The sequence below is a fragment of the Heliomarina sp. genome, from assembly GCF_052826185.1.
Genome location: NZ_JBRBUI010000011.1, coordinates 1 through 56,785 on the forward strand (window position 1 = coordinate 1; position 56,785 = coordinate 56,785).

General features: G+C 59.1%; 50 protein-coding genes, 2 tRNA genes and 1 pseudogene (1 of these 53 cut by a window edge). 26 read left to right on the top strand and 27 right to left on the bottom strand.

Annotated elements, in window-relative coordinates:
• Positions 1 to 192 (top strand): annotated as a pseudogene (locus ACU0FH_RS01665) (integrase core domain-containing protein); the annotation flags it as partial.
• Positions 193 to 329: 137 nt separating this feature from the next.
• On the opposite strand, the gene ACU0FH_RS01670 reads toward ACU0FH_RS01665, so the two are convergent.
• The 4 genes from ACU0FH_RS01670 to ACU0FH_RS01685 form a co-directional block, all read right to left on the bottom strand.
• The gene (locus ACU0FH_RS01670; RefSeq protein WP_446193071.1) at positions 330 to 1,568 is read right to left on the bottom strand and encodes a GAF domain-containing sensor histidine kinase; all 1,239 of its coding nucleotides are present in this window, start codon (positions 1,566 to 1,568) and stop codon (positions 330 to 332) included.
• A gap of 281 nt (positions 1,569 to 1,849) precedes the next feature.
• Positions 1,850 to 3,682: a PAS domain-containing sensor histidine kinase gene (locus ACU0FH_RS01675; protein WP_446193072.1), complete on the bottom strand. Its 1,833-nt coding sequence runs from the start codon at positions 3,680 to 3,682 to the stop codon at positions 1,850 to 1,852.
• Positions 3,683 to 3,994: 312 nt separating this feature from the next.
• The gene (locus ACU0FH_RS01680) at positions 3,995 to 7,432 is read right to left on the bottom strand and encodes an AAA family ATPase (RefSeq protein ID WP_446193073.1); all 3,438 of its coding nucleotides are present in this window, start codon (positions 7,430 to 7,432) and stop codon (positions 3,995 to 3,997) included.
• Positions 7,433 to 8,680, bottom strand: a complete 1,248-nt coding sequence (locus tag ACU0FH_RS01685) for a metallophosphoesterase family protein (RefSeq protein ID WP_446193074.1) — start codon at positions 8,678 to 8,680, stop codon at positions 7,433 to 7,435.
• Between the two features lie 193 nt (positions 8,681 to 8,873).
• On the opposite strand from ACU0FH_RS01685, the gene ACU0FH_RS01690 reads away from it, so the two are divergent.
• Positions 8,874 to 8,950, top strand: a tRNA-Asp gene (locus ACU0FH_RS01690).
• Between the two features lie 155 nt (positions 8,951 to 9,105).
• Positions 9,106 to 9,182 (top strand) — tRNA-Asp (locus ACU0FH_RS01695).
• 32 nt (positions 9,183 to 9,214) lie between these two features.
• On the opposite strand, the gene ACU0FH_RS01700 is transcribed toward ACU0FH_RS01695, so the two are convergent.
• Positions 9,215 to 9,955 carry a hypothetical protein gene (locus tag ACU0FH_RS01700; RefSeq protein WP_446193075.1) on the bottom strand — a complete coding sequence of 247 codons (741 nt, stop codon included), beginning with the start codon at positions 9,953 to 9,955 and terminating at the stop codon, positions 9,215 to 9,217.
• A gap of 103 nt (positions 9,956 to 10,058) precedes the next feature.
• Between ACU0FH_RS01700 and ACU0FH_RS01705 the strand changes: the two genes are divergently transcribed.
• On the top strand, positions 10,059 to 10,931 hold the full coding sequence (locus ACU0FH_RS01705; protein WP_446193076.1) for a glycosyltransferase family 2 protein: 873 nt from the start codon (positions 10,059 to 10,061) through the stop codon (positions 10,929 to 10,931).
• Between the two features lie 139 nt (positions 10,932 to 11,070).
• Here the strand turns inward: ACU0FH_RS01705 and ACU0FH_RS01710 are convergent, their stop codons facing one another.
• Positions 11,071 to 12,450 carry a M20/M25/M40 family metallo-hydrolase gene (locus tag ACU0FH_RS01710; protein WP_446193077.1) on the bottom strand — a complete coding sequence of 460 codons (1,380 nt, stop codon included), beginning with the start codon at positions 12,448 to 12,450 and terminating at the stop codon, positions 11,071 to 11,073.
• 507 nt (positions 12,451 to 12,957) lie between these two features.
• Here ACU0FH_RS01710 and hemA point away from each other — a divergent pair.
• The 5 genes from hemA (at position 12,958) to ACU0FH_RS01735 (ending at position 18,040) form a co-directional block, all read left to right on the top strand.
• Positions 12,958 to 14,181 carry a 5-aminolevulinate synthase gene (gene hemA, locus ACU0FH_RS01715; protein WP_238371158.1) on the top strand — a complete coding sequence of 408 codons (1,224 nt, stop codon included), beginning with the start codon at positions 12,958 to 12,960 and terminating at the stop codon, positions 14,179 to 14,181.
• Between the two features lie 127 nt (positions 14,182 to 14,308).
• Positions 14,309 to 15,559, top strand: coding sequence for a helix-turn-helix domain-containing protein (locus ACU0FH_RS01720; RefSeq protein WP_446193078.1), 1,251 nt, complete (start codon positions 14,309 to 14,311; stop codon positions 15,557 to 15,559).
• Positions 15,560 to 15,669: 110 nt separating this feature from the next.
• Positions 15,670 to 16,791, top strand: a complete 1,122-nt coding sequence (gene ispG / locus ACU0FH_RS01725) for a flavodoxin-dependent (E)-4-hydroxy-3-methylbut-2-enyl-diphosphate synthase (protein ID WP_446193079.1) — start codon at positions 15,670 to 15,672, stop codon at positions 16,789 to 16,791.
• Positions 16,792 to 16,848: 57 nt separating this feature from the next.
• Entirely contained in the window at positions 16,849 to 17,364 is a 516-nt protein-coding gene (locus ACU0FH_RS01730; RefSeq protein WP_446193080.1) for an MbcA/ParS/Xre antitoxin family protein, read from the top strand.
• Positions 17,365 to 17,368: 4 nt separating this feature from the next.
• Positions 17,369 to 18,040, top strand: a complete 672-nt coding sequence (locus ACU0FH_RS01735) for an RES family NAD+ phosphorylase (protein ID WP_446193081.1) — start codon at positions 17,369 to 17,371, stop codon at positions 18,038 to 18,040.
• Here the strand turns inward: ACU0FH_RS01735 and ACU0FH_RS01740 are convergent, their stop codons facing one another.
• Positions 18,041 to 18,799, bottom strand: coding sequence for a DsbA family protein (locus ACU0FH_RS01740; protein WP_446193082.1), 759 nt, complete (start codon positions 18,797 to 18,799; stop codon positions 18,041 to 18,043). It lies immediately after the preceding gene.
• Positions 18,800 to 19,174: 375 nt separating this feature from the next.
• Between ACU0FH_RS01740 and ACU0FH_RS01745 the strand changes: the two genes are divergently transcribed.
• The 6 genes from ACU0FH_RS01745 (at position 19,175) to ACU0FH_RS01770 (ending at position 27,890) form a co-directional block, all read left to right on the top strand.
• Complete coding sequence (locus ACU0FH_RS01745; protein ID WP_446193083.1) at positions 19,175 to 20,323, top strand: pyridoxal phosphate-dependent aminotransferase; 1,149 nt, start codon at positions 19,175 to 19,177, stop codon at positions 20,321 to 20,323.
• A gap of 77 nt (positions 20,324 to 20,400) precedes the next feature.
• The gene (locus tag ACU0FH_RS01750) at positions 20,401 to 21,618 is read left to right on the top strand and encodes an N-acetylmuramoyl-L-alanine amidase (RefSeq protein ID WP_446193084.1); all 1,218 of its coding nucleotides are present in this window, start codon (positions 20,401 to 20,403) and stop codon (positions 21,616 to 21,618) included.
• 127 nt (positions 21,619 to 21,745) lie between these two features.
• Positions 21,746 to 24,298 (top strand): penicillin-binding protein 1A, encoded by a 2,553-nt coding sequence (locus ACU0FH_RS01755; protein WP_446193085.1) that lies wholly within the window; start codon positions 21,746 to 21,748, stop codon positions 24,296 to 24,298.
• A 94-nt stretch (positions 24,299 to 24,392) separates the two neighbouring features.
• Positions 24,393 to 25,514, top strand: coding sequence for a peptide chain release factor 2 (prfB, locus tag ACU0FH_RS01760; protein WP_446193086.1), 1,122 nt, complete (start codon positions 24,393 to 24,395; stop codon positions 25,512 to 25,514).
• A gap of 166 nt (positions 25,515 to 25,680) precedes the next feature.
• A complete protein-coding gene (locus ACU0FH_RS01765) occupies positions 25,681 to 27,072 on the top strand; it encodes an amidase (RefSeq protein ID WP_446193087.1) in 1,392 nt (463 codons plus the stop codon).
• Positions 27,073 to 27,140: 68 nt separating this feature from the next.
• Positions 27,141 to 27,890 (top strand): DUF2189 domain-containing protein, encoded by a 750-nt coding sequence (locus ACU0FH_RS01770; RefSeq protein WP_446193168.1) that lies wholly within the window; start codon positions 27,141 to 27,143, stop codon positions 27,888 to 27,890.
• Here the strand turns inward: ACU0FH_RS01770 and ACU0FH_RS01775 are convergent, their stop codons facing one another.
• The 3 genes from ACU0FH_RS01775 to ACU0FH_RS01785 all read right to left on the bottom strand — a co-directional run bounded on the left by ACU0FH_RS01775 (position 27,891) and on the right by ACU0FH_RS01785 (position 30,184).
• On the bottom strand, positions 27,891 to 28,115 hold the full coding sequence (locus ACU0FH_RS01775; protein WP_446193088.1) for a hypothetical protein: 225 nt from the start codon (positions 28,113 to 28,115) through the stop codon (positions 27,891 to 27,893).
• The gene (locus ACU0FH_RS01780) at positions 28,112 to 29,284 is read right to left on the bottom strand and encodes an aromatic ring-hydroxylating oxygenase subunit alpha (protein ID WP_446193089.1); all 1,173 of its coding nucleotides are present in this window, start codon (positions 29,282 to 29,284) and stop codon (positions 28,112 to 28,114) included. Before ACU0FH_RS01780 ends, ACU0FH_RS01775 begins: the two co-directional genes overlap by 4 nt.
• 102 nt (positions 29,285 to 29,386) lie before the next feature.
• Complete coding sequence (locus tag ACU0FH_RS01785) at positions 29,387 to 30,184, bottom strand: helix-turn-helix domain-containing protein (RefSeq protein ID WP_446193090.1); 798 nt, start codon at positions 30,182 to 30,184, stop codon at positions 29,387 to 29,389.
• A gap of 255 nt (positions 30,185 to 30,439) precedes the next feature.
• Here ACU0FH_RS01785 and ACU0FH_RS01790 point away from each other — a divergent pair, with 255 nt between their 5' ends.
• Entirely contained in the window at positions 30,440 to 30,766 is a 327-nt protein-coding gene (locus tag ACU0FH_RS01790) for a hypothetical protein (RefSeq protein WP_446193091.1), read from the top strand.
• A gap of 61 nt (positions 30,767 to 30,827) precedes the next feature.
• Here ACU0FH_RS01790 and ilvN read toward each other — a convergent pair whose 3' ends face one another.
• From ilvN to ACU0FH_RS01805, 3 genes are read right to left on the bottom strand one after another with little or no spacing between them, the layout of a single operon-like run.
• A complete protein-coding gene (gene ilvN, locus ACU0FH_RS01795; RefSeq protein WP_238371172.1) occupies positions 30,828 to 31,388 on the bottom strand; it encodes an acetolactate synthase small subunit in 561 nt (186 codons plus the stop codon).
• A 54-nt stretch (positions 31,389 to 31,442) separates the two neighbouring features.
• The gene (locus ACU0FH_RS01800) at positions 31,443 to 32,060 is read right to left on the bottom strand and encodes a hypothetical protein (protein WP_446193092.1); all 618 of its coding nucleotides are present in this window, start codon (positions 32,058 to 32,060) and stop codon (positions 31,443 to 31,445) included.
• On the bottom strand, positions 32,060 to 33,814 hold the full coding sequence (locus tag ACU0FH_RS01805) for an acetolactate synthase 3 large subunit (RefSeq protein ID WP_446193093.1): 1,755 nt from the start codon (positions 33,812 to 33,814) through the stop codon (positions 32,060 to 32,062). Before ACU0FH_RS01805 ends, ACU0FH_RS01800 begins: the two co-directional genes overlap by 1 nt.
• A gap of 684 nt (positions 33,815 to 34,498) precedes the next feature.
• On the opposite strand from ACU0FH_RS01805, the gene ACU0FH_RS01810 reads away from it, so the two are divergent.
• The 3 genes from ACU0FH_RS01810 to ACU0FH_RS01820 all read left to right on the top strand — a co-directional run bounded on the left by ACU0FH_RS01810 (position 34,499) and on the right by ACU0FH_RS01820 (position 38,941).
• The gene (locus ACU0FH_RS01810; protein WP_238371175.1) at positions 34,499 to 35,587 is read left to right on the top strand and encodes a TRAP transporter substrate-binding protein; all 1,089 of its coding nucleotides are present in this window, start codon (positions 34,499 to 34,501) and stop codon (positions 35,585 to 35,587) included.
• A 76-nt stretch (positions 35,588 to 35,663) separates the two neighbouring features.
• Positions 35,664 to 36,557 carry a TRAP transporter small permease subunit gene (locus tag ACU0FH_RS01815; protein WP_446193094.1) on the top strand — a complete coding sequence of 298 codons (894 nt, stop codon included), beginning with the start codon at positions 35,664 to 35,666 and terminating at the stop codon, positions 36,555 to 36,557.
• Positions 36,558 to 36,568: 11 nt separating this feature from the next.
• On the top strand, positions 36,569 to 38,941 hold the full coding sequence (locus tag ACU0FH_RS01820) for a TRAP transporter large permease (RefSeq protein ID WP_446193095.1): 2,373 nt from the start codon (positions 36,569 to 36,571) through the stop codon (positions 38,939 to 38,941).
• Positions 38,942 to 39,023: 82 nt separating this feature from the next.
• Here the strand turns inward: ACU0FH_RS01820 and ACU0FH_RS01825 are convergent, their stop codons facing one another.
• The 5 genes from ACU0FH_RS01825 to ACU0FH_RS01845 form a co-directional block, all read right to left on the bottom strand.
• Complete coding sequence (locus ACU0FH_RS01825; RefSeq protein WP_446193096.1) at positions 39,024 to 39,743, bottom strand: tellurite resistance TerB family protein; 720 nt, start codon at positions 39,741 to 39,743, stop codon at positions 39,024 to 39,026.
• Between the two features lie 150 nt (positions 39,744 to 39,893).
• Positions 39,894 to 40,715, bottom strand: coding sequence for an arginyltransferase (locus ACU0FH_RS01830; protein WP_446193097.1), 822 nt, complete (start codon positions 40,713 to 40,715; stop codon positions 39,894 to 39,896).
• 64 nt (positions 40,716 to 40,779) lie between these two features.
• On the bottom strand, positions 40,780 to 41,223 hold the full coding sequence (locus ACU0FH_RS01835; protein WP_446193098.1) for an RDD family protein: 444 nt from the start codon (positions 41,221 to 41,223) through the stop codon (positions 40,780 to 40,782).
• A 70-nt stretch (positions 41,224 to 41,293) separates the two neighbouring features.
• On the bottom strand, positions 41,294 to 41,719 hold the full coding sequence (locus tag ACU0FH_RS01840) for a DUF2852 domain-containing protein (protein ID WP_446193099.1): 426 nt from the start codon (positions 41,717 to 41,719) through the stop codon (positions 41,294 to 41,296).
• Between the two features lie 138 nt (positions 41,720 to 41,857).
• Positions 41,858 to 42,325 carry a YbaK/EbsC family protein gene (locus ACU0FH_RS01845; RefSeq protein ID WP_446193100.1) on the bottom strand — a complete coding sequence of 156 codons (468 nt, stop codon included), beginning with the start codon at positions 42,323 to 42,325 and terminating at the stop codon, positions 41,858 to 41,860.
• 38 nt (positions 42,326 to 42,363) lie between these two features.
• On the opposite strand from ACU0FH_RS01845, the gene ACU0FH_RS01850 reads away from it, so the two are divergent.
• Genes ACU0FH_RS01850 through ACU0FH_RS01870 form a run of 5 tightly spaced genes read left to right on the top strand, consistent with a single transcriptional unit; the run spans position 42,364 to position 47,645 of the window.
• Positions 42,364 to 42,756 (top strand): DUF4440 domain-containing protein, encoded by a 393-nt coding sequence (locus ACU0FH_RS01850; RefSeq protein WP_446193101.1) that lies wholly within the window; start codon positions 42,364 to 42,366, stop codon positions 42,754 to 42,756.
• A 39-nt stretch (positions 42,757 to 42,795) separates the two neighbouring features.
• Entirely contained in the window at positions 42,796 to 45,606 is a 2,811-nt protein-coding gene (locus tag ACU0FH_RS01855) for a [protein-PII] uridylyltransferase family protein (protein WP_446193102.1), read from the top strand.
• Complete coding sequence (locus ACU0FH_RS01860) at positions 45,596 to 45,862, top strand: hypothetical protein (RefSeq protein ID WP_238371185.1); 267 nt, start codon at positions 45,596 to 45,598, stop codon at positions 45,860 to 45,862. The genes ACU0FH_RS01855 and ACU0FH_RS01860 overlap by 11 nt, the downstream gene beginning before the upstream one ends.
• Positions 45,863 to 45,900: 38 nt before the next feature.
• The gene (locus ACU0FH_RS01865) at positions 45,901 to 47,109 is read left to right on the top strand and encodes an RSP_2647 family RNA methyltransferase (RefSeq protein ID WP_446193103.1); all 1,209 of its coding nucleotides are present in this window, start codon (positions 45,901 to 45,903) and stop codon (positions 47,107 to 47,109) included.
• On the top strand, positions 47,106 to 47,645 hold the full coding sequence (locus ACU0FH_RS01870; RefSeq protein WP_446193104.1) for an RSP_2648 family PIN domain-containing protein: 540 nt from the start codon (positions 47,106 to 47,108) through the stop codon (positions 47,643 to 47,645). The genes ACU0FH_RS01865 and ACU0FH_RS01870 overlap by 4 nt, the downstream gene beginning before the upstream one ends.
• Before the next feature lie 6 nt (positions 47,646 to 47,651).
• Here the strand turns inward: ACU0FH_RS01870 and ACU0FH_RS01875 are convergent, their stop codons facing one another.
• The 7 genes from ACU0FH_RS01875 to ACU0FH_RS01905 form a co-directional block, all read right to left on the bottom strand.
• Positions 47,652 to 48,335, bottom strand: a complete 684-nt coding sequence (locus ACU0FH_RS01875; RefSeq protein WP_446193105.1) for a M48 family metalloprotease — start codon at positions 48,333 to 48,335, stop codon at positions 47,652 to 47,654.
• Positions 48,336 to 48,479: 144 nt separating this feature from the next.
• Complete coding sequence (locus ACU0FH_RS01880; protein ID WP_446193106.1) at positions 48,480 to 49,109, bottom strand: hypothetical protein; 630 nt, start codon at positions 49,107 to 49,109, stop codon at positions 48,480 to 48,482.
• Between the two features lie 89 nt (positions 49,110 to 49,198).
• Positions 49,199 to 50,383, bottom strand: a complete 1,185-nt coding sequence (locus ACU0FH_RS01885) for a vWA domain-containing protein (protein WP_446193107.1) — start codon at positions 50,381 to 50,383, stop codon at positions 49,199 to 49,201.
• A gap of 70 nt (positions 50,384 to 50,453) precedes the next feature.
• Positions 50,454 to 50,621 (bottom strand): hypothetical protein, encoded by a 168-nt coding sequence (locus tag ACU0FH_RS01890; RefSeq protein ID WP_088632434.1) that lies wholly within the window; start codon positions 50,619 to 50,621, stop codon positions 50,454 to 50,456.
• 20 nt (positions 50,622 to 50,641) lie between these two features.
• Positions 50,642 to 52,006 (bottom strand): DUF2927 domain-containing protein, encoded by a 1,365-nt coding sequence (locus tag ACU0FH_RS01895; RefSeq protein WP_446193108.1) that lies wholly within the window; start codon positions 52,004 to 52,006, stop codon positions 50,642 to 50,644.
• Positions 52,003 to 52,458, bottom strand: a complete 456-nt coding sequence (locus tag ACU0FH_RS01900) for an N-acetyltransferase family protein (RefSeq protein WP_446193109.1) — start codon at positions 52,456 to 52,458, stop codon at positions 52,003 to 52,005. Before ACU0FH_RS01900 ends, ACU0FH_RS01895 begins: the two co-directional genes overlap by 4 nt.
• Before the next feature lie 77 nt (positions 52,459 to 52,535).
• Positions 52,536 to 53,378 (bottom strand): AAA family ATPase, encoded by an 843-nt coding sequence (locus ACU0FH_RS01905; RefSeq protein WP_446193110.1) that lies wholly within the window; start codon positions 53,376 to 53,378, stop codon positions 52,536 to 52,538.
• Positions 53,379 to 53,559: 181 nt separating this feature from the next.
• Here ACU0FH_RS01905 and dksA point away from each other — a divergent pair, with 181 nt between their 5' ends.
• Both dksA and ACU0FH_RS01915 read left to right on the top strand, forming a co-directional pair.
• The gene (gene dksA, locus ACU0FH_RS01910; RefSeq protein WP_088632783.1) at positions 53,560 to 53,982 is read left to right on the top strand and encodes an RNA polymerase-binding protein DksA; all 423 of its coding nucleotides are present in this window, start codon (positions 53,560 to 53,562) and stop codon (positions 53,980 to 53,982) included.
• 69 nt (positions 53,983 to 54,051) lie between these two features.
• Complete coding sequence (locus ACU0FH_RS01915) at positions 54,052 to 55,203, top strand: FAD-dependent monooxygenase (protein WP_446193111.1); 1,152 nt, start codon at positions 54,052 to 54,054, stop codon at positions 55,201 to 55,203.
• 91 nt (positions 55,204 to 55,294) lie between these two features.
• Here ACU0FH_RS01915 and ACU0FH_RS01920 read toward each other — a convergent pair whose 3' ends face one another.
• Together ACU0FH_RS01920 and gyrA are read right to left on the bottom strand one after the other, a co-directional pair.
• Positions 55,295 to 55,645, bottom strand: coding sequence for a DUF6614 family protein (locus ACU0FH_RS01920; RefSeq protein ID WP_446193112.1), 351 nt, complete (start codon positions 55,643 to 55,645; stop codon positions 55,295 to 55,297).
• A gap of 103 nt (positions 55,646 to 55,748) precedes the next feature.
• Positions 55,749 to 56,785: the 3' portion of a DNA gyrase subunit A gene (gyrA, locus tag ACU0FH_RS01925; protein ID WP_446193169.1), read on the bottom strand. The gene runs 1,690 nt beyond the window's last position; the window shows 1,037 of its 2,727 coding nt (coding positions 1,691–2,727); the start codon falls outside the window, past its right edge; the stop codon is at positions 55,749 to 55,751.

Here is a 56,785-nt window from a genome sequence, read left to right on the forward strand (position 1 = left end):
AATCTGCGCCATGCCCGAGAGCTGATCTCGGCTTGGCGCGTTGACTAAAACCTTCACCGCCCCCACACGAGCCTCGACGGGCTCACTCCGTGGGAGTATCACAAACGGTCAGTAGAGGACCAAAACCTGAACAGAGCGAACCAAAGAACGCGGACACTCAGGGGAGCAGGTCACCTGCGAAGGATCTTTTAGCGTCGAAATCAAAGGTTCTAAGACTTAGTAAGCCAGAAGAACCTGGCCTCTCTGGCAATTGCGGATGTCTTAACGCGCCTGAGTGGCGTTCACCTTTTCAAAGCGGAGAAAAGCCGTATTCAGCGGGGCAATCGCAATTAGCTGGCAACGCTGGCTTGTAACGGGGGCAGCTCGGTGAAAGTGGCGCGCGACTTTGGCAACTTTATTGCTGCTCGGACGCCATCTTTCATCGAGACTATACTCAGTTCTCCGCCATGAAGCTCTACCAACTGCTGGGCCAGAGGCAAACCGAGACCTATGCCGCCTGAAGTGCGCGTATCGATATCGGCTCCAACCTGAAAAGGTTGGAGACACTTTGCAGCGGAAGCTGTGAAGCCATTTCCATTGTCAGTCACCTCAAAAACGACCTCTTGAGAGTCTGTGACATATATTGAAAGTGCTGCGTCGCTACCTCCGTGAACTGCGGCATTCATGAGCAGGCAGGTCAAGGCCGACTTAAAATGTGCGGGGTCAACGCTAAGCGACTCGAGTGCCGGGTCGATGCTCACGCTCAGGTCTGTTTCGACTTCAGAGAAAAGGGGTTCGAGAACAGTTAAAATCTCGGATACGAGTACATTTGGTTCTATATTGGTTTCGCTAAGGAGGACTTCCCCTGTTCTCAGATCAGCGTAAGTGATGAGGTGATCTATGATCTCGGAGAGATGTAAGGCGGCAGTCGTCGATGCTCGGGCCATTTCTTTCTCAGAGCCAGTCAGTCGAGCCTCCAGAAGGCGGCTGAATCCCAATACGGATGTCAACGGCGTACGCAGTTCATGACCGATGAGTGCGAGAAGGTCTCTTCGGATAGAATCTTGATTGGCGTTAGCGGGGAGCTGGTTCCGCTCGGACGCAAGACGCTCGAGAGTAGAGGCGACAATACGTGAAAGATGCGTAAGTAATTCCACCTGTTCCGGTGTTGGGTGGGCTCTGGCAACATAGTCCAAGGCACACAGGCTGCCGACCCTTAATCCAGAACTGAGAACAATCGGTGCTCCTGCATAGAAACGGACGTAGGGTGAATTCACTACGACAGGGTGTTCGGCAAACCGAGGATCCGCCAATGTATCAGGTAAGATCAGAGGCGTGTGCTGAAGAATCGCATGTGCGCATATCGAATAGTCTCGGGACGTTTCGGCAGATGGAAATTGGGCCCGAGCAGGAAACCACTGCCTGTCTTGGTCAACCAGACTGACCAAAGCGGTTGGTACATCAAAAATTTTTGTGACAGTCGCCACAACCTCTTCGAGAACGGGATCCTTTCCTGGCTCGATCCAGCGAAGTTTCTCTACGGCATTCTGACGTAGAGTTTCGTTGAAAGGTGTGGGGTAGCTCTTCATCTTCGAATCTTCTCAATCCATTTTCGACCGTTCCTAGATCAGAAATCTGACTTTTTTGGGTCGTTAGCATGATAACGATCTTTAGCGGAGAGGTTGGTCAGTGAATGTTTGCTAAACTGCCTGTTTCTGGGTGGATCTTGTGTTTAACGTTCTCAACACATGGGGAGAGAGTAACACTTGAAAACCAAAGCCATGCCACTGAAGTGGTGGCAATGAAGCCAAGGATGGCGGGAGTTCGAGTTTTTATCACCAACCCGGGATGTGCATTGCCTCGCGAACTTTCAGAGGGCCTTTTCGGCAATTGGATCAGGCATGTCCTCAAGAGGGAGCTGGATCCAGAAAGTCGTCTGACCGTTCGGCACGGATTCGTATCCGATAGACCCGCGCATCCGTTCGATCAGGCCCTTACTGATTGCCAGTCCCAAACCGGACCCTTCCCGGTCGCGGGTCGCTGGGTCGGCCTGTTGCGAGAACGGGCGAAATATATGCTCACGAAATTCCGGTGCGATCCCGATGCCTTTATTGGTCACGTCAACGCGGCAAATACCTTGCGACTGAGCGACCTGCACATCAACTTTCTCACCCGTGGTTGAGAATTTTATGGCGTTCGAGAGCAGGTTCACGATGATCTGCTTGAAGCGAACCGGATCGAGGTTTCCAGTCAGCTGTTGCGTTTCGTGCTTGAAGCTTAATCCGACATCCAGCTTTTGGGCGAATGGCTGTATTTCTTCGACGGCCTGATCCACGACCGCGATGATATTGACTGGTGCGATTTTCAGGGACAGGGCACCGGAACTCAGGTGCTGGAAATCGAGCAGATCATCCACCAGTTCCTTGAGCCTTTGCCCGTTTCGAGACGCGATCATCAGAAGGTTCAGCGCCTTTTCGTCGAGACGTTCTGCGCTCATCGCCTGCATAAGTCCAAGCGCGCCGCTGATCGAGGCCAGCGGCGTTCGCAATTCGTGGCTGACCGTGGCGATGAAGTTGTCCTTAAGTCGCGCCACCCGATTCTGTTCAGTAATGTCAATGAACTGCACGATCAGGCTGCGGTAACTGCCGCTTTCACCATCAAGCTTGGAGAACCTGATCGCGAATTCTATCTCGGCACCGTCGGGCCGCTGGAAGGTTTTCTCTCCCGCGTAGACATCTATCGAACCGTCCAGCAGCGGTTTGATCTCGTCTTGCAGATCGGCGAGCATCCGACGATCCCCCAACGACCAAAGCGAGCTTTCCATCAGGTCATCGGCTGAGTAACCAAGGAAAGTCTGACAGGCCTCATTGGTGATCTGGAACCGTCCTTCCGTCGAAAGAACGGCCATCGGAACCGGGGCGCTGGCGATCAAGCGTCTGAGTTGATTTTCCCGTTCCTTTGCAAGCTCCATTGCCTGCCGAAGTTCGGTGATATCGGTCATCGTTCCAAGCAGCCTGATGGCTTTGCCCGAAGCATCCCTTTCCGCGACCAACAGAACCGAGTGCATCCAGTGCCACTGGCCATCCTCGTGCAGCACCCTGTACTTGGTATCGGAGCGCTCCTTGTCGCCGTAGATACAGCTCGCATCGCTATCCAGAACGCCCTGCAGGTCGTCCGGATGGACGCGTTCGTGCCAAAACTTGTCCGAGTCCAGATCAGCCGGGTCTTCGACACCAAAAAGGTGGAACCAAGTATTTGTCGCCGAACCCTCGTTAGTGCGCAGATCGGATTCGAAGATGCCGATCTGGCTGCCTTTAAGGGCGAGATCCCAGCGTTCCTTTTGCGCGGACAGAGCTTTTTGTGTCGCCACCGCTTCGGTGACATCGGTCATGCGAAGGATGTTGAGCTTGTCATTCTCCTCATTCAGATCGAGGTCATGCCGGACATTGAAGTCGCGCCTCTCTCCGTTTGGCGTTGTGAGTGTAATGAGTTCGAAGCCGAATGCCTGGCGGATGCCGTGGACGATAAGCTCTCCATCAATCACTTCAGAATTTGGCAGGAAATCGGTGATGCAGCCGCCTTCGATCGCCGCATTCTCACGGTGGAAGAGCTTCAGGCCAGCCTTGTTGCAGAACTGAACAGTGCCCGAGCCATCAATGACCAGGATACTCGCGACAGCACTATCTACAATTGCTCGGAACATTCTACGGTAACATATTTAACAACAGGATCATGATAAAGCGTCAGTTCGGTTGTCTGACATTTGGAAGTATGGCTGTGTTGCAGGATCTACAGTTGTTTTTCCCGTGGAGATCCTGCGGATTCATTATCGCGAAGGCAATGTGTCATAGAAATCCTTGACGTCGGGTGAGGTAGATTTTCACCTGATTTGTTTCTGAGTTATACGCGCAGTTTTTTAAAGGCGGCCTTGTAAGTTGTTGTTTATAAATTACTTTTTGGCGCGGGGTAAGGCTCGCGCAATTTTTGTCTTCTCAAATTGTGAGGGCTACGGAATTCAAAGGGTCTGAATTAATGTGGTTTCGCAGGCTGATTTTGCGAGGTCGAGAACATGTGCATGATGAGTCAGGTAAATGACTTGCCCAATCTGGCCGATTTCCGAAAGAAGTCCAAAGGCTTGTTCCGCTCGATCATCATCAAAACTTTCCATGATGTCATCGGCTACAAACGGCACAGGGCCATAAGCCTCTGTAAACTCATCATATCCGGCAATTCTGAGCGACAGGTATAGCTGGGCTCTTGTCCCGTCGGACATGTCTTCGGCCCTTTTTGATCCGCCATCCTGAGCCAGCGCCACCAGAAGGTCGCGCGCGCCATCCGGCTGAACTGCCAGTTCTCGATAGGTGCCACCGGTAAGTCTGGAAAAAGCCTGAGACGCGCGATTCAGCATGCCGCTGCGATGCGTATCACGGTAACGGCGCAGGGCTTCCTCTACAGCAATAAGTCCCAGTTTGCGCCGCAGATGGTGCTGCGCGCCGTCCGCGATTTCAAGCAATAGCGTCGCGCGTTCCTCTTCAAGCTGTGCGACGGTGCCATCGGCATCAACAGCCCGAAGTGCGTCGCGAGCATGGCTCATCCGGGCATAGGCTTCTTGCACATCCGTTTCTTTTTCCTTCAACTCGGTTTCCAGAGCGGCAATCTGTGCCTCCAGCACCGAAGGGTCCAACTCTTCGAGCCGGGTGACAGCGGCCTCTGCGTCTGTCGTGTTGAGCCTTTCGCAAAGATCGGCGACCGCTTCATTATGTTTACCCATAAGCGCATGTCGTTCGCGTGCTTTGTTTATTGCCTCGCGGGCCATAGTCCAGTCGGAAGCTGCAAAGAATTTTATGATTTCGGTCAGTCTCTGCTGGCTAACGGCCGCTTCGCTTTCTACCTTTCGCAGGTGTTCTTCTGCTGTTTCGATGCGTCCGCTCAATTCAGTTCGCTTGTCTTCCAGTTTCAAAGCCTGCGCGTATCGTTGGTTAATGTTTCTCCACTGTGCGACTGGATCACCATCATTGGGAAGAGAAAGAGAGGAAGACAGCGAACGCACCGCCTCCGAGAAACGGATCTGGTTTTGTTCCATCTGATGGATGCGATTGTCCAGCCGCGCACGCGTTTCGGCTGTTGTACCAAGTTTTTGAAGCGTGTCGAGAATGGCGCGCATTCCGGCCGGGTCTGGTTCCGTTCCGGCCAGCCAGCTATCTTGGCAGGCAGATTTCCATGCGTTTTGCCAATTTTCCTCTTCTTGCTGAGCTTGCTCTAGCGCCCGTTCTCGTCTTTCCGCCTGCTGTTGTGCTTCCTCAAGCCGCTCTCGAAGGGACTGCATCTGACTTGCGCGATCATTGATCGACTGGGACTTATCCAGCAGCATATCATAGCTGGTTTTCAAAGTCGCACGGCCGCCGCTGGCAAGAATCGCGTCGACAAGCTCTTGTCTGGCATCGTCTGTCTGTTTCTGAATAATCGCCACCGTGTGGCTTGCTTTCTCGAATTCCTCCGCCTTGGACTTTGCGAATGTCAGCCGATTAAGCCATTCGATGAATTCTTCGATCGACATCGCTTGGTTAAACTGTGGTGAAACCAACGAAATGATTTCGCGGAGTTCCTGCTTATGCAGATCTTGCGTGGTTTTGATGCGGGAGAGTTCCAGATCTTTCGCGACTAGGTCAGCTCGTAGGTCAGATATGGCCCGCGCAGCTTCTGCCTCTGCAGCCAGTCTGGCGTGCTGATCGGTCAATGCAGCCGATGCCTGATCGTCAAGCCGTAGGGCTTTTTCGAATGCATCAGCGCTCGAACCGTCAAGTTTGGCCCGGTGCTCTGACCAAAGCCGTTCGCGCTCCTGCCGTATTTCAGCTGCTTGGACCAGCGTCACAATGGTTGAGGCATCGTCGGCAGTCTGGCGCGCTTCATAGCGAGCGATTTCGTTTGCAAGCTTGTATTGTTCATTGGTCAGCTGCTCGAATTGACGTTCCGCTTCACGCAACCCGTTTTGCGTGTTTTCGAGCCAAGCGTGCTCTGGTGCACGAATATCGGTGATGTCTTCCGGCCCTGTCGCCCCGATGTCGAGCGCTGCAAGCGCCGCTTTCATGTCCCGCTCGGCTTCGGAGTGTATTTCCACAGCGCCCGCAAGCTTGCCACTTAAGTCTTCGCGGCGAAGTCTTGCTATCAAGGCGGACAATATCGGTGGGTCGATCGCTTTACCGGAGTCAGCAGGCAACTTCCCGCGAAGCCGTTTCAAGTCGGCATTCGCGTCTTCGAGCTCCCGGCGCGCGTTTGAAAGGGCCGTCTGAATGCCGGATCGGGTTTCGATGAGGTCTGTCAGCTGCCCAACGGTTCTTGAGGTAAGCCGCAATTCTTTGGGATCAGTACCTTTGCGATCGAGCCGCGCGAGGCAATCAAGGATTACACCGGATTCGATATCGCGTTCGTTTCTTCGTTTCGGCAGGTCTTCGGCTGCGGTGTCATGGGAGGCTTTCAGCCTTTCCGTATCTGCAATGGCCTGCGCAAGCTGCAAAACCCCGTGATCCGGTTCCGTATTCCCCAGCTCCTCTCGCAGCTTCGAGAGCTCCTGCTTTGCCTGCGACAAGCACAAGGCAGATTCGGTCTGTTCGCGATCAAGTTCGGCGAGATTGCTCATCCATTCTTCGGGTGGATGAGGCAACGCGCCGAAGGCAGATATTTGGGCCTTTAACGACAAAACCCGATTGCGCAGGGGCAGGGCGCCCAGCATTCTTTGCTGCTCGTTCAGCTGTGTACGCGTTTCCAGAACGGCTTTCTCGACGGCTTCCCATGACTTTTGGGACGTGTCACGTTCGTCGCGCATACGCCTGTAGTCATTGGCCAGCACGTCCAGCTCGCGTATCCGGGCAGCTATCTGGTCGCGTTCGGCATTGAGCTCCAGCAACCGTCCCTTACGCCCCGAATCTGATAGGTATGCTTCGCTCTCAGTACGCAACTGCGCCAACTTGGTATCGAGGTCGTTCAACCCGGCGCTTGCCGAGAACAGCAGTTGGCCAAGATCGCCTTCGGACCGCAGTATGCTCTCGCCACCGGCCGCCAGCGTCTCGCCGTTGAGAGAAAACATCGCGCTGTAGGCGGCCCTGTCCAGACCCCGCAGCCCGTTTTGTAGAACGGATTCCGCGACCGAACTCCCTTGCTGGTCAAGCAAGGAATTGTCCCGTTTCTTGATGCGGGTGAGGTCGTGACCGACACTATCAACCTCGACCTCCGCGCCGATCTGCATGGCCCCGTAGCTGTGCAGGAAATTCATCGGGCTGCGGGTAGGAATCTGAAACAGGAAGTCGAGCCACGCAGAAAGAAAACTGGACTTTCCCGCTTCGTTCGGGCCGTAGATGATATGAATATCTGGCGCGCCGGGGGCGGGTTTCGGAAAAGACAGGGCAGTTTCGGTGAACTTGCCATAGCGTGTCAGGTCAAGGCGGTTCAGGCGCATTCAGAGCTCTTCGGATCCGTCCAGGCGGGTCAGTATTTCGCGCGCTCCAAGTTGCATTTCTTTCTGCAGAAAGCTGTCTACCTGTGTCTCACTCTCGCCGAAGATGCCCCGCAATTCCGGTGGCAGTTTAGACATCAACCGTTTGACCTCTTCGTGAATCCGCTTTTCGTCAGGCCTGAAGTCGATTTCGTTTATCAGGTCCGAGATTTCGGCAATCGGGCCATGGGCCGTGTCATTCGGGGCATCGGTAAGGTGTATTTCTATCTTGTCGATCCAGAGCGTACCTATACTCGCCGCCACATTCTGCGTTTGGGCCAGTATCAGGTCCTCATCGCGCAAGGTGCGCCAGGCCATCGGTGATGCCCCCGTAAGCCTGAGCCTGAGTATCAGGTGCTCCCCATCGAAATGGCGCCGCGTCTCGGCGACGTGGTCGCAGATATGGGTCACAAACTCGTCCCACTCGGAGAGGCCGGTGCAATCTATCTCGATAAGCTCGAATTGCGCGACCGAGATATTGCGCTCGGTGGTATCAACCGTACCGTCGTCACTCACAGACACGTGCGTGACCGATTTGGCGCCAGATTCGCCAATGTCTCTACCTTGCGGGATGCCTGGCATCGTGATCGTCGGGCGCCCCGCATGAACAGAGCGCTTATGGATATGGCCAAGCGCCCAATAATCGAATCCGGTTTTCTGTAAGTCGATCTGACTGCAGGGCGCATAGGAATCGTGGCCGACGACTCCCCCTAGGCTGGTATGAAGCATGCCGATGTTGAATGCGCCGGGCAGTGGAGTGTGAAACTGGTCCAGTAGGCTGTCGGGTGCATGTGGCTGGCGGAAAGAGATCCCGTGAATAGCCACTTCATGGCCATTCAAGGGTATTTCATGAACAGAGGCCTTGTCGCCAAATACATGCACGCTTTTCGGCAAAACCAGTTCGCGGGTGATTTTTGACAGAGAGTCGTGGTTGCCCCGGATCATGAACACAGGGATTTCTGCCGCCGACAGCCGTTCCAGTTCCTGTGCAAGAAAGCGGGCGGTCTTCATGGATGTCTGCGCGCCATCGTAAAGATCGCCTGCGATCAGCAGGGCGTGGACCTGTTCGGCTATGCAAAGATCGATCAGGCGACTCAGGACCGTCCGCGTTGCATTGCCCACAAGCTCTGCCAGACCCTTGTCCCTCATAGCGAGGCTTTTGAGAGGCGAGTCCAGGTGGATGTCGGCGGTATGAATGAATTTGAACGCCACGCCGCTCTCCGGACAAGTTGAGAGACCAATCTGGTCGCAGCATCCTTGAAACGTCAACCCTTTGGACGAAGCCATGCCTGCGGCGGGAGACGATACCATCTGCCGGACCTGGCGGATTTCTGGCCTGCGGTCTCTTTTTTGCATAAAAGCCGCTTGACCCTTCCCGGCGCTTATCCTAATTCCCACCCCACGCGCGGTTGTAGCTCAGTTGGTTAGAGTACCGGCCTGTCACGCCGGGGGTCGCGGGTTCGAGCCCCGTCAACCGCGCCACTTTCTCCCATAACTTTTTTTAACTACGTTTGCCTCTGGCACGGTGCGTTCTGCCGTTTTCCGGCGATCTGAAATCAGCGCAGAAAAACCTGTCACAAACTCGACAAAAGTCGCTTGACGGTCTCTGCCGCTTACCCTATCCCCCGACCTCACGCGCGGTTGTAGCTCAGTTGGTTAGAGTACCGGCCTGTCACGCCGGGGGTCGCGGGTTCGAGCCCCGTCAACCGCGCCACTTTTCCCCTCAGTCATTCATTTGACTTTTGATCAGTAGCAATAGCCAAGTGCGGCTTCCTGATCGGGATCGATGGCATTCAGCAGAAACGCACGGTCACCCTCGGAAAATGTGTCGGGGGTCTTTGGTCGATCATCCACGGCTGGTTTGAACTTCGACCCGAGTCGTTTGTTAACCGGCCGGAACGCAGCATCGCTGGTGGGGAGAGCCAGCCGTTCTACGATTTGCTTCAGAGCGGCTTGCGGATTTTCCTGAACCTCTTCCATGCGAAGAAAAACGCAGGTGCAATCCCTGCAGAGGTAACTCATCAACGCCTGAAGCTTTGCCTGTCGCAGGGCGAATAGGTTCTCGAACACACCGCCGGTAAGCGGATGTCGATCCGCCTGAAGCGGCTGGCCGACGATATTCTCGCTGTCTTTAAAGTATTTGGCCCGATCAATCACCGTTTGCCACGGGCTGCGGATAAAATCCGAAAACCCGAGCGCTTGCAGGGCAGGGGTGGCGTGCCAGGGCTTGGCATGCATCGATCTTGCCCAATCGTCGGCGCTTCGGACCACGCAGATGAGTGCCAGTTCCAGAGGGATCGCCAATGCCGAGGGAAACCCGTGTTTCCATCCCAGTTCCTCGCTTGGCGTAAGCGACGTATTCCGCCCCAGCAACCTTTTGACGAAATTTGTGCCCGAGGACCTTTCGCCCAGAACCTGAAAGCGTGATGGAACGACGCCTGAGCGTTCCACATGGATGCCGGTCCGGGTAAATTCAGAAGGAAGCAACTGACTTTCCTTTTCCTGCAGTGCCTGCGTTTAAATCCTGGATTCTCTTATAACTTTAACTTCGATAAGAGTAAGACATAACTCGGCAAGGACAGGGCAAGACATGCAGACAGCGGCGGCGCTTACGATGGTGCGTGACGATGCGTTCTTTCTGAGCGCGTGGCTGCGCCACTATGGCACCCTGTTTGGGCGTGAAAACTGTTACGTCATCAATCATGGCCGGGGCGAAGAAGTGGCCTCACTGGCCGAGGGGTGCAACATCATCGGCATACCTGGTGACGCTCACAAGAACTTCGATATGAAGCGCTGGCGCATGCTCAACAATTTTGTCATGGGACTGCGCTGCTATTACGATCACGTAATCGTCGGGGATGTAGACGAACTGGTGGTGCTTGATCCGGCTTCGGGCTTAAGCCTGCCTCAGTTCCTGCGCAATGTGCCAGCCAATCGGGTGCTGACACCTATCGGGCTCGAAGTTGTCCATAACATCGAAACCGAAGCTGAACCGATCAAAGATCATGTAATAGGCCCTAGAAGGCAAGTCCGGCCCGCGCCCCATTATTCTAAACCCTGCGTTGTCTCGACCGGTACAAAGATCGCTCGCGGTGGGCATTTCACGCAGTATCCCAAGCTACATCTGCCCGAACACCTCTACCTGTTGCATCTTAAGTTCTGTGACATCGACACCTATTCCGAAGCCACGGATCGCCGCAACGCGGTTACGGTAGAAACGGGTGCCTCGATCAAAGAAGCCTCAATCGGGCGTCATTGGTTCCCGCAGGCCCGCGGCGAAGATCGCGCCCTGTTTGAAAGCTTTGCCGAACTGCCCTTGCAGGAAGAGTTCGATATGTCGCCCTATCGGCAATCCATGCGCGAGACATGGAAACCGAGAGGGGATACCGGCTATTACGAATTTTACCGAACGGAACCAAAGCAGCGCTATATTCTGCCGGATCGGTTTATCGGATTGGTCTAGGACGGCTCAGTTTGGTAATTATACAGGCATGAAGAAGAATGAAGGCCTGAGCGCTTTGCAAACTGTCGTCGTCGTCTACGATATGGCAGCTAGGAAAAAACGATGCGGCCAGCATTCAGGCTGACCGCACCACCTGTTTTCAGTTCGACTTGGTCAATGCCGCGAGCACACGCGCCCAGCTTCTGATGCCCTTGTGGAAGCTCTCCATGTCGTATTTCTCATTGGGCGAATGAATCTGGTCGTCGTCCTTGCCAAACCCGATCAACATCGGCGTTGTGCCAAGAATGCGGTCGAAATGTCCCGCAATCGGAATCGACCCGCCGCAGCCGATCAATGCGGCCTCATCGGGCCATTCGTCGGAGAGCGCCTGACGGGCCTGCTCGAATACCGGATCCGACGTGTCAAACGCTCCTGCCTGAGACGCGCCATGCGCCTTGAACTCGACCGAGCAATCGGGCGGCAGCATATCCTGCACCATCTTGCGAAAACTTTCGCGGATCTTAAGCGGGTCCTGCGTGCCGACAAGTCGGAAGCTGATCTTGGCATGGGCTTCCGATGGCAGCACGGTCTTGAACCCGGCACCGGTATAGCCGCCCCAAATTCCGTTCACTTCGCAGGTCGGACGAGCCCAGATCATTTCCAGCGGTGTCCTGTCCTGTTCGCCCGCCGGCTCGGAAAGGCCAACATCGCCAAGGAAAGACTGGTGATCGAACGCGAGCCCCTGCCACTGCTGGCGCATCTCTTCCGGAAGTTCCGGTACGCCATCATAGAAGCCGGGCACAGTGATCCGGCCGGTGTCGTCATGCAGGGATGCGATGATGCGCGACAATACGCGGATGGGATTCATCGAAACACCGCCGTACATGCCGGAATGCAGGTCGCGTGAGGGTCCGGTGATCGTCAGCTCTTCACCCAGAAGGCCGCGCAGCATCGTGGTGATGGCCGGTACCCGGCTCTCAAAAAGACCGGTGTCACAGATCAGCGCAATGTCCGATTTCAACTCATCTGCGTTCTCTTTCATGAAAGGCACAAGCGACGGTGAGCCGGACTCTTCCTCGCCTTCGAGAAAGAACGTCAGCTTGCAAGGCAGGGAGCCGTTGATTTCTTTCCACGCACGGCAGGCCTCGATAAAGGTCATGAGCTGACCCTTGTCATCTGCAGCACCCCGCGCCCGGATGACCTTGCCCTTGGGGGTTTCCTGCACTTCGGGATCGAAAGGATCACGATCCCAGAGTTCCAGCGGATCGACGGGCTGCACGTCGTAATGTCCGTAGAACAACAGGTGAGGACCTTCACCGTCCAGATGTCCGACAACCATCGGATGCCCGGGCGTCTGGCGTTTTTCCGTTGCGATCCCGAGGCTGTTGAGATCCGCGACCAGCCAGTCTGCCGCCCGGTCACAGTCTGCCTTGAACGCGGGATCGGTTGAAATCGAAGGAATTCGCAGCAGTTCCAGCAATCGGTCGGTCGCGGCGGGTAGATCGGCATCGATACGGGAGAGAACATCGTCAAGAGACATGAGACGCAGCCTTTTCATCAGTTTCTGGCGCCAACCTACCAGTCGCAAATCCGGTGTCCAGAGCCCCGGCTTTGCAGTTCGGGCGCGAGAAAGAGAACCACCGCAGTCCAGGCGTGCCGAGGGGAGGAGGGCAGCGTGGCGACAACGATGGTTCTCCGCAGCACGAAACAGCGTGCAGCAACTGCAATCGGTACTTAAGAAGCAATGTTCCTAACGAATTTAACTAATATAATGTTACCTACTAAGAACTTGATCGTGAAATACACTACTCGCTAACAAGGAGCAGAATGCCTTATTCGAAAGACTTGGCACAGTCTGGAATTCAATACTTGGCGAAATGGGTCCGGCATGGCGAAATCAGTTGATCCATATCAAGGCTGCGACATGCTGCCCGGGCGTATTTGGTTGATCGAGAAGCATAGGTCCTCTAAGTACACCGCGATGCGAATGCGTGGCGATGATCTGAATACTGCCGACGGGATCAGCCAGAAGTGAAGGAGCAGCCGGTTGGATTACACCGCTAAACTAGATGACGCGATCCAGCGTTTGCATGATGAAGGTCGCTATCGGACATTCATCGACATCGAACGCCGTAACGGCAATTTCCCGCATGCGGTATGGACGCGCCCCGATGGCGGTGAAAGCGATATCACGGTATGGTGCGGCAACGATTACCTTGGCATGGGGCAGAACCCGGTCGTTCTGGCTGCAATGCACGAGGCGCTTGAAGCAACTGGCGCCGGTTCGGGCGGAACGCGGAACATTTCAGGTACGACGGTTTATCACAAGCGACTAGAGGCGGAACTGGCCGATTTGCACGGCAAGGAATCGGCGCTGCTATTTACCTCTGCCTATATCGCGAATGATGCGACACTTTCGACACTCCCCAAACTTTTCCCCGGCCTGATCATTTATTCCGACGCGTTAAATCACGCGTCAATGATCGAAGGCGTGCGCCGCAATGGCGGTGCCAAGCGCATCTTCCGGCATAACGATCTGGATCACCTGCGCGAACTGCTCGAAGCCGACGATCCGGATGCCCCGAAACTCATCGCGTTCGAATCCATTTATTCGATGGATGGCGACTTTGGCCCGATCGAGGCGATCTGCGATCTCGCCGATGAATTCGGCGCGCTTACCTATATCGATGAGGTTCACGCGGTCGGCATGTACGGCCCGCGCGGTGGTGGCGTGGCCGAGCGTGATCGCCTGATGCATCGCCTCGATATCATCAACGGAACCCTTGCCAAAGCCTATGGCGTGATGGGCGGCTATATCGCAGCAAGCGCAAAAATGTGTGATGCCATAAGGTCTTATGCGCCAGGATTCATCTTTACCACTTCGCTTCCGCCGGCGGTTGCAGCCGGCGCGGCAGCCTCGGTCGCCTATCTCAAGAAGACGCCCGAGATCCGTGAACAGCATCAGACACAGGCGCGCATCCTCAAGACGCGTCTCAAGGCAATGGGCCTTCCGATTATCGACCACGGTTCGCATATCGTACCCGTTATGGTCGGTAATCCGGTCCACACCAAGATACTGAGCGACATGCTGTTGCAGGACCACGGTATCTATGTGCAGCCGATCAATTTCCCGACTGTTCCGCGCGGCACAGAGCGGCTTCGTTTCACGCCGTCGCCGGTGCACGGACCCAAGGAAATGGATCGCCTTGTGCGCGCAATGGATGCGCTTTGGTCTCATTGTGCGCTTAATCGCGCCGATCTTGCCGGATAATTGCCGCCTTTTGTATCCAAGCTAAAGGCCGTGTGTTAAAGTCTTAGCAACAAAAAGCGTAGACGAATCGATGGGACGATTCCAAAACGCTGCGACTAGGGCATTAAGAGCAGATGGGGCGGCAGGCATGATTGGGCGCAAAGTACAGCGCAAATCAGAAGATGACCTGAGTGTCGTCAAGCCCAAAGGGTTTGACGACTTTGAGTTGCGTCTTGGTGACACGATGCGCGGTGAACGCGCAACGATGGGCAAGAGCCTTCTGGATGTGCAGCGCGAATTGCGCATCAAGGCATCCTATATAGCTGCCATTGAAAATTCCGACCCTTCTGCATTTGACACGCCCGGTTTTATTGCCGGTTACGTGCGATCCTACGCGCGCTATCTGGGAATGAACCCGGACGAAGCATTCCAGAACTTCTGTCAGGAAAGCGGGTTCGCGGTTGCGCATGGCATGTCCGCCGAGGCTTCTGTCGTCAAAAAGAGCGGCAAGGAAGAAGGGATCAAGCCCGTTGCGGCCCCGCGTGATCCTTTCACCGCGCCGAATACGCCCTTTGTTCCCGGTGCCGATTCCTTCTTCAGCCAGATTGAACCGCGCGCCATAGGCTCGACTTTGGTGTTGCTGGCGCTGATCGGCGGCATCGGTTATGGTGGATGGGCGGTTCTGAAAGAAGTCCAGCAGGTTCAGTTCGCTCCCGTTGAACAGGCGCCTGTCGTTCTGGCCGATCTCGATCCGCTTGCCGAAGCAACGCGCCCGGCGCTTTCGGAAAGTGAAACCGATTCTACAGCCATCAACGTGCCCGACGCTGACGCGTTTGACCGGCTGTATCGCCCGCAGGCGCTGGATGTTCCGGTGCTTGTGGCGCGCGACGGTCCGATCTCTACGCTCGATCCGCGCAACGTGGGGATGCTAAACCAGCCCAGCCTGCCTGAGGTTGTCGATCTTTCGGAAAACGTCGACATGATCATCGCGAGCCTTGAGCCGCAGCAAGCTCGGAACGTGACTGAGAATGTCCCGCAAGTGGTTGAACCTGTTGCGCCGGCCTTGCAGGTCGTCGCGGTACGCCCGTCTTGGGTGCGCGTAAGATCGGCTGATGGCACCGTTATCTTCGAAAAGACGATGCAGCCCGGCGAAACCTGGGAAGCACCTCTGACAGAGGAACCTCCGACACTTCGGACCGGCGAAAGCGGCGCGATCTACTTTGCGATGGGCGAGAAGTTCTACGGGCCGGTTGGTGAGGCGGGCGCTGTCACATCAAACCTGCCGCTGTCGATCGCTAGTTTGCAGGAAACCTATTTCCCTGCCGATATGCAGCGGGACGAAGGTTTGATCCGCTATGCCGAGGCGCTTGGTCTGGCTGCGACGCCGGTAAGCGACTGACGAATCCACCTGCCTGAAACATGCTGCCGTTGCAGCCAGAGGCTGAGAGAGTTATCTCTACGCCAAGTTGGAACGGTGCGCCGCATCGCTATTGCAAAGGCCCAGATCCCATGTCGTTGAACAGTATCCGCCCATGGCGGGATATTTACCGCCGCAAATCCCGTCAAATCATGGTTGGCAATGTGCCAGTTGGCGGCGATGCGCCGATTGCCGTGCAGACCATGACGAACACCCTGACCACGGATGTGGCGGCAACAATTGCGCAGGTTCAGGCCGCGGCCGAGGCTGGCGCTGACATCGTACGGGTCTCTGTGCCGGATCAGGCCTCGTCCAAGGCGCTCAAGGAAATCGTGATGGAAAGCCCCGTACCGATCGTGGCCGATATCCATTTCCATTACAAACGCGGGATCGAGGCGGCCGAGGCGGGCGCAGCCTGCCTGCGGATCAACCCCGGTAACATTGGTGACAAGACCCGCGTGGCCGAAGTCGTCTCTGCCGCGCGGGACCATGGCTGTTCCATCCGCATCGGTGTGAATGCCGGCAGCCTCGAAAAACATCTACTCGAAAAATACGGAGAGCCGTGCCCGGACGCGATGGTCGAATCCGGTCTCGAGCATATCCGGATCTTGCAAGATCACGATTTCCACGAATTCAAGATCAGCGTCAAAGCCTCCGATGTCTTCATGTCGGCAGCCGCTTACCAGCAGCTAGCCGAAGCGACGGACGCGCCTTTGCATTTGGGCATTACCGAAGCCGGTGGATTGATGTCTGGCACCATCAAATCTGCAATAGGTTTGGGGAATCTGCTGTGGATGGGCATTGGCGATACCATTCGGGTCAGCCTTTCCGCTGATCCGGTCGAAGAGGTCAAGGTCGGTTTCGAAATCTTGAAATCGCTCGGTCTTCGCCATCGCGGAGTGAACATCATCTCGTGCCCGTCCTGCGCGAGACAGGGGTTCGACGTTATCAAGACCGTCGAGGCGCTTGAGAAACGGCTTGAGCATATCAAGACGCCGATGAGCCTTTCGATCATCGGTTGCGTCGTCAACGGACCAGGCGAGGCATTGATGACGGATGTCGGTTTTACCGGCGGTGGTGCGGGGTCGGGCATGGTCTATCTGGCGGGCAAGCAAAGCCACAAGATGGGCAACGATGCAATGATCGATCACATCGTCGAACAGGTGGAAAAGAAAGCCGCCGAGCTTGACGCGATGGCCGAGACTGCCGAGTAACACTTGAAATGTCCACATTTGGACGCTATGTTTATTTGCAGACATGGAGTCTTTGATATGGCCGAACCCGCGATCAAGAAACACGATCATCCCGTCGATGTACTTTCGCCGCAGGATATGGGACCGGCTCACCGAAAACGGCTGAGCGGTCCGGGACTGCGCAGCTTTCTTGCGATCGCCGATCAATGGAAACTGAACGAAAAAGATCGGCTTGCTGTTCTGGGCCATCCGTCACGATCTGCCTATTACAACTGGGTTCGCAAGGCGCAGGATGGAGACGATATTTCGCTGAGCCTCGACATGCTGCTGCGGATTTCAGCCGTGCTGGGAATTCACAAGGCCCTGAGCATTCTGTTTCAGAAACAGGATCAGGCGCTCGTTTGGCTCAGTAGCCCTCATCGTGGGCTACCTTTTTCGGGGCAGGCGCCGGTCGACCTGATGACGTCAGGCACACAGGACGGGCTCATGCTGGTGCGCCGCTACCTTGATGCATGGCGCGGCGGAAGCGCGAGTATGCCGGTAGCAGGCGAAGTCATCGAAACTGTGACCCGTGATACCGTCGTCTTTGGTTAATCCGTTGGCCGAAAACATCGACTTTCCAGAAGTTTCCGCGCCGGACCTCACCTATCGCGTAATCCCCAGCCGATTTCCGCCGATCAACGCATTCGACACCGTGACGCAAGCAGGAGACCTTGAATCGGTCATGGAGCTGGAAGGATGGACCAACGACCGGATCGTCTCTCACAGGCTGCGTCGTTTGGATCCTTCCGAGTGGGTCTATGGGCGCCCAAACGCGAGCGTCGTGATGGCGGCTTTTCTGCATGGCAGCCCGTCCGGAACTCGTTTTGCGGGGTCTGATCTTGGGGCGTGGTATGCGGCGGCGCATGTGGAAACTGCCTTGATCGAGGTGCTGAACGGCTTGCGGCAGGAAGTTGCCCTATCGGGGCTGGATGAGAAAACGGAAGAATACCGGGCTTACTCAGCCAGTCTCGACGGTACTTTCATTGACATCCGTGGGGCCGCTCCCGATCTGCACGATCCGAACAGCTATACAGCTGGTCAGGTCTTTGGTGAACAAGTCCGGGCCAGCGGTGGCAGTGGCATCAGCTACGACAGCCAGAGAGATCCGGGTGGCTGGAACTTCGTCTGCTATCGGCCGAGGCAGGTTGAAAAGGTAACGCAAGCCAGCCATTGGCGGGCCCGCGTCGGTATTAGCGGAAAGATTTTCGTCGAGCAGCTAAGCGATTGATCAGCTGCGTTTTTCGGCGATGATCTCTGCCATCTGGTCGGCAGGAAGATAGCCGCGCAGCATTTCATCGACGAGGATGAATGTTGGGGTCCCGTTGATTTTGAGTGCCTGCGCCAGCTGGCGGTTGGTGACGATGACCGACGTTACCTCGTCGCTGTCCATGTGATCCATGATGGCATCCACATCAAGGCCAAGCTCCTCGCCAAGGCGGCGCAGGGTCACGCCGTTGATCTCGCCGTTGAGCTCGAGAAGCGCGTCGTGAACCAGCCCATAGGCGTCGTCGCCCGCAACCTGTAGCGTTGCAATCGCAAAGCGCGAAGAGATCACGGAAGCCTCGCCGAGGATCGGAAACTCCTTGATGATCAGCTTGATATTGCCGTCATCCTCAAGCAACGCGTTAACTTCGGGCACAGCGCGGCGGCAATATCCGCAGCGATAATCCATGAATTCGACAAGAACGATATCGCCATCGAGATTGCCGGTGACCCAGGAGTGACTGTCATTGAACAGCTCGTCTGAATAGGCCGCGACCAGTTCGTCATCTGCAGCCGCTTGCTGTTCGGCATTGCGCTGTTCCATGAGATTGATCGCCTCGACGATGACCTCGGGGTTTTCCAACAGGTAGGACCGTACCGCGGCGTCGAAAGCCGTCCGTTCCTGTTCAGTCATGTTTGCCGGGTCAAAGGCAAAAGCGGCCTGTACGCTCAGGACAAGAGCGCTTGTGGTTGCGAGCAAGGCCTTTGCAGCTTTGCGGATCATGGGGTTACCTTTTCGTTTCTGCCTAATGGCGGCTGGTCTGCACAGATCGGATCAGCCGAACGATCAGGGCAAGCGCCGATGAGGCACCATGAAAGACGTGGGGGAGAAACTCAACCCGACCGCCATCTTTTCCCCGATTTGTGATTGGTCCCGACTGCCGAGCTGCGTTCCTGAATGGTTGTTATTCAGCAGTATTCGCGTTCAAAATCAGCTTTTCAGAGGCGGAAATTGAGAATTTTAAAGGGTTTTTCGTGTCACTCAGCCTGACCGGACGGATTGTTATTTTCGATTTGTTCAACCGGTTGCGGCAACTTATGACAGAGGGATCTCCCCGAACCGTCGGTCCGGGGCGACGCAGACTCTTCAGGAAGACAGATGGTTAGCAAACGCTCGCAAGTTGATCCCTTTATCGTGATGGATGTGATGGATGCCGCCCGCCGTGCGGAGGATGCGGGGAAAAGCATCATCCACATGGAGGTCGGACAACCGGGGACCGGTGCGCCTTCAGGTGCGATGGATGCCTTGTCGAATGCGCTTCGCGAAAGCTCGCTGGGATACACAGTGGCGCTTGGTCTGCCTGCCTTGCGCCATCGGATCGCGCGGCTGTATGGCGACTGGTACGATGTCGACCTCAACCCCGAGAGAGTGGTGATCACGCCCGGTTCGTCGGGGGGATTCATCCTCGCCTTCACCGCCCTGTTCGATACCGGCGACCGGGTAGGTATTGGCGCGCCCGGCTACCCGTCCTATCGGCAGATCCTGCGCGCGCTCGATCTTGAGCCGGTCGATTTTCCGACCTCCGCAGAAAACCGTCTTCAACCAGTGGCCGAGGATCTCGCGGAACTGAACCTCAAGGGGCTTATGGTCGCCTCTCCGGCCAACCCGAGCGGGACGATGCTCGACCGTTCGGCCCTTTCCACCTTGATCGACGCGACGGCGGCGCAGGGGGCGCATTTTATCTCTGACGAAATCTATCACGGCATCGAATACGAAGCGAAAGCCGTCACCGCGCTGGAGATCAGCGATGATGCCTATGTAATCAATTCCTTCTCCAAGTATTTCTCCATGACCGGCTGGCGTGTCGGCTGGATGGTCGTACCCGAGGATCACGTGCGCGTGCTGGAAAGACTGGCGCAGAATATGTTCATCTGCGCGCCTCACGCCAGCCAGATCGCGGCGCTCGCCGCGATGGAGTGCGAGGAGGAGCTGCAGGCGAACCTCTCGGTCTACGCCGAGAATCGCCGCCTCATGCTCGAAGGTCTGCCCGCAGCGGGATTTACGGACATCGCACCGCCTGACGGAGCGTTTTATGTCTATGCGGACGTTAGCGCTCATACGAATGACAGCCGTGCCTTCGCGGCAGAGATTCTCAATCAGGCAGGGGTGGCGGTCACGCCGGGGCTCGATTTCGACCCAATGCGCGGTGCGACAACTTTACGTTTTTCCTATGCCCGCAGCACCGAGGATATCCGCGAGGGGCTCGCGCGCCTGAAGCGTTTCATGGCCCAGCGTCAACGCGGCTGAGACATTCCAAACGCGATGCGTTTGGGCTAGGGTGACGGAAAAGGGCCGGATACAGGCCCCGCAATGGAATTGGCGGAATGAGCAGATTAATCGCAGCGCTGGTGGTCGTACTTTTATTTGCCGGCCCCTTGACTGCACAATCTTTCAACGCGTTGACCCGCGTCGACACGAAACGCAGCCGTATCGCCGACGAGGGCGACGGTGCGCGCATCGACCTATTTCTGAATCTTGGAGTCCCATATCGCGTCTTTACCCTCGACGGCCCGCCGCGCCTTGTGCTGGATTTCCAAGAGATCGACTGGAGCGGGGTGCGATCGGATGAACTTCTGACTGGCGAACATATCAAACAGGTTCAGTTCGGCGGTTACGTGCCGGGATGGTCGCGGCTTGTGGCTGAACTGGCGCAGCCGATGAAGGTTTCCCGGGTTGCCATGACCGTCGACAGCGAAAGCCAGGCGGCTCACCTGAACGTGGATCTTATTCCGACTACCGAAGAGGCTTTTACCGCCCAGACCGGCGCCCCAAAAACGGCGGGCTGGGATCTTCCGCCGCCGGAAGATGTCGCTCCAGCCGCGCGGCGCGGACCGGATGCGCCGATGCTGGTGGTGCTCGATCCCGGTCATGGTGGCATCGATCCGGGCGCGGAAACTGAAACGCTTGATGAAAAGAACCTCATGCTGACCTTCGCGCGCGAGCTGCGCGAGGAACTTCTGCGCGCTGGCGGATTCGAGGTCGTTCTGACGCGAGAGGATGACCGATTTGTTTCACTCGAACGTCGGGTGGCCATCGCGCATCAGACCCGGGCGGATGTTTTCGTTTCGCTTCATGCCGATTCCCTTGCCGAGGGGCGGGCCCACGGGGCAACGGTGCACTTCCTTTCCCGCGAAGCCTCGGATGCGGCGAGCGCCAAACTGGCAGAGCGTCACGACAGGGATGAATTGCTGTCCGGCGTCGATCTCAGTTCGGCGGATGACGTGGTGACGGATGTGCTGCTTGACCTTGCCCGTCAGGAAACCTCGCCGCGTACCCGGACGCTGGCCTGGTCGCTCGTCGACGGGATTGCCGAAACCGGCGCGCCGATGAACAGCCGCCCCTTGCGCTCGGCCGCGTTCTCTGTCCTCAAGGCGGCTGATATCCCGTCGGTTCTAATCGAGATCGGTTTTATCTCTTCGGCGCGTGATCTCGAGAATCTGCAGAATCGGGAATGGCGGCAGAAAATGGCGCGGGGCATTCGAAACGGCCTTATCCGCTGGCGCGAGGCGGACGAGGCGGTGCGCCCGCTGGTGCGTCAGTAATACGCAGGAGCGGGACCGGATTGTACGCCCGATGGGCGTGAATTGGCCGCTGGCAAACCGCATCGTGTTTTGACCCTGTTGGGGCAGAGGCTTATATAGGGCCCAATTGACGAGTTAGGACAGGCACGTGATCAGGTTCATTTTATCCTTTTTCGGCGCGATCTTTACCGCGCTGACGCTAGGCATCGCGATGGTCGCGCTCAGCGTTGGCGGCGTATTCTGGATGTACGGCCGTGACCTGCCCAGCCATGAATCCCTTGCCCAGTACAAGCCCCCGACGATCAGCCGGATCTATTCGGGCGAAGGCAAGATGATCGACGAATTCGCCCGGGAACGGCGTCTATTCGTGCCTTCGGATGAAATACCAGAACTGGTGAAAGAAGCCTTCATCTCTGCCGAAGACAAGAATTTCTACAACCACCACGGCTATGATTTACGCGGCATCGCTGCGGCTGCGATCGAAGCGGTCCGGTCGCGCGGCGATAACGTGCGTGGTGCTTCGACGATCACGCAGCAGGTAATGAAGAACTTCCTGCTCTCCGGCGACCGTCGGGCCGAGCGCAAGATCAAGGAGATCATCCTTGCAACGCGGATCGAAGAAACGCTCGACAAGGACAAGATCCTCGAACTTTACCTGAACGAGATCTTCCTCGGGCAGAACTCCTATGGTGTTGCTGCCGCAGCCCAGACCTATTTCAACAAGACGCTTGGGCAGCTCGAACCGCATGAGGCGGCATTCCTCGCATCACTCCCCAAGGCACCGTCGGATTTTCATCCGGTGCGCAACAAGGAACGGCTTCAACAGCGCCGCGACTACGTTCTGCGGGAAATGCGCGAGAACGGCTATATAACCGATGCGGTCTTCGAAGAGGAAGTGGCCCAGCCTGTACGTTCGGTCCAGAACGGCGATTTCGAAGGTTTCCGCACTGCCTTGCCGCCGCGCAGCTACTTTACCGATGAAATCCGGCGCCAACTGAGCGAGGACTTCGGCGAGGGCGAATTCTTTACCGGCGGCTTTACGGTCCGCGCGACGATCGACGAAGAAATGCAGGTCGTGGCCGAGGCCGCGCTTCAACGCCAGCTTGAGAAATACGACCGGGGCAGGGGCATCTGGCACGGCACCTATGACAAGATTGACGAGGATCAGCTGGGCGATGAGGCATCCTGGCGCGAGGCGCTGTCGAATGCCTCCGTTCCGCGCGACGTGGAACTCGATGGTGTCTGGCACCCGGCGGTCGTTCTGCGTGTCGGCGACAGCGACGCCCGCATCGGCATTGAAGGTGTCGAAGAAGACGAAGACGGCCACTGGATCACCGCCAAGGATGTACAATGGGCGCGTAAGCGCAACACGGACGGTACTCTGGCGAAAAAGGCCAGCACCGCTGGCGATATCCTTTCGGTTGGCGACGTTGTTCTGGTCCGCGCGATGACTGACGACGGCGATGGCTCGTTCATCCGCTGGACACTCCGACAGGTTTCGGACGTGCAGGGCGGTTTCATGGCGATGGACGTGAACACCGGCCGGGTTATCGCGATGCAGGGCGGATTCTCCTATCAGGACTCGGTGTTCAACCGCGCCACGCAGGCGCAACGCCAGCCGGGGTCGTCTTTCAAACCCTTCGTGTATGCCGCCGCGCTCGACAGTGGCTACAGCCCCGCAACCATCGTGGTCGACGCCCCGATCGAAATCAACACGCCCCAGGGACTCTGGCGTCCGCGCAACTCATCCAACAAGTATTACGGGCCGACGCCGCTCCGCACGGGGATCGAACAATCCCGGAACCTGATGACCATCCGTTTGGCGCAAGAAATCGGGATGGAGGTCGTGGCCGGCTACGCGGAACGGTTCGGCGTATACGATCACATGGGCACCTTCCTCGCCAACTCGCTCGGGTCCGAGGAAACCACGCTTTACAAGATGGTCGCGGCCTATGCGATGTTTGCCAACGGCGGCGAACGCGTCGAACCAACGCTCGTCGACCGGGTTCAGGACCGCTATGGCAAGACCATTTATCGTCATGACAAACGCGACTGCGTCGATTGCGACTCCACCAACTTGATGACCGGGCAGGCCCCGCGCATCGTCAGCAACCGCAACCGGGTGATGGATGCGGTCACCGCCTATCAGCTGACGTCGATGATGAAAGGTGTGGTCGATCGTGGCACCGCGTCGGGCGCAGTGAACCTTCCGGTGCCGATTGCGGGCAAGACCGGTACGACTAACGACGCGCGAGATGTCTGGTTTATCGGTTTTTCCAGCAACATCGTGGCTGGCTGCTATATCGGTTATGACCGGCCGCGCCCCTTGGGCCGCAGTGCCTATGGGTCTTCCATGTGCGGCCCGGTATTTCAGGAATTCATGACCGAAGCGGTGAAAAAGTTCGGCGGTGGCCCGTTCGACGTGCCGCCCGGTGGTCATTTCATCAAGATCGACCGGTACACGGGGATGCGTCTGCCAGATGATGCAAGCGGACCCTATGTCGTCGCCGAGTACTTCCGCGACGGGTGGGAGCCGACCTTTGGTCTCGCCTTCGACGGTGGCTTTGCGATGGGATCGAACCTGCCGATGTTTGAAGAAGTCGGGCAGACCGGACGACAGGTTACCACATCTACCGGGGAAACCGCGGTCGTGGGGCCAAAGGCCGATTTCGGCACCGTCAGCTCGGGCGGGCTTTATTAAAAGGATGCAGGGCAGCTAGTTGACCGGCTGCCCTTGCCCGGTCCACGGGCCTGCTGTATCACCCCCGAACACCAACCCCGATGGCAGGATATTCATGCGCGCCGAGACCCAGAACACCGTGGCCGAGATCGAAAAATCACTGGACCTGCTGGCCCAGCGGATGGACGTGGAAACCGCGCCGCACCGGCTTGAGGAATTCAACGCCCGCGTCGAGGACCCGAACCTCTGGAACGATCCCGAAGCTGCGCAGAAGCTGATGCGGGATCGGCAGATGCTGGTCGATGCGATGGATACCTATCAAAGCATCAAGCAGGATCTGGCCGACAATCTCGAACTTATCGAGCTTGGCGAAATGGAAGACGATGCCGAGGTCGTCGCGGACGCCGAAGAGGCGCTGAAAACCCTGTCGAAAAAGGCAGCCGAAAAGGAACTCGAAGCGCTGCTCGACGGCGAGGCCGACGGCAACGACACTTTCCTTGAAATCAACTCGGGCGCGGGCGGAACCGAGTCCTGCGACTGGGCATCGATGCTGGCGCGGATGTATGTCCGGTGGGCCGAGAAAAAGGGCTACAAGGTCGAACTTCAGGCTGAAAGCGCAGGCGAAGAGGCGGGGATCAAATCCGCCACCTACAAGATTTCCGGGCCGAACGCCTATGGCTGGCTCAAGTCGGAATCCGGTGTGCACCGGCTGGTGCGCATTTCCCCCTTTGACTCGGCGGCCAAGCGGCACACCTCTTTCAGCTCTGTCTGGGTATATCCGGTGGTCGACGATAATATTGAGATCGAAGTGAACCCGGCCGATATCCGTATCGATACCTACCGGTCTTCGGGCGCAGGCGGTCAGCACGTGAACACGACGGATTCGGCGGTCCGGATCACCCATGCGCCGACGGGCATCGTGGTGACCAGCTCTGAAAAGTCTCAGCACCAGAACCGCGACATCGCCATGAAAGCCCTGAAATCAAGGCTTTACCAGATGGAGCTTGATCGTCGCAACGCCGCGATCAACGAAGCGCACGAAGCCAAGGGCGATGCGGGCTGGGGCAACCAGATCCGGTCTTACGTCCTTCAGCCCTACCAGATGGTCAAGGACCTGCGGACCAACCACGAAACCTCGGATACCAAGGGCGTGCTCGATGGCGACCTTGACGGTTTCATGGCCGCGACCCTCGCACTCGACGTTTCAGGCAAAAGCCGGGCCGAAGCACAGGGCTAAACCAGACCTCCGCTCTTTTCCATGGATAGCGGCCGCATCCCGGATCATGCGTCCGCCCGAAAGGGCATGTCCGTGATCGGCGGTTTGAACCGCCGGACATGTCACTACTGCTTTTCAGCGGAAAAACCAGAGGATAGGCTTGCGCAGAACTATCAAAGGCCTGCCGATGAATCTCTCTACTGTTTCCGCTGCATCCCTTCTGTCAGATCTGCGCTCGGGTGCGTTAAGTGCCGAGAGCCTGATGCAGGAAACGCTCGCACGGATTGCCGAGGTTAATCCCAAGGTCAATGCCATCGTCGCGCTGCGCGAGGCCGATGATCTGCTGGCCGAAGCGCGAAAGGCTGATAAGTCAGAGAGCAAGGGGGCGCTGCACGGCTTGCCGATTGCCATCAAGGATCTGATGGACGTCAAAGGCATCGTCTCCTCGCATGGCTCTCCCAAGTTCGCGAATTTCGTGCCGGAAAAGGATGATCTTGTCGCGGCGCGTATGCGCGCGGCCGGGGCAATCCTGATTGGCAAGACCAACACGCCCGAATTCGGCCTTGGATCGCATACCTTCAACCCGGTCTACGGGGCGACGGGCAACCCGTATGCGCCAGAGCTTTCCTGTGGCGGGTCGTCGGGCGGTGCCGCAGCGGCACTGGCGGCGGGCATGCTGGCGCTGGCGGACGGGTCAGACATGATGGGCAGCCTGCGCAACCCGGCAGGCTGGTGCAACGTCTACGGCTTCCGGCCCAGTTTCGGAAGGGTGCCGAGCGAACCCATAGGCGATAACTTCCTGCACCAGCTTGCAACCCTTGGCCCGATGGCGCGCAGCCCCGCCGATATCGCCATTCTGCTCGACGTCATGTCGGGCCCTGATCCCCGTCTGCCGCACCGGGCCGACAATACACCTGCTGCGCCATTGAAACCCTTGGATATCAAGGGGATGCGGATCGGCTGGCTAGGCGACTGGGGTGGCGCCTTTCCGACAGAGCCCGGCATCCTCGATCTGTCTCGCAAAGCGCTTGGCGTTTATGAAAAACTCGGTGCAACTGTCGAAGATGTTGCACCGCCGTTTTCCGCGGACGCGCTTTGGGAAAGCTGGATCAATCTGCGGTCATGGTCGGTTGCGGCCGGGCTTCAGCTCCTCGAACGCGAGGTGCTCAAGGATACGGCCATCTGGGAACTTGACCGCGGACTCTCGATGAGCGCGATGGAGGTGCATCGCGCCAGCGTCATCCGCTCTGACTGGTTCAAGTCGGCGGTGACCCTGTTCGAGCAGTATGACGCGCTGGTTCTGCCAACCGCGCAGGTCTGGCCCTTTGATGTGAACAAGCCTTATCCGACCGAGATCAACGGTATCGCGATGGATACCTATCACCGCTGGATGCAGGTGGTAACGCCGGTAAGCCTGCTGGGACTGCCCGCTCTTGCCATGCCCGCTGGGTTTGGAGAGAGCGGACTGCCTGCGGGTATCCAAATCTTTGGTCCGCGTGACAGCGACCTCAAGATTCTGGGCATGGGTGAGAGCTATCACGAAGCGACAGGCTGGCCTGGGAAGCGTCCGGCGTTTTAGCCACGACAAGGGGAGGAAAATGGGGGGTGATACCTGGACACAAAGAGTATGATTTCGGTACACCGGAAATGCGCCGGGCCGAATGGCAGGACATCAAGACCGTTCTGGGGCGCGCCCTGTCCGATCTGACACGCGCGCCGCTCTACGGGCTGGGCTTTGCCGGGTTCTATGTGCTGGGCGGCTGGGCCATGCTTGCCGTGACCTATGCAACCGGCACGACTTTCTGGCTGGTGCTTGCGGCGATTGGCTTTCCCCTGATCGGTCCCTTTGCGGCGGTCGGTCTTTACGAGGTCTCGCGGCGGCTCGAAACCGGTGAGCCTTTACGCGCGTCCGAAATCTTTGGCGTCGTGTTTCAGCAAAGCCGCCGACAGCTTCCGTCAATCTGCGCCATCATCGTCGTGGTCTTTTTGTTCTGGTTCTTCCTTGGACATATGATCTTTGCGCTGTTCATGGGCCTTTCCGTTATGACAAACGTGTCCTCATCCTACGAGGTCTTCTTCAGCGCAAACGGGCTGGTGATGCTGCTGGTCGGCAGCTTTGTCGGGGCCGGGTTTGCCGCGCTGCTGTACATGATAACGGTGCTGTCCCTGCCGATGCTCTTGGATCGCGAGGTTGATTTCGTGACCGCTATGATCGCGTCGTTTCAATATGTTCTGGCCAATCCGCTGGTCATGTTCGGCTGGGCTTTCCTGATCGCGATCATGACCTTTTGGGCGTTGTTGCCCTATTTCATCGGGTTGTTCCTTGTTCTGCCGCTCTTGGGGCATGCGACATGGCATTTATACAGCCTGCTGAGCTACGGGCCGGATCCCCACTGATCAAGCATCCCGCCCTTCGGCGATAAGCCGGAAATGCAACTTGTCCGCCAGAGGATGCGCCGTTTCAAGCGCGTAGACATAGGCATGCGTCAGGTAAAAGCCCGAGGCGGTAGGATTGTTCGCGGTATCGGCGGCCTCGGCATAAAGGGTGACCAGCGCTGTGCGGTCGTCCAGCGCATGAGCTTCGAGGAGGCGCGTTTCAAGCGATCCGGTGGGAGCGGTCATTCCGCGGCCCGGATACCCGGCGGTCCGTTTCGATACTGATCCATCTTGAGCGCAACCCAGTCGTGGAAAAGGTGGGTCGGCCCGTCCATCACCGGCGAGAACCGCCCGCCGTCGAAACCCGGGCTGTGGCGGCCTTTCTGCATGCCTTCGACGACAAAGATATCCTCTTCGAACACCTGCTTCCACTGATGCGTATTGCGAGCGCGCAGGTCAGGGTCGGTATCCGGCGTCGCGTAGTATAGGTGCACATGTTCCGTCGTGCGGTCATGGGTTTCCGGGGTCAGGATGATCGCAAAGGCATGATCGCGGTGTACGCCCAGCAGGACATTGGGGAAGGCCGAAATGTATTCGGCTGCTTCATTCCACTTGCTGCTAAGCCCTTCGAAATCGGGAAACACGCTGCCGTCCTTTTCAGACCGGATCTGTCGATAGACAAGCGTTCCTTGACCGGAATATTCGCCGGGTTCCTCGATATGATAGTGATCTTCAAGGCGGGAATAGCTGTTCAGCCCGGGATGTACCCAAGGCAGGTGATAGCTCTCGCAATAGTTTTCGACCGCAAGCTTCCAGTTGCAGTTGACGGAGAGATCGAACCGGCTGTCGTCGCCGCCGTGAAAGAGAGGTTGGTCAAACTCCGCCCAGCGGTCGATCATCTTGTGCATGGCCTGTTCAAAGGGCAGGGCGGTGCCCGACAGGTTGATCCAGACGATATCGCGCCAGATATGCGACGACACCTCAATCAGGCCAAGCGTCGCGCGGTCGATGCCTTCGTGGGTGTTCTGTCCGGGGCCGCCCACATGCGGGGTCGAAACGAGCCTGCCTTGCGTGGAATAACACCAGCTGTGATAGGGGCAGCGTATCGCGCCTTCGATCTTGCGGGGAGCATCGACAAGGATCATGCCCCGGTGGCGGCAGATGTTCTGAAACACGCGCACCACGCCATCGCGGTCGCGGATCAGCAGCAGCGGCATGCCGAGGAATTCCAGCGGCACAGCATCGCCCGGTTCCGGTACGTCGCCCGCCACGGCAAGCCCGGCCCATTGGCTGGCGAGAAGCGCCTGAGTCTCTTCCGCAAAAATGGCCGGATCGGTGTAATGGGCATTCGGGAGACCATGGGCCGTTTCGATCGGACGACGAACGGCGGAGAGATTTGTCGGTTCGCTGGACATGGCATGTTTCCCCTTGTGACGGGGTCATTTTCCGCAGGAAATCCCTGCCTGTCCGATTAAATCACGACCTGCACCTGTCTCATGGCGACAAATCTGGTCGTTTCAGGCGAAAGGTTCATCCGGCTGCAGAAGGCGCCGGTGAAACGGCAGCAGGTCGCTTTCCTGAATGAAGCCGCAGTTTCTAGCGGTCGGCAGCGCCTTGGCATAGCCATTGCCGAGATATTCATAGATCATCCGCGTGACGCGAATGCCACCGGGGCTTTCGCGCATCGAGCGGGATACGTAGCCGGACCAGAAGTTGTTCTCGAACGAAGATATGCGCGACAGGTAATTGAAGGTGGAGCTGAGCGCGTGACGGCGTGAGATCATCATGGTCACGCCGTCTTCGGTACGGGCCACATAGCCGCGGAATTCGCGCGACGGAAGATCTTCGGACAGGCCCTGGCTGCGCATCGCTTCACGCGCCTCGAAGCCGCGCACATGGGTGATCTGGTCCGAGCGAGACACATGCACGAGACCGCGCAGGAAAAGAGAAGTGTTCAGGAAACTGCGACGGTAGAAACAGTAAAAACCGGAGGGAAAGAACTCTTCGGGGATGTTCCGCGTTCCATTGGCGAGGAAATCAGACAGGAACGGACCGCTGATAACATGGTTGTTGGTGGTGAGCGATTCCACCGGTTCGAGCAGGATGCGGGCGTCGACGCCAAAAAACCGACAGATTCTGTCTAGGACATCCGGTCTGGGAAAGCTTTCGCCGGACAAGTACCGGTTAAATTGTGTCCGGTTGATGCCCAGTTGCCGGGAGAGTTCGGAGATTGAGCTATAGCGCTTGGACAATCGGCGCAGGTTCGCGCCGAACATGTCGCGAAGATCAGCCGGGGATCTGGATATCTGGTTCATCTCTGTCCTAAGCCGCTCTCGAAAAAGCTCTTAAAGAATAAGGCCAAGTCAGTCTAACACCAAACAATTTTCCTTGTTCAAGCTCTGACGCCAAATAGTGTCATAATTGTGGCTAACTAACGTCATATGTGCTCAAATATGACACAAATTTCAAGTTAAAGTTTTCCAATTACACTTGTTGAGAAGCCGCATTTTAACCCAATGTGAACGTGTAAACATATGTCACAACGTCTAATTTAGGACGAAAGGCCGGATATGTACGGAATTGTGCTTTGGAGCGATAGGAGCGAGCGTCAGGCAGTGATCTGGTGCGAAGATCAGGGTGATCTGGCCTATTGTCGCCAGACCGCAGAGCATGGTTCGGGCAGTATCCATGCCGGTGACTGGGTGCAGTTCGACATCACCCAGAACGCGCAGCAACGCTATGCGCATAACCCGCGACTGGTCGTCGAGGGTGGTGTCAATCCGCTGGCCGATTGTCTCGCTCGGGCGCTGAACCGCGCCAATGCCGATAAAGAACCGGACGATCACGGCGGTGCCAAGATCATCGAATTTGCCGAGATGGCGGAACTGAAGGCTTAATCTTGGAACAGTAGTATTAGACAAAGGCGCCCGCTTCGCACGGACGCCCTTATGCTTTGTGTTATTCGCCGCGCGACAGGGCGGCAACGCCGGTCCGGGCCAGTTCGGATAGGCCCAACGGACGCATGAGATCGGCAAAGGCGTCGATTTTTTCCGGGGCGCCTGTCAGTTCGAAAATAAAGCTGTGCAGCGTGGTATCGACGACATTGGCTCGGAAGATGTCGGCGAGCCGAAGTGCCTCGACCCGCTTGTCGCCATCGCAGACCACTTTCATCATTGCCAGTTCGCGCTCGACCGAGGGCCCTTCGACCGTGAGGTCATGCACCTCGTGCACCGGGATGATGCGACCCAGCTGCGCCTTGATCTGTTCGATCACCTGCGGCGTGCCCTTGGTCACGATGGTGATGCGCGACAGGTGTCCGGTGTGGTCGACCTCGGCCACGGTGAGGCTTTCGATGTTGTAGCCGCGCCCGGAAAACAGTCCGATCACGCGGGCCAGCACCCCGGGTTCGTTCTCGACCAGCACGGCGAGCGTGTGGCGTTCCTCGATTTCGGAGAAGGTAGGGCGCAGGTTATAGGCGGAATGTTTGGTCGCGCCTTTCTTGATCTGTAGGGCGTTCATCGGTGAACCTTTCGTCTTGTGTCCCGCGGGGCGGCGAGAATGGGGCGGTGCCCGTTATTGGTAATTCAGGTTGATGCGTTGATAGCCGGGGCGGGCGATGGCCTCGCCTCCCCAGATGCGCAGCTGATAGCCGTAATCGGCGATGATCATGCTATCGAGCAGCGCGTTCGTGTTTTCGATCACCGTGCCGTCGGGGTTATATCGACGGTTCTGTGTTGGAGCTGCAAAGGCAAAGGTCACGATGACGTCGTGCCGGTCGTGCAGCGCGTAGGAATGGAACCAAACGTCGTTCGGCCCGAACGTCGCCATCTGCCCTCGACCGGTATAATAGAACCCGGGTGCACCCAGCATTTCGAGCGCCTTGCCAAGTGTCGTCACCTTAAAACGCAGACCCTCGCCCGGAATGGCCGGGGCCTCGGGGCGGGGGAAGCTTTCCATGTAGACAATCGGTCCGCCGGGCACGCCGGTAACAGACAGGTCGATCCCGTTCGGGCGCATCCAGCGTTTCACGTCATAGCCAAGATGCTTTTGCTGTCCGGCTGGAATGCCCAGCCGCGCCGAATTGGCAAACGGTTGTCCCACGTCAAGCCCGGCGAATTCCTGCGCCTGACCGGGAAAGGTCAGGCCAAGGAACACGCCAAAGGCCAGTGCAAGATGGCGAAGACCCCGCATCAGACCAGAACCGACCCCTTGGTGTCGATGATGTCTTGTGTCTGGGCATTGCCAAGCAGGATCTCGTTATGAGCCTTGCCCGACGGGATCATCGGCAGGCAATTTTCGTGCTTTTCGACAAAGCAGTCAAAGATCACCGGACCGTCGTGATTGATCATCTCCATGATCGCGTCGTCCAGATCCTTGGGGTCCTTGCAAAGAATGCCCTTGGCGCCAAAGGCTTCGGCGAGCTTGACGAAATCGGGCAGGGCCTCGGACCAGCTTTGCGAGTAGCGCTCGCCATGCAGCAGTTCCTGCCACTGGCGCACCATGCCAAGCCGTTCATTGTTCAGGATGAACTGTTTGACGGGCAGGCGGTACTGCACGGCGGTGCCCATTTCCTGCATGTTCATCAGCCACGAAGCCTCACCCGCGACGTTGATGACGAGCGCATCAGGATGGCCCATCTGAACGCCGATCGACGCGGGGAAGCCATAACCCATTGTGCCAAGCCCCCCGGAGGTCATCCAGTGGTTAGGCTGATTAAAGCCAAGGAACTGTGCCGCCCACATCTGGTGCTGGCCGACCTCGGTCGTGATGAAACGGTCCTTGCGATCCTTGGTCAGCGCCTCGAGCCGTTGCAGCGCGTACTGAGGTTTGATCGAGGTCTCCGAAGCCGTGTAGGCAAGACAATTCACCTTGCGCCATTCGTCGATCTGGCGGTGCCATTTCACCAGCGCCTCAGTATCTGTCTTGCGGCCGCGCGATTTCCAGACCTTGAGGATGTCCTCAAGCACGTGGCCCACATCACCGACGATGGGAATATCGGCCTTGATCACCTTGTTGATAGAGGACGGATCGATATCGATATGCGCCTTGATCGATTTCGGGCTGAATGCATCGATGCGTCCGGTAATACGGTCGTCGAAGCGTGCACCGATGTTGATCATCAGGTCGCAGCCATGCATGGCGAGGTTGGCCTCGTATAGGCCGTGCATACCCAGCATCCCGAGCCAGTTCTTGCCGCTCGCCGGGTAGGCACCAAGGCCCATCAGGGTCGAGGTCACCGGGATGTTCGTCGCATCCACCAGTTCGGTCAAAAGCTGGCTTGCCGCCGGGCCCGAGTTGATGACGCCGCCGCCGGTATAAAAGACCGGGCGCTTGGCTTTTTCGATGGCGGCCACCAGTTCGGTGATCTCTTCCATGTCGCCCTTGACGCGCGGCTGGTAATGCGAGGTCGAGGGTTTCGGCGCCTCATAGGTGCCGGTGGCGAACTGAACGTCCTTGGGCAGGTCGATCAGGACCGGACCGGGGCGCCCGTGGGTCGCCACGTGGAATGCCTCGTGAATGACACCGGAAAGCGCGTTGGTGTCCTTGACCAGCCAGTTGTGTTTCGTACAGGGGCGCGTGATGCCGACGGTATCGGCCTCTTGAAACGCGTCCGAGCCGATCAGGAAGGTCGGCACCTGCGCGGTGATCACAAGGATCGGAATGGAGTCGAGCAGCGCGTCCGTCAGGCCGGTCACGGTGTTTGTGGCCCCGGGCCCCGAGGTAACGAGGACGACGCCGACCTTGCCGGTCGAGCGGGCATAGCCTTCGGCGGCGTGCACGGCACCCTGTTCATGACGCACCAGGATGTGGCGAATGTCATTCTGTTGAAAGATCTCGTCATAAATGGGCAGAGCGGCCCCGCCCGGGTAGCCAAAGATCGTATCGACGCCCTGATCCTTAAGCGCCTGTACGACCATCTTTGCGCCGGTCATTTCTCGTTTCATTTGTCTAGCTCCATCCGCGACATCACCGGTTTTCCAAACCTGTCCTTGAACACAAAAAAGCCCCCGAGGGTGTCGGAGGCGCATGGGTCTTAATATGGTTTACCGTTACCGGCCCATGCGCATGCTTCCTACGATGACGACTAGGCTTTTCATTCCTAGAGACTCCTTTGTGCTGGGCGGACTGTATGGGCGTCATGCAGGGGCGTCAACCGGCAATCGGGAAGAAAAAGTGATGCTGGTTGTGGGGTTTTTGACATTTTATTGCGTGGGGCACGTCTGGCAAGACATATTCATTAATGTTGCCGGTGCTGCGGCAGGTGTTTACGTCGCGAGGGCCAAAAGGGTGGCCGCGAAGCCAGTACCTTCTTCTTTATTTCGGCGCAGATTGGCGGGTCGTTGCTGGCGTGTGGGACCATCCGAGTGGCGAATCATTTCCCAGAACGCGGGCTGCGGACAACATCTGGGAGAGCCCGTCCGGCAAGCCCGCAACATTTGTGCAAGGTTTGAATGAAGGTTGTGCGACATTTGGGCAAAAAAAATCGGAGATGGCTGAAAATCTGTGCGCTTACCGAGCGTTAGGGGTATTCCCTTTGAAGCCCCTTTCAGTAGTGTAGCACCACTTTAACGAACCGCCCTGTCGCAAGAGCATGGGCATAACAAAAAAGTTCATGGGAGGAGTACTCTATGGATCGTCGTTCTTTTCTGAAGACTTCGGCAATGGGTGGCACTGCAGCTGCCGCCACGACCCTGGCCGCACCAGCTTATGCGCAGGGCAAGCGGACCCTTACAATGGTGACCACATGGCCGCGCGGCCTTGCCGGTGTCTGGGATTCGGTCGAGCGCGTCGCGCAGGGCATCACCGAGATCACCGATGGGCAGGTGACGGTTGAAGCCAAGGCAGCGGGCGAACTCGTCGGCGCGCTGGAAGTGTTCGACGCCGTGACTGCAGGTCAGGCCGACATGTACCACGGTGCGGATTACTACTTTGTCGGTCAGCACCCGGCCTTCGCTTATTTTACCGCGGTGCCCTTTGGCATGACCGCGCCGGAAATCATGACCTGGTACTATGGTCAGGACGGCATGGCGCTGCACCACGAGCTGGGCGAGATCTTTGGCATCCGTTCCTTCCTTGCTGGTCAGACTGGCGCGCAGGGTGGCGGCTGGTTCCGCAACCCGGTTACCTCGGCAGATGACTTCAAGGGGCTCAAGTTCCGTATGCCCGGTCTGGGCGGCGAAGCCCTGTCGAAACTGGGCGCTTCGGTTCAGGTTCTGCCCGGCGGCGAAATCTACCAGGCGCTGTCGACCGGTGCTCTGGACGCGACCGAATGGATCGGCCCGTGGTCGGACGAAAAGCTGGGTCTGCAGGAAGTCTGCCCGCACTACTACCCGGCCGGTTTCCACGAGCCTGGTGCGGCCCTGTCGGTTGCGGTCAACCTGGAAGTATTCAACAGCCTGACCCCGGCGCAGCAGAAAGCCATCGAGGTGGTTTCCGGTGAAGCGCATCAGGCCAACTATGCACAGTTCATCGCGAACAACGGTCCCGCGCTCGAGCGTCTGAAATCGGGCGGCACGCAGATCCACGAGTTCTCCAGCGATGTCTGGGATGCCTTCGGTGCGGCTTCGGTCGAGCTGCTCAACGGCTACACCAGCGATGACACCTTCAAGAAGATCCACGATTCCGCACAGGCGTCGATGCGCGCCTCCTCGGGCTGGCTCTCGGTGTCCGACAGCTTCTACTCGCGCGAGCGCAACCGCGTTCTTGCGTCGATGTAATCTGCTTCAAACGTGTTATAAACCGGTCGCGCGCGGTCTCCGCGCGCGACCTTTTCAGACCTAGGGGCAAATCCGAATGGGCGACGCTTTGATCTGGCTGGTGCAGAATATTGCGCTTGGCTTTTACAACATATTCTATGCCCTTTCCCATCCCGCCCTCTGGCTGGACTGGTCCGACAAGCAGGCGTTGATCCGGTTCATCTATTACGGCGCTTCGGTCGAACTTTTCTTTGCCGTCTTCGATATCGTTCTGGTGATCACCATCATCGGGTTGATCCGCCCCGCCTTTATGTGGGGCTGCGTGCGGGTGCTTGAAGGGTTCGCCAACACGGTCGGACGCACGGCGGCCTGGGTCGGTCTGCTTATGGTCCTTCAGCAGGTGATGATCGTTTTCCTGCAATCGATCTTCCGCCTCGGCGAACTGACCATTTCACCGGTCGGCTTCGGTTTTACCCAGTCGGTCGGCTGGTTCACCGAAGAGCTCAAGCTTTACAACGCGATGGTCGTGGCGCTTTGCGTTACTTACACCTTTGTTCAGGGCGGCCATGTGCGCGTCGACCTTGTCTATTCGGTCGTGAAATTCCGCACCAAGAAGATCATCGACATGTTCGGGTCGATCTTCTTCATGGTGCCCGCAGGGGTTCTGACATGGCTCTATGCGTGGTTCTTCCTGTGGCGGAACATGATCACGCCGAAAGTGTCGGCGAGCGACAAGCTCGACCTGATGCTGCGCAAGGCGCAGATCGTCAAATGGAACGTCGAAACCATCGGCTTCTCGCCGAACGGGTTCAACGGCTATTTCCTCTTCAAGATCCTGATGGTCATCTTCACCGGCATGGTGCTGATCCACGCCATCGCGTTCTTCTATCGCTCGCTGCTGGAATTCCGCGAGGGCGAAGAGAGCGAGAACAAGTATCTCGACCGTGACACGCTGGGCGCGGGCGAAGAAGCCTACGAAGGCACACACTAAGGGAACGACATATGTTTTTGGGTTTAGACGGCGTCGAGATCGGCCTGATCATCGTTCTGCTCTGCCTCTTCGCGGGTATTCTTTCGGGCTTTCCAGTGGCATTCGCCATTTCCGGTGCCGGTGCCATTTCCTTTGGCATCATCGCCGGGCTCGACAGTGCCGGATTGCTGATCCATCAGGCGATCGACACCGGGTCGGACGCCTATCAGCAGCTTGTGAATTCCGGCGTTCACAGGGATGCCATATCGGTCTTCCGATACCCCGAGCTACCACGCTACGAAACGCCGGTGTTCGACGGTGGCTGGGAACAGGCGCTGAACCGCAACCTGTCCTTTATCGTCAACCGCATGAACGACCGTGTCTTTGCCGGTCAGTCGATCGAGACGCTGCTTGCGGTTCTGATGTTCGTGATGATGGGCATCGTGCTGGAGCGTTCCAAGATCGCCGAAGATCTGCTGACCACGATGGCGCGTGTATTCGGTCCGCTGCCGGGCGGTCTGGCGGTTTCGGTTGTTGTGGTGGGCGCCTTCCTTGCCGCCTCGACCGGGATCGTCGGCGCGACCGTGGTGACCATGGGGCTGCTGTCGCTTCCGACCATGCTGCGCAACGGCTATTCGCCCGAGATTTCGACTGGTGTTATTGCGGCCTCGGGGACTTTGGGGCAGATCATTCCGCCGTCCATCGTGATCGTTCTGCTGGGCACGCTCGCGGGCGATCTCTATTCCACCGCCCAAGAGGCCCGGGCGCAGGCGGCAGGGTGTTCCGACGCGCTGACCTATTTGGGCCGTCCGGCGGTTGTGTCCGTCGGTACGCTGTTCCAGTCAGCCATGCTGCCCGGCATTCTTTTGGCGGTGCTTTATGCAGGCTATGCCTTTGTCTACGCGCTGCTGAACCCGTCGCGGGCGCCGGCTGTGACGCTGGATGCGCGCAGAGGCAACCCGCTGACTCGCAACGAGCGTCTTGGCTGGTTCATGGCCGCGCCGGTGCTGCTGATCGGTGGCGCAGTCCTGCTGGCCGAAATCGGCGTGATCGGTGCACAGGACCGGCATCTAGACACCAGTAGCGGTGCCGAAAACGTTTCGATCCTGCGCACCAATGTCAGCGAACAGTGCCAGGCGTCGATGATCGAACTGCATGGGCAAGAAAAATGGGATGAATCCGTGGCGCTGCGTGCGTCGGGGGCGGCTGCCGCAGCCGAGGCCGAAGCGCAGGCTGCGGAAGATGCTGCCGAAGCAGACGGGCTTGAAACACCGGCCGATGCCGTGCCGGTAATGAATGCCGCACCGATCGGCACCGGCGTTGCCACCATCGTGGTTCTGCTGGGTCTGGTCCTCACCACGGCGCGCGGCGTTGCGCCGATGGCGTCACCGGTTCCGTTGCTGGTGGGTGGGCTTGGGCTTGTCCTCGTTCTGATCGTCGATCTGCTGCTGATCGGGCCGTTGACCTCGTCCGGTGCCACGGTGCTGTTGCTGGCGATCCCGCTGGCGATCACGCTCTGGTCCTGTCGGCACGCGGCCGCACGGCTGGCGAAGAACGACCTGATCCGCGTCGTCTTTCCGCCGCTGGTCCTGATCGTGGCGGTGTTGGGGTCTATCCTTGGCGGCATCACCAACCCGACACCGGCAGCGGCGCTTGGCGCGGCGGGGGCGATCATGCTCGCGGCCTATCGGAAGCTCAAGGATGAGGGCGGTTCGGGCAAGATCATCATCATGGCCACGCTGGCCGTTGTCGTGATGATCCTGCTTGGGATGAACTTTGACCTGCGGATCAATCAGGCGAATGTGACGTTTGAGGGCTGGGTCGCGTTCTTCCTTGCCTATGCAAGCTACATGGTCGCGGCTTTCGGTCTAGCCTATTCCTGCTGGGTTCTCTACCGCACCGGCGTTCTGCGGCCGGTTGTGCGCGAAACAGCCAAGGTGACCTCGATGGTGTTCACCATCCTGATCGGGTCGCAACTGCTGAACCTCGTGGTGATCTCCTTTGGAGGCGAGCATTACATCCAGCAGTTCCTGATGAGCTTTGACAACGAATTCAAGGTCTTCCTGATCGTGATGCTGGTGCTGTTCGTGCTTGGCTTTGTCCTCGATTTCCTCGAGATCATTTACATCGTCGTGCCCATCGTCGGCCCCGTCATCTACGGCGGCAGTTTCGACCCGAAATGGGTGACGATCATGATCGCGGTGAACCTGCAGACGTCCTTCCTGACGCCGCCTTTCGGTTTCGCGCTCTTCTACCTGCGCGGGGTTGCCCCACCAGAGGTGACAACCGGACATATCTATCGCGGGATCCTGCCTTTCGTGCTGATCCAGGTCGCGGGTCTGGGGCTGCTCTGGCTGTTCCCTGCCATCGTGACGATCGTGCCGCAGATACTCGGTGGATATTGATCCCGGTAAATCCTCCTCGTTTAATAAGAAAACCGCGCCTCTTCCGGGGCGCGGTTTTTTCGTTTCAGGCTGTCGGTCGGGTTTATTCCAGAACCTGCTTCCGCGCGGCGCTGGCCTCGAGATCAAGATGCCCGCGCAGACCGTCGGGCATGGCAAGGTGGCGTGCCAGATCGTCTAGATAGGCCTTTTCCTCGGGTGTATCGGGATCGACCGCAAGAACCGAGGCCAGATAAATCTCGGCGCGCTGTTCATCCGTCCGGGCAAGCCGCGCGGTGGCCGAGGCATCGGCGGGGGCCGAGAAACAGTCGAACAGGGCGGCTTTCTCTTCGGCACCAAGGCCCAGCTGCTCGATCTGCTCGCGGATGCGCATGTGTTCGTCCTGATCGATGTGATCGTCCGACTTGGCGGCCGAAATCATCGCGCGCATCAGCGACAGGCGGAAATCCTGACCGCTGGCATCCTGATCGTTCTCGATATCAAAGCCGCTGTTCGCAGGCGGCTTCGGCAGGTTCAGCGGGGCTTCCTCGGTGCCCGAGGTCTGGTTCGTCTGCCAGTCGCGATAGGCCTTGTAGGCCAGCCCGCCGACAGCGGCGAGCCCGCCGTATTTCAGCGCCTTGCCGCCCAGCTTGCGGCCCTTCTTGGTGCCGAGCAGCAGCGCGATCATGCCACCGGCTGCGGCACCGCCGCCAAGCCCGCCGGGCAGGTTCGACATCCGGTCGCTGACAGATGTTCCCTGTTTCGACCCGCCCTGACCGGACTGGCCCGAGCCCAGAAAACTGTCCAGCAGCCTGTTGATATCCATCGTAAATCTCCCTGTGCAAATACGGTTGTAACCGAGGTGGGCACGCGGGCGCGGCAAATCAAGAAAGCTGCGGCGAGGGGGGAGAGGCACCTGTTCCTCGCAGGAGAAACCGGCAGATATCCGCCGTCATTTCAACGCCATAGAACGGCTTCAGCCGTTAGTCGGACGGCGGTCGGGAAGGTTGATGTTGGCGACCTGTTCGGCAATCGGATCGGTCGACAGGGGGTGCAGGTCCGAGGAATAGGCCGCAGGGTCGCGCATCTGCTGCCATTCGCCCCCCAGGTAGACCTCAAGCCCCGAGAACTTGGACTTGTAATCCATTTTCTGGCTGCCCGGCACCCAGTAGCCGAGATAGACGTAAGGTAGCCCCGCATCGCGGGCAATCTGCACGTGATCAAGGATCATGTAGGTGCCAAGGCTCGCACGGGGACGGTCGGGGGTGTAAAAGGAATAGACCATGCTTAACCCGTCATCGAGCACGTCCGTCAGGCTGACACCGATCATCTCGTTTTCTTCGGGATCGGAATATTCGATCACCCGGCTTCGGATCGGGGTTTCCTCGATCATCGCGGCGAATTCGAACACGTCCATATCCGCCATGCCGCCATCCGCGTGACGTGAATCGAGATATCGGCGAAATAGCTCGTACTGGTCTTCGGTCGCCCAGGGGGAGGTGGCCTTGCGATGGATTCCGGCATTACGCGAGATCACTTTGCGCTGGTTGCGCGAGGCCTTGAACCGCGACACGTCGATCCGCGCTGATAGGCAAGCGGAACATTCCGCGCAGGACGGGCGGTACAACACGTTCTGCGACCGGCGGAAGCCCTGTTGCGAGAGCGAGTTGTTCAGCTTGTCGGAGTTTTCGCCCTGCAGTGCCGTGAACAGCTTACGCTCCATCCTGCCCTCAAGATAAGGGCAGGGCTGAGGCGCAGTTACATAGAACTGCGGAGCTATCGGCAAAGTGTGGCGCATTAATCATTCATCGTACTGTTTCAATGATGATAACAACGCGATACGGCCCCGCCAAGTGGCGAAGTTAACTCAGGGCCGATGCGCGGCGATTGAGCGCGACCGAACCGAGTAGGGAATCCGTGAGGCCTTGCGCCCGCGACCCGGTCATCATCATGATTACCGAGATGACCTGAAGGATCGGCACGGCCATGCTGAGCGTATAGCCAAAGGTGTGCAGAAAAGCCAGCGAAAGGTCGAAAGGCCGTCCGTTGATGTCGCGCAACTCCAGCCCGACAAAGCGCATGCCCCAAGTGGCAGAGCCGTTTGCGATGGTTACCGTTCGGTAAATAAATCCAATTGTCAGGTAGAGGATGGGCCAGACGAAGAGCCCGACAAAGGCGGTCAGCACGACCACGACCAGAGAGAGCAACACGATCAGGATCGTGTCGACAATCCAGGCGATGAGACGCTTAGCCGGTACGTTTTCGTAAAATTGCGGCTGTCGATCCGCATCGGGCAGGGCTGACATGGTCGTTAGAGTCCTTTGTTTAGCAATAAGCGGCAATCCCCGCCGGTCGCAGGGATTGCATAAATATCGGTCAAAGTGTCGATTCGGTGCCGTTATCTTCGGTCTTGCGGGCACGTTCATCGATGAACTGGTCGAACTCGGCCTTGTCCTTGGCTTCGCGCAGACGCTCGAGGAAGGCCTCGAAATCATGCTGCTCCTGTTCGAGCCGTTTCAGGGTATCGGCCTTGTAGGCGTCGAAGGCGCTGTTCCCGGTTGTCGAAGACATGCTGAATTGCGTCGAATTCCATGCCGAGCGGCGTTTGCAGGAAGATTTGAACATGCGTTTACTCCAGATCATATAGGCAAGAAGGGCAAGACCTACAGGCCAGAAGAAGACAAAACCGAGTACCATCACGGCGATCCACGCGCCTTTACCGCGTGTGTCGAGCCAGTGTTCGGCCTTGGAAAGCCAGCCCATCGGCGATGGGGCGTGGGCAGTGCTGGTCAGTGTTTGCATCGTCGTCAGTCTCCGGTGTTGGATCATGTGGATGTGAATGTCTTTCACATTACGACAGATGGGAAGCCATCTGGCCCTCTGCAAGAGGTGATGTGAAAAGAATTTACATTATTGCGCCGAACCGGGCCGGGGCGGCCGCTATTCGGTGAACTCGACGAATTCGGCCCCGGTCAGTGCCGACAGGCGCTGCGGCGCGATGGAAAAGACATGGTGCGGCGTACCGGCTGCGGCCCAGATCACATCGAAATCCATCAGGCGCGGGTCAAGGAAACTGCGGATCGGGTTCAGATGGCCCACCGGGGAAACGCCGCCGATGGCAAAGCCGGTCTGGGCCCGGATCAGCGCGGCATCCGCCTTGTCGAGCGGTTCGCCCGCCAGCGCGGTGGCCTTGCCCGCATCGACGCGATTGCCACCCGCCGTCACGAAAAGCAGCGCCTCGTTGCTTTCCGTCCCGCGAAAGATGATCGACTTGGCAATCTGATCGACTCCGCAGCCCAGCGCATCGGCGGCATCCTGTGCAGTGCGGGCCAATGCGGTTTCGCGAATGTCCGGCGTTTCACCTGCGGCTTCAAGGGCGGCACGGACTCGTTTCAGGCTCTTGCTCATTCTTGTTTCTCTCGATTGACGCGGCAGGACGGGCGTGCATGTTGAAAACCATGTTGCAAAGCGAAAATCCACCCCCGGACCTTGCCGAGATGCTGGCGCTGGAGACCTCGGTCTGGGAGGCGCTGGCCCGGGGCGATACCGAGGCCGATCGCGCGGCGCTTTCACCCGATTTTCTTGGCGTCTATCCAAGCGGGTTCTCCGACCGAGAAGGCCATGTTTCCCAGCTTGAAGCGGGGCCGAGCATTGCCGAATACGCGCTGAGCGAGGCGCGCATTCAGGTCTATGCGCCGGCTCTGGCAATGTTGTCCTATCGCGCGCGGTTCCGGCGCGGGCAGGACTGGCATGACATGTATGTCTCCTCTCTCTGGCAGCGACAGGGGCAGGGATGGCGCAACCTCTTCTCGCAGGATACGCCGGTCGAGGCTCCTTGAACCCTTGCGCCGCCGCGCGCGTCATGATTGCGTCAGAGCATGGAATTCGCCCGTCAAATCACCCGTCTGCCCCGCGCCTATGACCCCGAACTGGGGCAGGATTGTCTTGACCGTCTGCCCGGTCTCAGCGGCGATCTGGCCGAGCTGATCCGGGGCGCGGCGGGCAGCAGCCCCTATCTCAAGGAACTGGCCGAACGCCAGAAGGACTGGCTGGTTTCCGCGCTCGAGGATGCGGACGCAGCCCTTGCGGCGCTGTTCGATGACATCGCGGCAAAGCGCGAAGACCCGCCAAAGGCGGACGAGTTGAAACCCCTGCTGCGGCAGGCCAAGCAGCGGGTCGCGCTGATCGCCGGACTCGCCGATCTGGCCGGGGTCTGGCCGCTTGAACGCGTGACCGGCGCGCTCAGCGAATTCGCGGCGCTGGCCTGCGATGTGGCGGTCAAGGCAGAGATCGCACAGCTTGTGCGGCGCGGGAAACTGCCGGGGCAGGGCGAAGATGACATCGCCGAGGCTGCGGGCCTTGTGGTGCTGGCGATGGGCAAGATGGGCGCGGGCGAGCTCAACTATTCCTCTGATATCGACCTGATCGTGCTGTTCGATGAAACCCGCTATGACGCGGACGATTTTCACGACGCTCGGCAGGGTCTTGTCCGGGCGACCCGCAACATGTGCGCGACGCTCAGCGACAGGACCGGCGACGGCTATGTCTTCCGCACCGATCTGCGGCTTCGCCCGGATCCTTCTGTCACACCGGTCTGCATGTCGATGGCGGCGGCCGAAACCTATTACGAAAGCCTTGGCCGCACATGGGAGCGCGCGGCCTATATCAAGGCCAACCCTGTGGCGGGGGATCTCAAGGCGGGGGCGCGATTTATCAAGACCCTGCGCCCCTTCATCTGGCGGCGGCATCTCGATTTCGCCGCGATTCAGGACGCCCATGACATGCGCCTGCGCATCCGCCAGACCAAGGGGCTCGGCGGTGCGATCACGGTGCCGGGCCATGACATGAAGCTTGGTCGCGGCGGTATCCGCGAGATCGAATTCTTCACCCAGACCCGGCAGCTTATCGCAGGCGGGCGCGACGAAAGCCTGCGCCTGCGCGGCACGGTACCGGGTTTGGAGGCGCTGACCGCGCGTAACTGGCTCCCCTCGGACATAAGCAATCGCCTGATCGACTATTACCGCGCCCATCGCGAAGTCGAACATCGCATCCAGATGGTGCATGACGCCCAGACCCACAAGGTGCCGGTCAACCCCGAGGAAATGGCTCGCGTCGCCTGCCTTATGGGCAAGGACAGCGCGGCTCTGAGCGCCGAACTGGCCGAACGGCTGAGCGCGGTGCATGAGCTGACCGAAGGCTTTTTCGCCCCCGACAGCCACGGCACTCCGCAGGAAGATCCGCCGCCCGAGATCGACATTTCGGTCTGTCGCCGCTGGCCAAGCTATCCGGCGCTTCGATCCGAACGGGCGCGGCGCATTTTTGAACGGCTGCGGCCCGAGCTTCTCAACCGGCTGTCGCGCACCAGCGAGCCACAGGAAGCGCTTCTGGCACTTGACGGGTTTCTTGCTGGTCTGCCCGCCGGGGTGCAGCTCTTTTCGCTTTTCGAAGCCAATCCGCAGCTTATCGACTTGCTGGTGGATATCGTTGGCACCTCGCCCGCGCTGGCGGGCTATCTGTCGCGCAACGCCTCGGTTTTCGACGCGGTAATCGGTGGCGATTTCTTTGCCGACTGGCCGGGCGAAGAAGCGTTGACCGAGGGGGCAATCGACGCGCTGGCCCGCGAGCCGGATTATGAAAGCAAGCTCGACGCCGCACGGCGATGGGCCAAGGAATGGCGGTTCCGCATCGGGGTGCACCATCTGCGCGGCCTGATAAGCGCGGATGAGGCGGGCGCGCAATATGCCGATCTCGCCGACAGTGTGATCAAGGCGCTGTTCCCGGCGGTCGTCACGCAATTCGCGGAAAAGCACGGGGCGCCGCCGGGCCGGGGGGCGGCCGTGCTGGGCATGGGCTCGCTGGGCGCGCGGGCGTTGAACGCGGCCTCGGATCTCGATCTGATCGTGATCTACGACCCCGAGGATCAGGAAAGTTCTGACGGGAAACGCCCGCTTGCTGCCCGTCCCTATTACGCGCGGCTGACGCAGGCGCTGATCACGGCGCTGACCGCGCCGATGGCCGAAGGGCGGCTCTACGAGGTGGATATGCGCCTGCGCCCCTCGGGCAATCAGGGGCCGGTCGCCACAAGCTGGACCAGCTTCCGCGACTACCAGCAGAACGAGGCATGGGTCTGGGAACATCTGGCCCTGACCCGGGCAAGGGTCATCACCGAGAGCGGCACAGGCCTTGGGCAGGAAATCGAAAACTTCCGGGCGAAGCTCCTGGGGCAGCCGCAGGAACGCGAAAAAGTCCTGCGAGAGGTGGCCGAGATGCGCGACAGGCTGATGGTCGCGAAATCTCCCGACGGGCCGTGGGATGCCAAGACCGGGCCGGGGCGTATGCAGGATATCGAACTGGTCGCGCAGGCCGGCGCGCTGCTGGCGGGCGAACCAGTCGGCGGCGTCGGGGAGGGGCTCAGGGCGGCGGCGACGGCAGGATGGCTGTCGGAGGCGGATGCCGGGGCACTTGGTGCCGTTTACGACAGGCTCTGGGCCGTGCGCACGGCGGCACGGCTGCTTACCGGTGGTCCGCTTGACAGCGCCCGCATTGGCGAGGGCGGCGCAACCTTCCTGTGCCGGACGGCCGGGGCCGAGGATCTCGAAAGCTTGCAGGACGAGCTGGCCGCGTCCTATTCGGAAACCGCGGCCCGGATAGACGCGGCGCTTGAGGGGGTATCACGCGATGAAGAATGAAGACGACCCCAAGGGGCTGATCCGTGAAGCCTATCGGATCGATGGGATCACCCTTGCCGAATGCCGCTCGATCTTTCTCGACTGGGCGTTGAGCCTGCCTGCAGACGCGGATACCGCCCCGGCGATCGAGCGTCTGTCAGGCCATTACGGCCCGGATCATCCGGACCATCCGATGACCGCGGTACTGGCCGAAGGCAAAACCACGCTGACGACGCCGCGCCGACGGGGCGGCTGGCGTTCGCGTCCGCGCAACTGACCCTTTCGCCGCGCCACGCACCCGCGTATGAGACTGCCATGACAGAGAACCCCACCACCCCCGACCTGCCGCGCGTGCGCCTGAAACCCAAAGCCAATGCGCGCGGTATGCGCCGGGGCTTTCCATGGGTTTACGACAATGATCTGGTGACCGACCGGCGCACCCGCGCGATCACGCCCGGCGCGCTGGCGGTGCTTGAGGATAGTGAACGAAACCCGATCTCGCTGGTGGCGGTCAATCCAAGCTCCAAGATCATCTGTCGTGTGCTCGACACGGACTTGAACGCGCGCGTCGACACCGGTTGGTTCGCCACACGGTTGGAACGTGCGCTTGCCCTGCGCGAACGGCTCTATGACGCGCGTTGTTACCGGCTGGTCCATGCCGAGGCGGACGGGATGCCCGGCGTCGTGATTGACCGGTTCGGCGATACCTGTGTTGTGCAACCCAACGCGGCCTGGGCCGACGCGCGGATCGATCAACTGGCCGAGGCGCTGGCTCAGGTGACCGGTGTGACCACGATCCTCAAGAACGCCAGCGGCCGGACACGCGCGCTTGAAGGGCTCGACGATCAATCCTCGATCCTGCTGGGCGAAGCCCCGACCAAGCCGCTGCAGGTGCCGATGAACGGAGCGACCTACATGGCCGACCTGACCGGCGGGCAAAAAACCGGTCTGTTTTATGACCAGCGCCCGAACCACGCCTTTGCAGCCGGTCTGGCCAAGGACGCCCGGGTATTGGATGTCTTTTCGCATGTGGGGGGCTTTGCGCTTGCCACGCTGGCAGGCGGCGCAGCCTCGGCGCTGGCCGTCGATGGGTCGGCCCCGGCACTTGAACTGGCAGAAAAAGGAGCCGAGGCCGGTGGCATGGCGGACCGCTTCACCACGCGGCAGGGCGATGCGTTCGAGGTGCTGACAGCGCTTGGTCAGGAAGGCGCGCAATTCGACGTCGTGATCTGCGACCCGCCCGCCTTTGCGCCGAACAAACAGGCGCTGGATGCCGGGCTGCGCGCCTATGAGCGGATTGCCAAGCTGGCTGCGCCGTTGGTCGCCGAGGGCGGCTATCTGGGTCTATGTTCCTGTTCGCACGCCGCCGATCTGGCCAAGTTCCGCGAGGCAAGCCTGCGTGGGATCGGACGCGCGGGCCGTCAGGCGCAGCTTCTTTACACCGGCGCGGCGGGACCGGACCACCCGCAGCTGCCGCAGCTTGCAGAAAGCGGCTATCTCAAAGCGGTGTTCTTCCGGCTGTGAAGATCGTCATCGACACATGCGTGTTGTACCCGACGGTGATGCGGGAAATGGTGCTGGCCGTCGCGGCGAAGGGCCATTTCACACCGATCTGGTCGGCACGTATTCTCGAGGAATGGGCGCGGGCCGCGATCAAGCTGGGTCCGCAGGGCGAAATACAGGCGCGGTCTGAAATCGCGCTTTTGCGATCGCGCTGGCCCGATGCCGAACAGGCGGCTGCACCGGGAATCGAGGCGCGGCTCTGGCTGCCGGATCCGGCGGACCTGCATGTTCTGGCCGTGGCTGTCGCTGCCTCGGCAGATGCGATCATGACCCTGAACGCCAAGGACTTCCCGCGCAATATTCTTGAGGAGGAAGGTCTGGCCCGCGTCGATCCCGATGGTTTCCTGCATAGTATCTGGCAAGAGCATCCCAAGGATGTCGGCGATGCGGCGAACGCCGTTCTCGAGGAAGCCCGTCGCCTGTCGGACAAGGGGTGGGAGATGCGCGCGCTGCTCAAGAAAGCGCGCTTACCGCGACTGGCAAAGGCGCTTGCGTGAACCGGCTCAGACGCCCCAGTCGCTTTCCAGCCGTTCCAGCGCGGCGATACGTTCCTGCGTTTTCGGGTGGCTCATCAGCCACGCGGGAGCAACACCGGCGCGGTTTTCCGTCAGAGCGTCCAGCTTGTTGAAAAGCGATTTCTGCGCCGAAACGCCGATCCCGGCCTTCGTCAGCAAGGCGGCGGCATAGGCGTCGGCCTCGTATTCATCCTGACGCGACAGGCGCGCAGCCAATAGCGAGGTCAGCGCGCCAGCGATCCATGGGCCGATAAAGGGAATGAACCGCCCAAGCACCATCATCAGCGCTGTGCGCAGGGCGTTCTGCCCGGAAAAGTCGATCATCCGGCGCCGTGCATGGCCCAATGCCACGTGGCCCAGTTCATGGGCAATAACGCTGGACAGTTCCTCGCCGGTGACTTCGCCGTTCTGGAATTTGCGATAGAAACCGCGCGTGATGAAAATCCGCCCGTCCGGCGCGGCAAGCCCGTTCACGGGGTCGATTTCGTAGATGTAGACGGGGATGCGCGCCACTTCGAGACTGGCCGCCAGACGGTCGGTCAGCTTTTTCAGGCGTGGATCGGCGAGCTCCGTCGATTTCGCGCTTAGTTCCTTTTGGGTGCGCCAAACGGAAAAGCGATACATGACAATCGCATAGATTATGGCCAGCAGGATCGGGGTAAAGCGCAGCATCACCCAGATATGGCGCGGCGAGAGATGGGAAACAAGGCGTCAGAGATCAAATTCGCTTGGTCGCAACATCGATCGAAGTCCGTTCGCTCAAACGAAAACGGGGGCGGCAGATGCCACCCCCGGTCTTCACCCTTTTCAGCGTGATCAGGTCGCCCGCCGACGTCTTGCCGCGAGCAGTCCCAGCGCACCCACCAGCAACATGCCCGTCGCGGGAAGCGGTATGGCTGGCGGTTGTGACGTGCGCAGCGGTCCTTCGAGCGTATAAGTGTTCAGGTAGGGACCAAGGTTATTCGGCGGCGCCAGCATCTCGAGATAGAGATAGGCCGAGATATCTGTCGGGCTGCTGAAGTTCATCACATAGGTCGACGGAAAGGTGTAGTTGACCGCCGTTTCCGATGTCACGCCGACGCCGGGCACTTCGATGCCGAAAATGAAGGAATCCGGCTGGGTGCCGCGTGGCATGTCGAGTGTCAGTGTGTATTGCTCGTTCGCGTAAAAATCATAGAGCGTTTTCGAGCGCAGGATGGCCGGAGCGGACGATCCGGTGCCGTCAAGGTCGATGCAGGTGGTCGGGCAGGCATAAGATCCGCCCGCGTTCAGGATATCGACATTACCCTGCACAATGTCCCAGTTCGTCAGATCGGTGACGGTCGTAAAACCTCCGCCGCCCTGATCGTCGTCCGAGAACGTGTCCTGAAAGATCACTGCTGCCTGCGTACTGCCTGCAACGAATGTGAATGCTGCCGCAAAGGCGGCAAGTCCAAGTCTGAGCATAATACCCCCGGTGAGTTCGTCATAAAATTAACCTAACGTTAACATGCAAGGAGGCTATTACAAAACGGTTTCTAAAAAGAGCCTTTCCGTCAGCGCGTAAGTTCGCGCATACCTTTGCCAAGTCCGGCGAGAGTCATCGGAACCATCTGATCTTCAAAGATTTCCTGGATCATCTTGATGGAGTGGGTATAGGCCCAGTACTTCTCGGGAACCGGGTTGATCCAGAGGTTCGACTGCCAGTGATCGCGGGCGCGCTGCAGCCAGGTCTGCCCGGATTCGGGGTTCCAGTGCTCGTTAGCGCCGCCCGGATAGGCGATTTCATAGGGGCTCATCGAGGCATCGCCGACAAAGATCGCCTTGTAATCCGGCCCGTAGGTGCGCAGCACCTCATGGGTCGGTGTCTGCGCATCCCAGCGCCGCCGGTTGTCGCGCCAGACGCCTTCGTAGAGGCAGTTGTGGAAGTAGAAATACTCCATGTGCTTGAACTCGGACCGCGCGGCCGAGAACAGTTCTTCGACCACCTTGATGTGCGGGTCCATGGAGCCGCCCACATCGAGAAACAGCAGCACCTTGACCGCGTTGCGCCGTTCGGGGCGGGTTTTTACGTCGAGATAGCCATGTTCGGCGGTAGATCGGATCGTGCCATCCAGATCAAGCTCGTCCGCGGCGCCCTCGCGCGCCCAGCGGCGCAGCCGTTTGAGCGCCACCTTGATGTTACGCGTACCCAGTTCAACCGTGTCGTCGAGGTTCTTGAATTCGCGCTTGTCCCAGACCTTGACCGCGCGCTGGTGGCGGCTTTCTTTCTGGCCGATGCGCACGCCTTCGGGGTTGTAGCCATAGGCGCCAAAGGGTGACGTCCCGGCGGTACCGATCCACTTGTTGCCGCCCTGATGGCGGCCTTCCTGCTCCTTGAGCCGTTCGCGAAGGGTTTCCATCAACTTTTCGAAGCCGCCAAGCGCCTCGATCTCGGCCTTTTCCTCGGGGCTCAGGTGCTTTTCGGCCATCTTTTCCAGCCAGTCGGCGGGAATGTCCACGGCTTCGAGAACCTGCTCGAAGCTGATGTTTTCCAGCCCCTTGAAGCTTGCCGCAAAAGCCTGGTCGAACTTGTCGAGGTTGCGTTCGTCCTTCACCATGGACACGCGGGCGAGATAATAGAACGCCTCGACATCATAGGTTGCGAGGCCCTTTTTCATGGCTTCCAGAAAGCTCAGGAATTCACGCAGGGAAACCGGGATACCGGATTTGCGGAGATTCTCGAAGAACGGGAGAAACATGAAACTGGCCCCTGATTGCGCGTTATTGCGTGCAGGTTAACGGCTCTTGCGCCGGGATGCCAGTGCGGCCCTAGATCGAGGCGCGGTGGATGAAAACCGTGGCGAACAGACCGACAATGGCAAGCGCGATGGCGCAGGCAGCGGCATACTGGAGCATGTCCAGCCTGTTGCCGCCCTTGCGCCGGGCGGTGATCGCTCCAAGAGCCGCGCCCAGTACGGCGCCCCCGATGACCAGCATGTGAATTCCTCGCTTTCAGCTCAGCCGCGGGGCAGGGGCGAGAGATCCGAGATTTCGCGCATCTTTGCCTTGACCGCCGCGTCAGAGCCGAACCCGTATCGCGCCCATCCCAGACTGTCCAGCCTGACCGAACGCGCCTCGTCGGTTTGTCCCATCAGGTCGAGCGCTTCGGCCTTGAGGAGCATGAGCGTCGACATGAGCGCCGCGTTCTCGGCCCGTGCAGCAACCGGTATGTACGGATCAACCTGTTCCAGCGCGCTGGCGCCCCTGCCTTGCGAAATCGCAAAGGCGGCGGTTTGGGTCACGACAAAGGCGCGATGCAATTCGGTGCCCGGCGTGGCCGAAAGATAGCCCATCGCGCTTTCATAGTGCTGCTGGGCAAGGCGGGGGTCGTCGTTCTGGATCATCCGGCCCAGCATGTAATGACTGAAAGCGCGGCGGTGATCCATCCAGCCCAGATCCTGCGCGGTACGCGCGGCACTGGCCGCCGCCGAGCGTCGGGCGTTGTTGCTCGACCCCGGGCCAAGCGCGATCTGCACATCGCCGATCCAGCTGCGCGGGGTGACCGAAATTGCATGGGATGGCTCGCTGTCGCCACGTGGGTTGAGCCGCGTCAGGATCGACGGCAGCCGCGCGGCGACTTCGGCTTTCGACATGCCTGAATGCAGCTCGGGCGCATAGGTCGCGCGCAGGATCAGCATATCATAGCCAGTCAGCACCGTGTGGACGTTGTCGTCGTTGAACACGGAATCCTGCAACCGATAGAGATCGTTCAGCGGACCGATCGCCTGCGCGAGCTCCTCATGGAGACAGTCGCGGATTTCCTGTGGCGGCGCGTCTTGGGGCACAAAGATGCCCATTTTGTAGCGTTCGCGCAGCAGCGACCAGTTGGTCGCGGGTTGTCTACGCTTACGTTTGAATTCCGCAAGGCTTTCCACATTGGGAACGACGAAACAGGCCGCCTGCGGCAAGGCTTTGCGGATATCTTCGCGGCTGACCGACTGGATCGTGATATTTGCATCCTGCGCTTCGCCGACCTGACGGATGTCGATCCCGGCCTCGCGCTGCAACCGGCCCACCAGCGCGGTCAGATCCGGACGCAGGCTGGGCGCTGCATTGCCGGTGACGCGCACCGAAATCGGGCCTTCGAAACGGGTCAGGATCGGCAGCGGCCGACCGCTTTCCAATTCGAAATGCAGAGAAAGGAAATCGGCGGCGATGTTGGCGTTGGAGGCCACAGGGGCACGCACCATCGTCGGGCCGAATGTCTTGACCGGCGGAAGGGTGCTGTCCGCGATCCTTGCGCGGGTTGGAGTGTCCGAAGCGCCCCTGTCCGAGCAGGCTGCCAGAACGGCGGCAACAAGGATCAGGGCAAAGCGGATCATGGTCGGCTGTACTTGATAAAGGGTGTCTTGACGCCAATCCGGTCATAGAGCTTGCGCGCGGTCTCATTGAAATCCTGCGTGAGCCAATAAACCGATGGCGCACCGGCAGTGTCAGCGGCGGCATAGACCGCTTCGATCAGCGCGCGACCAACGCCGGTGCCGCGGCTTTCCGGCGTGGCATAGAGATCCTGCAGGTAACAGACATTCTCGATCTTCCACCCGTGACGATGAAACAGGAAATGCGTCAGCCCGATCAGCTTGTTGCCGCTCTCGGCCACAAAACAGCTGAAATCCAGTGGGTCATCGCCAATAAGCCGCGCAAAAGTGGAATCGTATATCTCGGGCTCAACCGATGTCTCGTAGAATTCGAGATAGGCGGTCCAGAGCGCGGCCCAGCATTCCCGGTCGTCGGGGCGCAGGGGGCGGATCAGGAAGGTATCTGGTTTGTTCATGGCCGCAAGGTGTCAGAGCGCGGGGCATCGCTCAAGTGAAATTCCTTTGACCCGCGCCCCTGACGGGTCGGGCCAGGTTAGCGGTTCTGCCCGCGTGCCATAAAGGCGAGACGTTCAAAGAGATGGACATCCTGTTCGTTCTTGAGCAGCGCGCCATGCAGCTTGGGCAGGGCATTGGCCCCGTCGCGCTTGAGATCTTCGGCTGTCATATCCTCGGCCAGCAGCAGCTTGAGCCAGTCCAGCACTTCGGATGTGGACGGCTTTTTCTTGAGCCCCGAGGTTTCGCGGAGTTCATAGAACTGGGTCAGCGCGGTGGTCAGCAGGCTTTCCTTGATGCCGGGGTGATGCACCTCGACAATCTTGCGCATGGTCGCTTCGTCCGGGAAGCGGATGTAGTGAAAGAAGCAACGGCGCAAAAACGCGTCCGGCAGTTCCTTTTCATTGTTCGAGGTGATGATCACCACCGGCCGCTGTGTCGCCTTGATGGTTTCGCCGGTCTCGTAGACGTAGAACTCCATCTTGTCGAGTTCCTGCAAGAGGTCGTTGGGGAACTCGATATCGGCCTTGTCGATCTCGTCGATCAGCAGGACGACCTTTTCATCCGTTTCGAAGGCCTGCCAGAGCTTGCCCTTCCTGATGTAGTTCTTCACGTCATGAACGCGCTCGTCGCCAAGCTGGCTGTCGCGCAGCCGGCTGACCGCGTCGTATTCATAAAGACCTTGCTGTGCGCGGGTGGTGGACTTGATGTTCCATTCGATCATCTTCAGGCCAAGGGCATCGGCCACCTGACGGGCCAGCTCGGTCTTGCCGGTGCCGGGTTCGCCTTTGACCAGCAGGGGGCGCTCGAGCGAGACCGCCGCGTTGACCGCAATGGTCAGGTCATCGGTTGCCACGTAATCCTTGGTACCTTCAAACTTCATGTTTATTCAATCCTTTGCCGTTCCCATGGCTATTGCGTTTCAGTTTATGCCTTTTAACCCGAGCGCGGCGTGATTGTGTAGTGACATTCTCGGACGGCTCGTCTAAACGCTGCGACATGGGGAGCCGGATGTCTAGGGAACAGTGATGCAGGACGTTTTTGGCCAGACAGAGGGAGCAGATATGAAGCAGGATGTTTTCCTGCCGGATGATTATCGTCCGGCCGAAGATGAACCGTTTATGAATGATAAGCAGGTTGAATATTTCCGACGCAAGCTGCTGAACTGGAAACAGGAACTATTGGCGGGAAGCCGCGACACGATCGAAGGGCTACAGGACGGGACACGCAATATCCCCGACGTGGCCGACCGTGCCAGCGAAGAAACCGACCGCGCGCTTGAGCTGCGCACCCGCGACCGTCAGCGCAAGCTGGTCTCCAAGATCGACGCCGCGCTGCGCCGCATCGAAGAAGGCGAATACGGATACTGCGAAGTGACCGGTGAGCCGATTTCCCTGAAACGCCTGGATGCACGCCCGATCGCGACGATGAGCCTCGAGGCGCAGGAACGCCACGAGCGCCGCGAAAAAGTCCACCGCGACGACTGATTTCGGTTGGCCTGCCCGGTCAGCCAATGAATTGCATCGCCGGGGCGGGTTGCCCCGGCGTTTTTGTTTGTGACGAACGAGAGACTGATGGAGCTGAAGGGGCGCGAGATCACCGTGCTGGGCGCCGGTATCGGCGGGTTGACGGCAGCGCTGGCGCTGGCGCGACGGGGCGCGCAGGTGCGCGTGCTGGAACAGGCGACCGAGCTGGCAGATGTGGGGGCCGGGATCCAGATCAGCCAGAATGGCATGGTGGTTCTGCGCGCGCTCGATGTCTTTGGCGCTATTCCCGCCGGGGCTGTGCGCTCGAACGGGGTGGAGCTGCGGGATTTCAGGGTGGGGCGCGTGGTGACTCGCCTGCCACCGCCAAAGGCTGGCCCGACATGGTATTTTCATCGCGCCGATCTGTTGGCCCGTCTTGAGACGGCTGCGCTGGGGGCCGGTGCAAGGATCGAGCTGGGGCAGCAGGTGGTCGGGCTGGAACAGGCCGGCAAAGCGGTGACTGTGAAGCTGGCGGATGGCGGCCGCATCGAAAGCCGGCTGGTCATCGGCGCGGACGGGGTGCGCGGCGTGTCGCGCGCTTATGTCTGTGGGCGGCAGGAGGCGCGGTTCTCGGGACAGGCCGCATGGCGCGCGGTCGTTCCGGCGACAGGTAGAGAGCCCACGCGGGCGGCCTTGACCATGGCGCCCGGTCGCCATGTGGTGACCTATCCGCTGCGCGACGGCGCATGGATGAATATCGTGGCAGTGGAGGATCGTCGCGACTGGCGTAAGGATAGCTGGCGCGCGGAAGGTGACATCACCGAGTTCCACGCGCGTTTCGGCGATTTCGGCGGTGAAGTCGGCGGGTTGCTGCGGCGCGTGGACAGGGTGCATCTCTGGGGGCTGCACCTGCATCCGGTTGCCGAGAGCTGGCATCGCGGACAGTTGGCGCTGCTGGGAGACGCGGCCCATCCGACGTTGCCTTTCATGGCGCAAGGGGCCTGTCTTGCTATCGAGGACGCCTGGGTGCTGGCGCAGTCGCTGACAGAGGGCGGACTGGCGCAGTACGAAGCGATGCGGATCGACCGGGCGCGGCGCGTGGTGGCGGCGGCGCGGGGTAATACATGGAAGTTTCATGCGCCAAGCCCGTTTCGCGAAATCGGCCAGATCGCGCTGCGGCTTGGCGGCGAGAGGTTCGCGCCCCGCTTTGAGTGGATCTATGGCGCGGATGTAACCGCTTGAGGGGGCACTTGCCGAAGTGGCAAAGGGGCGCTGCCCCGTCGCCCCGAGGGGCGACTCCCCGGGATATTTTTTACCCAAAGAAGCAGGGGAATTAGATCAGCGCCATGCGTTCGGAGCGTTCCGGGTCTGGGAAGGGCCTGTAGAGTGAGAAATCGGCTGCATGGACCAGCGCACTGACCGCCTGATGCAGGGTTTCAACCTCTTCGCTTTGCTGGCCGGAGAGGCGAAATGCCTGATCGAGCTGGGTCATATCGGCAACTTCGACCTCGAGCAGGAAGTCGCGATAGCAATCCGCAGCGAGGTTGAGTTTGCGTCGCAACAGGCGCCAGCTGCCGATGACGCCACGGCCTTGCAGGAAGCTCATCCATTCATCCACGGCCTTGGCAAAGGCCAGCGCCTTGGCATCGTCCTTGAGATCGATGGTCGCGCAATAAAGGTTCATTCAGCATCACTCCGCCGGTTTTCGGGGAGTTTGGCGCAAATGAGTTACCGGCCTGTTAAGATGAGCGGGGCGGGAACCGATATGCGGCACCCGCCCGTCGATCTTACTCCTCGCCGCCGGTGAGCGTGCCTTCGTCTGTCGCGTCATCTTCTTCGCTTTCAGCGATCCAGGCCACGCTGACGACCTCTTCGCCCTTGGCAGTATTGAAGACGCGGACGCCCCCGGCGCTGCGCGAGCGGAAAGAGATGCCTTTGACCGGCACCCGGATCGACTGGCCGCGCGAGGTGGCAAGCATGATCTGGTCCTCGAGATCGACCGGGAAGGAGGCGACGAGATCGCCACCGCGCATTGCCTTGTCCATCGCCATGACGCCCATGCCGCCGCGTCCGCGCAGCGGGTAGTCATGGCTGGAGGACAGTTTGCCCGAGCCCTTGGCGGTGATCGTGAGGATCAGGTTTTCGGCCGCCGACATCTCGGCATAGCGTTCCTGCGGCAGGGTGCTGTCCTCGTTGCCGCCATCCTCGTCGGATTCGGAATCGTTTTCGGTCACCCCGGCCATCAGGCGGCGCATCTTGAGATAGGAGGCGCGTTCGTCCGGTGTCGCTTCGAAATGGCGGATGATCGACATCGACACGACCCGGTCGCCATTGGTGAGGCGGATGCCGCGAACACCGGTGGATTTTCGGCCTTTGAAGACGCGGACATCGGTGGAGCGGAAACGGATCGCGCGGCCGGAGTCAGTCACCAGCATCACATCGTCATCTTCCGAGGCGATGCGCGCATTTACCAGTTCGACCCCTTCGGGCAGATCCATCGCGATCTTGCCGTTCCGCATCACATTGGTGAAGTCCGACAAGGCGTTACGGCGCACATCGCCCGCCGAAGTGGCGAACATGATCTGCAGATCGTCCCATTCTTTCTCATCCCGGTCGACCGGCATGATCGCGGCAATGGAAACCCCGGTCGGGATCGGCAGGATATTGACGATGGCCTTGCCCTTGGAGGTGCGACCGCCTTGCGGCAGGCGCCAGGTCTTGAGCTTGTGGACCATGCCTTCGGTGGTGAAGAACAGAAGCTGCGTATGTGTGTTGGCGACAAAGAGTGTCGTCACCACGTCATCTTCTTTCAGCCCGCCGCCGG

Excerpts from the sequence above, each read along its gene's own strand:
- ACU0FH_RS01670 (WP_446193071.1), bottom strand. The coding sequence starts at position 1,568 with ATGAAGAGCTACCCCACACCTTTCAACGAAACTCTACGTCAGAATGCC.
- ACU0FH_RS01675 (WP_446193072.1), bottom strand. The coding sequence starts at position 3,682 with ATGTTCCGAGCAATTGTAGATAGTGCTGTCGCGAGTATCCTGGTCATT.
- ACU0FH_RS01680 (WP_446193073.1), bottom strand. The coding sequence starts at position 7,432 with ATGCGCCTGAACCGCCTTGACCTGACACGCTATGGCAAGTTCACCGAA.
- ACU0FH_RS01705 (WP_446193076.1), top strand. The coding sequence starts at position 10,059 with ATGCAGACAGCGGCGGCGCTTACGATGGTGCGTGACGATGCGTTCTTT.
- ACU0FH_RS01710 (WP_446193077.1), bottom strand. The coding sequence starts at position 12,450 with ATGTCTCTTGACGATGTTCTCTCCCGTATCGATGCCGATCTACCCGCC.
- ACU0FH_RS01720 (WP_446193078.1), top strand. The coding sequence starts at position 14,309 with ATGATTGGGCGCAAAGTACAGCGCAAATCAGAAGATGACCTGAGTGTC.
- ispG (WP_446193079.1), top strand. The coding sequence starts at position 15,670 with ATGTCGTTGAACAGTATCCGCCCATGGCGGGATATTTACCGCCGCAAA.
- ACU0FH_RS01730 (WP_446193080.1), top strand. The coding sequence starts at position 16,849 with ATGGCCGAACCCGCGATCAAGAAACACGATCATCCCGTCGATGTACTT.
- ACU0FH_RS01740 (WP_446193082.1), bottom strand. The coding sequence starts at position 18,799 with ATGATCCGCAAAGCTGCAAAGGCCTTGCTCGCAACCACAAGCGCTCTT.
- ACU0FH_RS01745 (WP_446193083.1), top strand. The coding sequence starts at position 19,175 with ATGGTTAGCAAACGCTCGCAAGTTGATCCCTTTATCGTGATGGATGTG.
- ACU0FH_RS01750 (WP_446193084.1), top strand. The coding sequence starts at position 20,401 with ATGAGCAGATTAATCGCAGCGCTGGTGGTCGTACTTTTATTTGCCGGC.
- prfB (WP_446193086.1), top strand. The coding sequence starts at position 24,393 with ATGCGCGCCGAGACCCAGAACACCGTGGCCGAGATCGAAAAATCACTG.
- ACU0FH_RS01765 (WP_446193087.1), top strand. The coding sequence starts at position 25,681 with ATGAATCTCTCTACTGTTTCCGCTGCATCCCTTCTGTCAGATCTGCGC.
- ACU0FH_RS01770 (WP_446193168.1), top strand. The coding sequence starts at position 27,141 with ATGCGCCGGGCCGAATGGCAGGACATCAAGACCGTTCTGGGGCGCGCC.
- ACU0FH_RS01775 (WP_446193088.1), bottom strand. The coding sequence starts at position 28,115 with ATGACCGCTCCCACCGGATCGCTTGAAACGCGCCTCCTCGAAGCTCAT.
- ACU0FH_RS01780 (WP_446193089.1), bottom strand. The coding sequence starts at position 29,284 with ATGTCCAGCGAACCGACAAATCTCTCCGCCGTTCGTCGTCCGATCGAA.
- ACU0FH_RS01785 (WP_446193090.1), bottom strand. The coding sequence starts at position 30,184 with ATGAACCAGATATCCAGATCCCCGGCTGATCTTCGCGACATGTTCGGC.
- ACU0FH_RS01790 (WP_446193091.1), top strand. The coding sequence starts at position 30,440 with ATGTACGGAATTGTGCTTTGGAGCGATAGGAGCGAGCGTCAGGCAGTG.
- ilvN (WP_238371172.1), bottom strand. The coding sequence starts at position 31,388 with ATGAACGCCCTACAGATCAAGAAAGGCGCGACCAAACATTCCGCCTAT.
- ACU0FH_RS01800 (WP_446193092.1), bottom strand. The coding sequence starts at position 32,060 with ATGCGGGGTCTTCGCCATCTTGCACTGGCCTTTGGCGTGTTCCTTGGC.
- ACU0FH_RS01805 (WP_446193093.1), bottom strand. The coding sequence starts at position 33,814 with ATGAAACGAGAAATGACCGGCGCAAAGATGGTCGTACAGGCGCTTAAG.
- ACU0FH_RS01810 (WP_238371175.1), top strand. The coding sequence starts at position 34,499 with ATGGATCGTCGTTCTTTTCTGAAGACTTCGGCAATGGGTGGCACTGCA.
- ACU0FH_RS01815 (WP_446193094.1), top strand. The coding sequence starts at position 35,664 with ATGGGCGACGCTTTGATCTGGCTGGTGCAGAATATTGCGCTTGGCTTT.
- ACU0FH_RS01820 (WP_446193095.1), top strand. The coding sequence starts at position 36,569 with ATGTTTTTGGGTTTAGACGGCGTCGAGATCGGCCTGATCATCGTTCTG.
- ACU0FH_RS01825 (WP_446193096.1), bottom strand. The coding sequence starts at position 39,743 with ATGGATATCAACAGGCTGCTGGACAGTTTTCTGGGCTCGGGCCAGTCC.
- ACU0FH_RS01830 (WP_446193097.1), bottom strand. The coding sequence starts at position 40,715 with ATGCGCCACACTTTGCCGATAGCTCCGCAGTTCTATGTAACTGCGCCT.
- ACU0FH_RS01835 (WP_446193098.1), bottom strand. The coding sequence starts at position 41,223 with ATGTCAGCCCTGCCCGATGCGGATCGACAGCCGCAATTTTACGAAAAC.
- ACU0FH_RS01840 (WP_446193099.1), bottom strand. The coding sequence starts at position 41,719 with ATGCAAACACTGACCAGCACTGCCCACGCCCCATCGCCGATGGGCTGG.
- ACU0FH_RS01845 (WP_446193100.1), bottom strand. The coding sequence starts at position 42,325 with ATGAGCAAGAGCCTGAAACGAGTCCGTGCCGCCCTTGAAGCCGCAGGT.
- ACU0FH_RS01850 (WP_446193101.1), top strand. The coding sequence starts at position 42,364 with ATGTTGAAAACCATGTTGCAAAGCGAAAATCCACCCCCGGACCTTGCC.
- ACU0FH_RS01855 (WP_446193102.1), top strand. The coding sequence starts at position 42,796 with ATGGAATTCGCCCGTCAAATCACCCGTCTGCCCCGCGCCTATGACCCC.
- ACU0FH_RS01860 (WP_238371185.1), top strand. The coding sequence starts at position 45,596 with ATGAAGAATGAAGACGACCCCAAGGGGCTGATCCGTGAAGCCTATCGG.
- ACU0FH_RS01865 (WP_446193103.1), top strand. The coding sequence starts at position 45,901 with ATGACAGAGAACCCCACCACCCCCGACCTGCCGCGCGTGCGCCTGAAA.
- ACU0FH_RS01875 (WP_446193105.1), bottom strand. The coding sequence starts at position 48,335 with ATGCTGCGCTTTACCCCGATCCTGCTGGCCATAATCTATGCGATTGTC.
- ACU0FH_RS01880 (WP_446193106.1), bottom strand. The coding sequence starts at position 49,109 with ATGCTCAGACTTGGACTTGCCGCCTTTGCGGCAGCATTCACATTCGTT.
- ACU0FH_RS01885 (WP_446193107.1), bottom strand. The coding sequence starts at position 50,383 with ATGTTTCTCCCGTTCTTCGAGAATCTCCGCAAATCCGGTATCCCGGTT.
- ACU0FH_RS01890 (WP_088632434.1), bottom strand. The coding sequence starts at position 50,621 with ATGCTGGTCATCGGGGGCGCCGTACTGGGCGCGGCTCTTGGAGCGATC.
- ACU0FH_RS01895 (WP_446193108.1), bottom strand. The coding sequence starts at position 52,006 with ATGATCCGCTTTGCCCTGATCCTTGTTGCCGCCGTTCTGGCAGCCTGC.
- ACU0FH_RS01900 (WP_446193109.1), bottom strand. The coding sequence starts at position 52,458 with ATGAACAAACCAGATACCTTCCTGATCCGCCCCCTGCGCCCCGACGAC.
- ACU0FH_RS01905 (WP_446193110.1), bottom strand. The coding sequence starts at position 53,378 with ATGAAGTTTGAAGGTACCAAGGATTACGTGGCAACCGATGACCTGACC.
- dksA (WP_088632783.1), top strand. The coding sequence starts at position 53,560 with ATGAAGCAGGATGTTTTCCTGCCGGATGATTATCGTCCGGCCGAAGAT.
- ACU0FH_RS01920 (WP_446193112.1), bottom strand. The coding sequence starts at position 55,645 with ATGAACCTTTATTGCGCGACCATCGATCTCAAGGACGATGCCAAGGCG.